Genomic DNA, 45818 nt, shown 5'->3' on the forward strand with positions numbered 1-45818 from the left:
CATCCAGGCGCGCAACGGCCTCGATCTCTCGCGCGCAGCACTCAACAACGCGATGGGCGTGCCGCAGGATCGCGAGTATGATCTGGCCACGTCGTTCGTCAAGCCGTTGGCGGAAGTCGATGACCTGGCGGCGCTGGTGGCGCAGGCCGAACAGGCGCGGCCCGAGACGCGCCAGGTGGAGGCGCAGATCGCGGCCGCGGGCGCGGCGGCCGACCTCGCGCGGAGCGCAAAGCACCCGACGCTCGGCGTGGGGTGGGTGTATAATCGTGTGCTCGATATGAGCGCGTTTCAGGTCAGCAACTGGACGCTCGCCCTGCAGGCGGCAATCACCATCTTCGATGGGAAGCAGACGAGCGCGGCGGTGGCGCGCGCCCGACGCGAGCAGGACAGCGCGCGCGCACTGCTGGAGCAACTGCGACAGGGCATCGCACTTGAGGTGCGCCAGGCATATCTCAGTCTCGGGTCCGCGCGCGAGCGCATCGCCGCCGCCGCGAAAGGGGTGGAGCAAGCCGAGGAGGCCTACCGCATTGCCACCGTGCGCTACGACGCCGGGGTCAGCATCAGCGTCGAGGTGATAGACGCGGAGGTCGCCCTCAGCAGCGCGCGCAATCAGTACGCGCACGCGGTATACGACTACAACGTCGGGCTCGCCCAACTCGAGTACGCTGTGGGTGCGACGCAGCCCGGCGAGCAGCAGTCCGCGGCCGCGCCGATTCTGCGCATGGAGCAACCTGCGTCATGAGCACCACGGATCGTCGCGACGCTCCGCCGTCCGCGGCAGAGGTCTTAGAGCAGTACCGCGATTACTACAACCCTGGGTGGGCGGCGCTCGTCAAGTTCATGGGGTTCGACACGGTGGAGGATTCCGCGCGCGGCGTCGTTGTTCGCGACCGCGACGGCAACGAGTACATAGACTGCCTCGGGGGCTTCGGCGCGCTGTCCCTCGGGCACTGCCACCCGAAGGTGGTGGCCGCGGTGCGCGAGCAACTCGAGCGCATGCCGCTGACATCGAAGATACTGCTGAGCGCGCCGCTCGCCGCCCTGTGCCGGCGGCTGGCCGACGTGACACCGGGCGATCTCCAGTATTCGTTCATCTGCAATAGCGGCGCGGAGGCGGTGGAAGGCGCGCTCAAGCTGGCGCGCCTGGCGACGGGGCGCACGGGGATCGTCGGCGCTCTCAACGGCTTCCACGGCAAGACCTTCGGCGCCCTCAGCGCGTCGGGCAGGGATATCTATCGCAAGCCCTTCGAGCCGCTGGTGCCCGGCTTCTCGCACGTGCCCTTCGGCGACGCAGATGCTATGAGGCGGGCGGTTACGCCGGACACGGCGGCGGTGATCCTCGAACCCATCCAGGGCGAGGCCGGGGTCATCATACCTCCGGACGACTACCTGCCCGCGGTGCGGGACATCTGCGACGACGCCGGGGCGCTGCTCATACTGGATGAAGTGCAGACCGGGTTTGGGCGCACGGGGGCCCTCTTTGCGTGCCAGCACTACGACGTCGTGCCCGACATCATGACGCTCGCCAAATCCCTTGGAGGTGGGGTCATGCCGGTGGGCGCGTTCACGGCGCGGCCGCATCTGTGGGAGGCGTTTCGCGAGAACCCGATCCTGCACAGCACCACGTTCGGCGGCAATCCCCTGGCGTGCGCGGCGGGGTGCGCCGCGATCGACGCGGTGCTCGAGGAGCGACTGCCCGAGCGCGCGCTGGAGTTAGGCGCCGGGGCCCTGGGCAGGCTGGCCGATCTCCGGCGGCGTTTTCCCGCGGCGATCGCGGAAGTCCGGGGCAGGGGCTTGCTGATCGGCATCGAATTCGCGCACGAGGATATCGCGGGACTCGTGATCGCCGGTCTGGCGCAGCGCAGAATCATCGCCGCCTATACCATCAACAATCCGCGCGTTATTCGCCTGGAACCCCCGCTGGTCATTGACGCCGAAACGCTGAACCGAGTCATTGATTCGATGAGCGAGGCAATAGAGCACGCGGTCGGTCTGCTGGAAGACGTGCCGTCCGGAGAGTGAGCGCGGCGGATCCCGGTTTCGAGCCCGTCCGTAGAGACAGAACATGACCTTCAGAGCCGTCTTCGTAGGCCTGATATGCGTCGCCATCTTGTGCGTCGTTACCCCGTACACCGACCTGGTCATGCAGGGATCGGGTATCGTCGCCAATCACCTGCCGATCGGCGTCACGTTCATCTTCCTCGTCCTCGTCTTCTTCATCAACACCGTGCTGCGCTGGCTCGGCCGGCGCTGGGCATTCACCCGGGCGGAGCTGATCCTGATCCTGATCATGATGCTGGTCGCCAGCTCCATCCCCGGCACGGGGTACGCCTTGCTCGCGCTGTCCGTGCCGGGGGGGCTGCACTACTATGCGACCGAGGAGAACAAGTGGGCATCGCGGTTCATTGACCCCTACGTGCCGTCCACGCTCGTCCCCCCGGACGGCCCGGCTGTGAAGTGGTTCTACGAAGGGCTGCCCCCCGGGGGATCGGTCCCATGGGCGGCATGGGCGCAGCCGATACTGTGGTGGAGCACATATGCGTTCCTGTTCTGGTTCGCCTACTTCTGCCTTAGCGTGATCCTCCGCCGCCAGTGGATCGAGCACGAGCGCTTGGTGTTTCCGCTTGCCCAGGTACCGCTCGAGATCGTCGGGGATGATCCGTTCCCGTCGGCGCTGAGCGCCTTCTTCCGCGACAAGCTGATGTGGGTCGGGTTTCTCGCCGTCTTCCTGCTCCATACGAGCAACAGCCTGTACTTGTACTACGGCCTCTTCCCATACGCTCGGCTGACCAGCATCCCTCTCGGCGCCGGTCTTACCGTACGGCCGTGGGATGCCCTGAAGGACGAGATGCTGTACATCTATCCGTCCATGGTCGGCATCGCGTTTCTCATCAGCACCGAGGTGGCGGCGAGCCTGTGGTTCTTCTTCCTCTTCAACCGCTTCCAAGCGGTCGTCATCCGCGCCTATGGACTGGGCGAGCCGGGCTCGGGCAGCGGGTTCAACTCGACCGTGTTCTTCCGCGGACAGGAGGCGGGCGCGTTCATCGCAGTCGCGGTCTTCCTCTTCTGGGGCGCGCGCAAACAGCTCGTGGCCACGCTGCGCCAGTCACTGCGGGGCCAAAGCGACCCGACCGAACCGATACCGGTGCACTTGGCGCTGATCGGATTCGTCGTCGCCACCATGGCCCTCGCCATGTGGGGCATCGGCTTCGGGCAGAACTGGTGGGCCGCGCTCGTCATCATCATGCTCTTCTACACCGTGGCGCTGGGCCTGACGCGGCTCGTCAGCGCCGGCGGCTGCATGTACGTGGAATGCTCGTACCTCCCCCAGGACGTGACCAACAACTTCCTCGGCACTCGAGGGCTGGGCTACCGCAATCTCACTATTCTGGCATTCCAGCAGCGCATGTTCATGTTCAACCAGGAGGTCACGTGGTGGCCATACCTCATGAACAGCCTCAAGATGGGCCATGCGGTTAACCTGCGGGGCAGCCACGTCGCCGTTGCCGTCGCCATGTCCATGGTGTTCGCGGTAGGCTTGTCCTACTACACGGCGATGCACATTATCTACCATTACGGCGGGGTAACGCTCGAGAAGGGAACCATGACGGATGCGCCGACGTGGGCGTTCAACAAGGTCAACTCCTTCTTCGACTCCCCCCTCAAGCCCAGTTCACTTGGGATCGGCTCCACCTTCGTCGGCGTCGGCCTGATGCTGGTCATGCTGTTCATGAACCGCAACTTCCTGTGGTGGCGCCTCAATCCCCTCGGCTACCTCATGGGCAGCACCGGTACCCTGCGCCACATCTGGTTCTCGGTGCTGATCGGATGGATCGCGAGCACCTTCGTGCTTAGATACGGCGGCCTGCGCATCTATCGCAAGCTCCGCCCGATGTTCGTCGGGTTGATTCTCGGCGAGTTCGCGGCTGCGGCTGTCTGGCTCATCATAGACTACTTCACTGGCATGCGGCTGCATAACATCTTCCCGAATCCGTAACGCCGGCGCGCACGCCCGCGGCGGCTCGCGACTTCCACGACTATGCTCACGATAGACGGAGCCGAGGGCGGCGGCCAGATCCTGCGCACGGCGGTGAGCTACTCCGCCGTCAGCGGGCGCCCGGTCAGAATCGTCAATATCCGTGGCGCTCGTCCCAAGCCCGGCCTTCGGCCACAGCACCTGCTCGCGGTCAATGCCGCCGCGGAACTCTGCGGCGCGCGCGTCACCGGCGCGGATAAGGGCTCGACGGAAATCGAGTTCACCCCCGGCCGGATCGCGCCGCCGGCGACGTGGCGGCTGGACGTCGGCACGGCCGGCAGCGTGATGCTCATCCTCCAGGCGCTGCTGCCGTGTTTGGCTCTCGCCGACAAGCCGGTTGAGTTGAGCATAGTCGGCGGCACCAATAATCCCTGGGCGCCTGCGTTTGAGTACTTGCGCTGGGTATTGCTGCCGACGCTTGAGCGCATGGGCTTCCGCGCCGGGGCGGAGTTGGACCGTCGCGGTTTCTATCCCAAGGGCGGGGGAGAGGTGCGAGTGACGACGCAGCCGGGCGCGCGTATCAGGCCAATCGTGCTGCGCGCGCGAGGGGCTCTTCGGCGGATGTGGGGGATCAGCTACAGCTCGAACCTCCCGGAGCACATCGCGCAGCGCATGGCGGGCGCCTGTCGCGACCGGCTCGAGCGCGACGGGTTCGTCTGCGACGAGTTCGACCTAGACACGGCAACGCCGGGACCCGGGCCCGGCTGCGGCGTCATTGCATTTGCCGAGTTTGAGCATTCCGTCATCGCCGGCGATGCGTTGGGTGAGCGGGGCAAGCCTGCGGAGAAAGTCGGGCGCGAAGCGGCGCAGGCGTTGCTTCGCGAATTGCAGTCGGGCGCCGCCGTGGACGCGCACCTGGGCGACCAACTCGTGCCGTGGGCGGCGCTCGCGGACGGAGAGAGCGTATACCACGCCGCCCGGAGAACCGACCATCTCACCTCAGCCGCCGCGGTGGCGGAGCAAGTCATCGGCGCACGGTTCGAGATCCTCGGCGACGAGCCGGCTGAGGTGCGGTGCGCCGGAGTCGCGTGCGCGGCGACGTAAGTGAGAGACACACATGCTGAAGCTCGAGCAGGTAACATTCCCGAGCCGTGCACACGAGGTGGGCTCACTCCGCGGCGTACTGCATCTGCCGGACGAGACTCCGATTGCCGGCGTGGTGATCTGCCACCCCTATCCACCGACCTCCAACATGGATCGACCTGTGGAGGTTGCGGTGGCGCAGACGCTGTGCGCCCGCGGCGTGGCGGCGCTGCGATTCAACTTCCACAGCGTGGGCCAAGCGGAGGTGGATCTCCAGCGCGGCCCGTCGGAGCTGCTCGACGTCGGCGGAGCGATTGACTACTTCGATGCCATGAACGTGATAGCGGGTGGGCCGCTCTACCTCTGCGGGCGCTCGTTCGGCGCCTCGATGGCGCTGCATTGGGGCGTGAACGACAAGCGCGTCGCAGGCATCGTGGCCATTTCCACGCCGCTGGACTGGGCCGACGAACAGGTCATTCCCCGCGAGGCGCTCATGCACTATGCTCGGCCGAAGCTCCTGATCGTGGGCGACCGCGATCATCTCTGCTCAGTCGCGTCCCTGCGTCGCCTGATGGAGGCTCTGCCGGAGCCCAAGGAATCATACGTCCTGCCCAATGCGGATCATTACCTCTCCGCGCGCCCGGAGGAAGTGGCCGAGGTGGCGGCCGATGCGCTTGTGCGCTGGGCGAAAAACCGTCCGCCGCGCGCCGCTGGGTGAAGGATTGCGTTGGCGCCCAGAGAAATGTCCGTTCGCGCGACTCGACGGCGATTACCCCATCTCAACGGAGGAGCGTGTCATGAAGCTGGCATGTCAAGAGAATCTGGTACCCGGCGAGAGCTTGAGCGAGAAGCTGGCCAAGCTGGAGGATTGGGGCTACGAGGGCGTGGAGTTCCAAGGCCGGAACCTACGCGAGCGTGTAGCCGAGGTCAAGCGCTCGCTCAAGGGGCGCAAGGTCAAGCCGGCCAGCATCTGCGCCGGCTATCGCGGGTGCCTGCTCGATTCCAACCCCGCCGAACGAGACCTCGCGATGAACGACATCAAGGAACTGCTTGTCGTCGGGGGCGACATCGGCGTCGTGGGCCTCATCGTCGTGCCCATCTTCGGGCCGCCGCGCCTGCCTGACGCCAGTCCGCTGTTCGACGCGCGCGAGTTCCAGCGCAAGATATTCATGGCGCAGCTTAAGGAACTCGCCGAGACGGCGGAGAAGGCCAAGTGCGCGGTGCTCGTGGAGCCCCTGAACCGCTACGAGACACACTGGATCAACCGCCTCGACCAGGCGGTTGCGATGGTGCGGCGCATCGGCAGCGACTACGTGAAGATCATGGCCGACTTCTTCCACATGAACATCGAGGAGGCCGATATCCCGGCGAGCATCAAGAAGGCGGGCAAGTACATCGCCCACATCCATCTCGCCGACAGCAACCGCGTCCTGCCCGGCCTCGGGCATACCGACTTCAAGGCAGGGTTCGCGGCGCTGAAAGGCGTGGGCTTCAAGCACTTCATGGCGCTGGAATGCGGCGTACCCGGCGACCCGGCGGTGCTCTTGCCCAAGGCGGCGGAATACCTCAGGGGATGCATGTGATGGAGCTGTGACCCGTCGCGCGAGGGCGACTCGGCCGCACGGCCCAGCAGAGGAGTAAAGGCATGGCAGTTCGCGTCGGTTTTGTCGGTGTGGGCGGGATCGCTCGCGCCCACATCAAGACTCTGGCGGCGATGGACGATGTGACGCTGGCCGCCTTCTGCGATGTGCAGAAGGATCGCGCCGACGGCGCGGCGGGCGAACACAAGGGCAGCGCATACACGGACTACCGCGACATGCTGGAGCGCGAGGATCTCCAGGCGCTGTACGTCTGCGTCCCGCCCGGCTTCCACGAGGACGCCGAGATCATCGCGGCGGGGAAAGGCATCCACCTCTTCATCGAGAAGCCGGTTGCCGCGACGCTCGAGACGGCGCGCGAGATCGAGGCCGCGATCAACAGGGCCGGCGTCATCAGCTCCGTTGGGTACCACTGGCGCTACCAGGATTCGACGGCGGCCGCACGAGAGAAGCTCGCGGGTCGCACCGTCGGCATGGTACTCGGCTACTGGATGGGAGGCCTGCCGGGCGTTCCCTGGTGGCGGGTGATGGCACAGTCCGCCGGGCAGATGGTCGAGCAGACGACCCACATCTTCGACCTCGCGCGCTACCTGGTCGGCAACGCGCGGCGCGTCTTCTCCCTGCAGGCGCTGCGCACGATGACGGATGTGCCGAATAACGATGTCCCGGATTTCGGAACGGCTGTGGTCGAGTTTGAGAACGGCGTGATCGGCACGTTCTCGAACACCTGCGCGCTCGATTTCGGCTATACCGTCGGTCTCCACATCGTCTGCCGCAACATGGTGATCGAGGTCGGCGCACGGATCATCGAGTCCGGCGATGCCCAGCCGATGGAGAACAGGACGAATCCGAACGTCGCGGAGAACCGCGCGTTCATTGACGCCGTGAAGTCGGGGAAGCGCGAGGGCGTCCTTTCCGACTACTCCGACGCGGTAAAGACTCTCGCCGTCACCCTGGCCGCGAACCGGTCTGCCGCGACCGGCGAGCCCGTGGAGGTGGAACTCTGACACTGATTGGCGCCGGGGCCGGCGCGAGCGTGAGCCCGGCGCCTCTGTCATCCGAAGCAGTGGGGGGAGAACCGCGGTCAGACTCCCCGCAGGCATGACCGCGAGGAATCGCGATGGATGGCGGCGACGATCAGGCGGCTCCCGAACCGCCTGATCACAGCCGAGGTCGGCTCCGCCACAGAGCACATCCCGGTGACGGCACACGCGCTGAGGTCTGTCACACCGCAGGTATTCTCTCGCTGCTCGCATTGCGCGGCCCCGAATCATCGGGCCTCCGTTCAACCGGCTGGGTGTGCATAAGGTCAGATTCCTCCCGGAAAGCATGGGCGAGGACGCTTTTCGCCGTTTCGGCGGCTGATAGGGTATCGGCCGCGTGCCTGTGGCTTCCCGACGCACGACTCCATCTCGGATACACTCGCGCCCACTCCATCGCTGGTCAGGTGCCGAAAAGACGCGTTTTCTGCGAAAAAGCCCAGTTGCGTGTCACCGCGCGTGTTGCCAAGAGGTTTTGCGGGCGAGCCTGACGAATAGGAGGGCAGCCGCCAACCTAGCGCTGCACTTGCCGGCATGAGGCCAGAAGCCGTGGGGTAACGAGGTCGCTGGGGCGGTGGATCAAGTTGAGTAAGGCGTGACGCGCAACAACGCGCGGAGAAGGAGTTGTGTCTCATGCGGCCCGTGTGGCAACTCGCGTTCGCACTAGGACTGGCCTTGCTGGCGGCCATGCCGGCCGCGTCTCAAGATCCCCTGGCGGTGGTCAACGGCGAGGGCATCACGCGGGACGCGCTGGTGCATCGTCTCATTGATCTGGGGACGGCAGGACAGGCCCAGCTCGAAGAGATGATTAACGAGGCGTTGCTGTTTCAGGCGGCTCAGGAGAAAGGCATAACGGCCTCCGACGAGGAGATTGACGCGCGCGCCGCCGGGATCGAAGAGAAGCTCGCCTCCGAGGAACGCTTCAAGGCGTACTTGGCGGATCAAGGCGTCACGCACGAGGGCTTTCGGCACAAGCTGCGTGTCAAGTTGCTGGTCGAGAAGCTGTTGAGTGAAAAGGCGACGGTCACCGACGAAGAGGTCAAGAACGCATACGACGAAAACAAGGCGTCGTTCGAAGCGCCGGAGACGGCGACGCTGCGAATGATACTGACGAAGACCAAGGAGCAGGCTGACGAGGCGATGAAACGGCTCGATGCGGGTGAGAACTTCGCCGACGTCGCCAAGGAATTGTCGATAAACGCCTTCACGGCCGAGCGAGGCGGCCTGATGCTGCGCCCGGTGTCGCGAGCGAATCTGCGGTCACCGGCACTGGTCGAGGCGGCATTCACGACCGAAGTGGGCAAGTACGCCCAGCCCGTAGAGACGCCCGACGGCTACTATATCTTCAAGGTCGAGGCGCGCACCGCCGCGACGAGCAAGAGCTTCGATGACGTCAAGGAAGCGATCCGGGCGGAACTTCAGGAGATGAAGCTTCAGAGCGCTTGGGTCGCGTGGCTCGAGGACGCCCGCAAGCAGGCGTCCATCGAGCGCAAGTGGCAGCCCTAGCCACGCCCACGGCTAGCAGCCTGAACAGGTTCGGCTCCGGGGGGAAGGAGTCGGGCCTTCCCATATTCGGGCCGCCATTGTTGCGGCCGCGTTGAAGGAGGGTGCGATGGCCAAGGCAAAGGGAGCGGTTAGGGCGGCCGTGGTCGGCGCCGGCCAGATGGGCGCGGGCTTTCATGCGGAATGCCTATCCCACACGCGGAAGTTCGAACTCACCGCCATTTGTGACACCAACGACGCGCTGCTCGCGAAAGCCAAGCGCAAGTTTAGGGTCGATGTGTACTCCTCGCTGGAGGAGCTCCTCGCGCGCGGCGAAGCCGACCTCGTAGTGGTCGCGACGCCGACGGTGCATCACACCGAACAGGCGATACAGGCGCTGCGGGCGGGTAAACACGTCGTTGTCGAAGCGCCGATGTGCCTGACCGTGCGGGACGCAGACGCGATGCTCGAGGCGTCGAGGCAGCGTCGTCGGATGCTCACCGTCTGCCACAGCCACCGCTGGGACTCCGACTTCATCACGCTGCGCAAGACGATAGAGGGCGGCAAGCTCGGGACCGTGTTCGCCGTCCAACGTCGAGCGTACGTCGAGGGCTCGGCGTGGGCGACCTCGGCCGTCGGCAGGTCCAAGCAGCCCGCGTGGCGACTGAAGCGGGCTTACGGCGGCGGCATCGGCTATGACTGGGGCTATCATCTCATTGACGAAGTGCTGCAACTGGTGCCGAGCGAGCCGGAGGTGATCTTCGGCGACGCGCAGGCGCGAGAGGTGGCGAAGGAGGTTGACGACCACTTCACGTGTGCGGTGCGCTTCCGCAATCGCGCGCTGGCGGTCGTCGAGGCCAGCGCCTGCATGCGTATGCCCGGCGGCGCGTGGCTCGTCGCGGGGACGAAAGGGACGATCCAGGGCGACGAGAAGAGGCTCAAAGGGAAGACGGGCACCGGCGCGCGGCGGAAGGACTTGACATTGCGCATGATGAAGGGTGACGCGTCCGATTTCTACGCGAATCTGCACAAGGCGCTGACCGCAGGCGAGGACCTCGAGGTAACCGGCGCGCAGGCGCGCCAGGTCGTGCTGATCGCCGAGGCGGCGTACCGCTCGAGCCGAATCGGATGCGCCGTGCGACTCACCGGTTTCGAATAGGATCGTTGGTGTGGAGGAAGTGGCATGAAGACGGTTAGGGCAGGCATCATCGGCACCGGCTTCGTCGGGCCGATGCACGTCGAGGCGGCACGGCGGCTCGGCTTCGTTGAGATGGTGGCGCTTGCGGAGGTGGACGCCGAAACCGCGCAGGCGAAGGCCGAGCAACTCTCCATCCCGACCGCGTACGGCGACTACCGGGAGTTGCTCGGTAATCCGGAGATCGAGATCGTGCACATCTGCACGCCGAACACGGGCCACTATCCGATGGCAAAGGAGGCGATCGCCGCCGGGAAGAACCTCATCGTTGAGAAGCCGCTCGCGATGAACTCGCGCGAGTCGCGCGAGTTGGTGAAGCTCGCGCGCGACGCCAAGTGCGTCGCGGCAGTGGATTTCAATTACCGCTTCTATCCCTTGAATCAGCACGCGCGCGCCATGGTGCAGAACGATGAGGTGGGCGCGGTCTATGTGGTTCACGGATCCTACCTCCAGGACTGGCTGTACCTGGAGACCGACTACAATTGGCGCATCGAGCCCGACCTCGGCGGGGAAAGCCGCGCCGTCGCCGATGTCGGCAGCCACTGGTGCGACCTGATCCAGTTCATCATCGGGCAGAAGATAACGTCGGTCTACGCCGACCTCGCGGTCATCCACCAGACGCGGATGAAACCGAAACGCGCAATCGAAACCTACGCCGGGAAGGAACTGAAACCCGAGGACTTCGAGCCTGTGCCCATCTCCACCGAGGACTACGGCACGGTGCTGGTGAAGTTCGGCGGCGGCGCGCGCGGCGTGTTTACCGTGTGCCAGGTGGCGGCAGGGCGGAAGAACCGGCTGTACTACGAGATAGACGGCAGCAAGTGCGCGCTGGCATACGACCAGGAGGACCCGGAGCGGCTATGGATCGGTCACCGCGAGCGCCCGAACGAAGTCCTCATGCGCGACCCGTCCCTGCTCGCGCCGGAGGCGCGGAAGTACATGCACACCCCGGGCGGACACCCCGAGGGCTACCCCGACGGGCTGAAGAACTTCCTGCGCAACGTCTATACGTACTACGCCGAAGGCAAGCGCCCGGCCCGCGACGCGCCCGACTTCCCGACCTTCGAGGACGGGCACAACGAGATCGTCATGGTCGAGGCGGTGATCGAGAGCAGCAAGCAGAACGCGTGGGTTGACGTCAAGTACTAGCGCGCATTCCAGCTGCGACGGGGCGGCTGCCCCCCGGCTGCCGGGAATTCCGATAGGAGGAGCGGCATGGCACGCAAGCAACTCAACGTAGGTCTGATCGGCTACAAGTTCATGGGCATCGCCCACTCCAATGCGTACCGTCAGGTCGGGCGCTTCTTCGATTTGCCGGTCGAAGTGGTGATGAAGGCAATCTGCGGGCGCAATGCGCGCGGCGTAAGAGCCGCCGCCCGCAAGCTCGGCTGGCAGGGCTACGAGACCGACTACAATAAGTTGCTCAAGCGCCCGGACATTGATCTCGTTGACATCACTGCGGCCAACAACATGCACGCCGAGATGGCCATCGCCGCGGCGAAGGCTGGCAAGCACGTGTTCTGCGAGAAACCGCTCGCGATGGACGTGGCGCAGGCGCGCCGCATGGTCAAGGCGGTTAGGGATGCGCGCGTTAGGCACGCGATCTGTTTCAACTATCGCGGCGCGCCGGCAGTCGCTCTCGCCAAGCAGATCATAGATGAAGGACGCATCGGGCAGATCTTCCACTGGCGCGGCCAGTACCTGCAGGATTGGATCATTGATCCCAAGTTCCCGCTCGTGTGGCGGCTGCAAAAGGAGGTTGCCGGCTCCGGCGCCCACGGCGACCTCATCGCGCACCTCATTGACATCGCCCATTTCCTCGTCGGCAATATCGCCGAGGTCGTCGGCGATATGAGGACGTTCGTCAAGCAGCGCCCCGTCATGAAGGAGACCGCCGGTGGCCTCGCCGCCCGCGCCGCGAAGGGCAAGGGCAGAGTCACGGTGGACGACGCCAGCGTCTTCCTGGCGCGCTTCACGAACGGCGCGATGGGGACGTTCGAGGCGACGCGATTCGCCGCCGGGCACAAGAACTACAACTTCTTCGAGATCAACGGCAGCAAGGGCAGCCTGCGCTTCTGCTTCGAGCGCATGAACGAGCTGGAATTCTACGATCGCGACGACCCGGATCATCTGCAGGGCTTCCGCGTCGTCCAGGCGACGGACTCGAAGCACCCGTATGTCGCCGCCTGGTGGCCGCCCGGGCACATCATCGGCTACGAGCACACGTTCATCCACACCGTCTATAACGTGATCACCGCCATCGCCGCCAACAAGATGCCGAGCCCGAACTTCAACGACGGGCTCAAATGCCAGGCGGTGCTCGAGGCCGCGGCCAAGTCGGTGAAGACCGGCACATGGCAGAAGGTGCGAGCGTAGGACACGCCAGACCGCTTTCGCGGAGGGCCGGCCTGAGCCGGCCCTTGCGCTTCTGGGATGGCGCGGCGCGAGCCCTGCCGTGGGCTCTGCCACCGCCGTGCGAGCGACAGGGAAGGATTATCGGCTCTGCGGCGAAATAGGTGACCGACGACGCCATCAAAGGACGGCACAGCTAACGAACGAGGAGGTACGGCTACCATGAAGATCGGCGTGTTCACCGCACTGTTCGCCCAGCAGCCGTTGGAGCAGGCGCTGGATTACATCGCGGCCTCGGGAGTCGAGGCGGTCGAGATCGGGACGGGCAACTACCCGGGGAATCCCCACTGCGACGCCAAGGCGCTGCTCAGCAGCGCGGCCAAGCGCAAGGAATTCCTCAATGCGATCGAGAGTCGCGGCCTCATGTTGAGCGCGCTGTCGTGCCACGGCAACCCGCTGCATCCCGGCAAGCGCTTCGCCAGGGAAAACCATGAGGTGCATCGGATGACAGTGCAGCTCGCAGAGAAGCTCGGCGTGGAGCGCGTCATCAACTTCTCCGGCTGTCCCGGGGACAGCGAGCGCGCCAAGTACCCGAACTGGGTCACCTGCCCGTGGCCGCCGGACTTCAGCGAGATCGTCGAGTGGCAGTGGAAACAGAAGGTGATCCCGTACTGGAAGGCGGAAGCGGCGTACGCCCAGAAGCGCGGCATCAAGCTGTGCTTCGAGATGCACCCCGGGTTCGTCGTCTATAACCCCGAGACGTTGCTGCGCCTGCGTGAGGCCTGCGGCAAGAACATCGGCGCCAACTTCGACCCCAGTCACCTGTTCTGGCAGGGCATTGATCCGACGGCGGCGATCCGCATGCTCAAGGACTGCATCTTCCACGTCCACGCCAAGGACACGCACATCTACGACTGGAACACCAAGGTCAACGGCGTGCTCGACACCAAGGCCTACTCCGACGAGATCAACCGCTCCTGGATCTTTCGCACCGTGGGCTACGGCAACGGCTTCGACGTGTGGAAGGACATGGTCAGTCACCTGCGCATGGTCGGCTACGATTACGTGCTCAGCATCGAGCACGAGGACAGCCTGATGAGCGTCAATGAGGGCTTCCAGAAGGCCGTGACATTCCTCAAGCAGGTGGTGGTTACCGAGTCCCCGGCGGAGATGTGGTGGGCGTAATCCGCTGCTGGCAATTCCGGAACGCGACCGTACGGGCCGTCCTTCGGGGCGGCCCGCGTGTTATTCCGCGCGTGCTCCGTTTTTCTGGGCGCGACTTCTGCAGATGCCGCAAGATGTAGGGCGAGCATGCCTGTGCCCGCCGGCAACCCCTCTCCCTTCCAGGGACTTGTGCGCCGGTGGCGCAGAGGCCGGGTGAGGGTAACACGCCTCGGTCGCTCACCTGCATCCCCCGCTCTTGGGTGCCGCCTCGCAGAGGCCGCGATGCACTGATGGAACCGCAGAGAACACGGAGCACGCAGAGAAGACCCCCGGCGCGCGGCTTCGGCCCTATGGAGTGCGGCGATTCATCGCCGCTTTTCGCCCCGGCTTCGCGCCGCCTCTGCCGTTGACATCCTCCCGCCGGAGTGGTACAAACTCGATGGCCCAGTCGTGATCGTACGCTGACTGCGGGGGAACACCAGACGTGAGACCCTGCTGCCGAGAGGCCGCACTCATACCGCCGCAGGCTCACCCTGCGGGCGAGCACATCGCCGTCACCCCACCAGCCCGCGCGCTCCTCGCGCCTGCGGGCCGTTTTCACTTCTCGTCTCTCCGCGCTCGCCGACATTCGCAGTTGCGCGGCATGCATCGCGTAGGGCGAAACGGGTGGCTGTGCCTGACTGCTCCGTCCGCGGCCCCAGAAAAGCCGCGGAAGACGAAAATGGGTGCCTGTCCCCATTCTTGCTAGGATGACCGCGTCAAGTGAAGAGGCGATGGGTCTTATACGGCGTGGCAGCGATGTGTAGCGCCTGTCTCGCGATCACATGGCTTGTCGGCTGCGTGGAGCAACCGGCGGCTCGGCCCGCCAGTGACATCGTGCGAGGGAGACAAGTGCCTTCGGACGGCCTAGTGCTTACGACCTGGGATCACCGTACACTGTCGATACCCATGTTGCTGTACCCGGCGGCACGGATTGACGATTTCGCTGAAGACTCGAAGGGGCTCAGCGTAGATGTGGATATTCTCCTTGCGACTGAGGACGAGCTCTCTCGCGTGGCGAACGCCTATCGCAAGTGGGCTGAGGAGCTGAGTGATGCGGCTGTTGAGGTTGACGAGCGCCCCTGGGGGACATATCTCAGAATCGACCGGGTCCATTCGATCATGATCTTCCGTGGCAACAACACGGATAGGGATATTCGAACCATACGTCTCGTGAACGAAGAAGCGAACGAGACGAAGATAGGCGTCAGCTTCAGACTGAGTCCGGCGGAATAGATATCGGCGGCTCGCGGGTCGCCGTGGGCTGCTCCTCCGATATGTAGCACCGGATGAGGCTTAGACCGGGACGATGATGACCCTCGTTGGGCAGAATCAACTACGGGGACGAGGCCGAAAGCGGACCAGCGCGGAGACGGCTCCGGCGAAAGGGCGACGCGGGACTCCGTCCGGGAAGGGCGGACATAGCTACGCGCCCCTCGCCTTCGCTAGACACCGGGTTCCGGCAAACCCCCTGAGGCTGCAGTGGTTTTGGCTGGCTCTCCTAGGTGTTCTCATGGCCGGGGCGACGGGCTGCCAGCCGGCGGATCGGTGGCCCATACCGCCAGCCCTCAAAGAAACCGCTCGAAAGGGGGGACTGCTGACAGAACTGGCTGGCTACGAGTTTGTGGTGCCCCTATATCTTCCTGCTGGCTCACAGGTTCAATTCATGGATGTGGAGAGCGGCATCCGCGAGAATCAGCTGCAGGTGACTCTGGTCCTTGGCACACCCATGGAACCCAGTGGAGTTGCCCGCGTTATGGCCGACCACCTTTCGGCGACAGCGCAGATGGTCTCGGACGATCCGACCACCACCGTTAAAGCGCCCCCGATCAAGATGATCTTCAAGAGGGGCGAGAACGAGCCGGTGGGACTGAGCGTCAGGATCGGGAAGGCTCCAAGGGAGTTCGAGCCAGAGCGCCTTCAGCTCAGTGCCAGCGGGGAGGAGACGAAGATCGTGTTAGCTGGTTGGCTGGCTGAACAGGGAGAATAGCCAGTATGCGAAGTGAGCAAAGGACGCCGGCCGCTGACCCGGAGCATCATGAGCGTCGTGCCTCGGAGAACTCTCACGAGCAGGCAAACGTGCTTGCCCCCGGAGCCATGATCCCCATCGGTGTCCCACCTCGGCGAACATGCGCACCTCAAGCACCATGAGTGAGACCCCGGCTGCCTCGGCGAGTTACTCGCGCGCTTGTGATCGGACAGGCCGTTTCGCACATCCGTTCACCGCAGCAAAGCCCGACCGTCGGCGACCACGTCACACGCGTGTGCGCATTTTGCTTGTCAGTGAGGGGCAATTATGGTATAGTTACGTAGCTGGCATTATACTTGCGGTCACTCGTACCAAGGAGTGTGGGCTTGGATCGGCTCGTCTACATCGACGGTCGGTTTGTTCCGGCCGCCGAAGCGTCTATTTCGGTCTTCGATCACGGTTTGCTGTACGGGGATGGCGTATTCGAGGGTATCCGGGCGTACAACGGGCGTGTCTTCCGGCTTGACGAGCACCTCAAGCGACTCTACAATGGGGCGAAGGCGATACTGCTCGAAATCCCCCTCTCACTCGACGAGATGCGCGAGGGGGTACTGGAGACCCTGCGGCGCAACCAGCTCTCGGACGCGTACATCCGCCTCGTCGTCACGCGGGGCGTGGGGGATCTCGGCCTCGACCCCAGGAAGTGCCACGGCGGGCCCACGGTCTTCATCATCGCCGATGCCATCGAGCTCTACCCGCCGGAGTTCTACGAACGCGGCCTCGAACTGATCACTGTCGTGACGCGCCGCAATCTGCCGGAGGCGATCAATCCGGCAGTTAAGTCTCTCAACTACCTCAATAACATACTGGCCAAGATCGAGGTGACGCGGGCGGGCCTGCTCGAAGGCCTGATGCTCAACCACGAGGGCTACGTGGCGGAGGCGACCGGCGACAACGTTTTCCTCTACACCGGCGGGCGGTTGGTCACGCCTCCGACTTCGGTGGGGATACTGGAGGGAATCACACGCGCGGCTGTTATTGAACTGGCACGGGAGTTGGGTATACCAATAGTCGAGGAACGTTTTGCCCGGCTGTCCGTCTATACCAGTGATGAGTGTTTCCTGACGGGCACCGCAGCGGAGATCATACCGGTCGTGATGGTGGACGGGCGCAAGATCGGCGAGGGTGTTCCGGGCCCGATCACCAAGCAGTTGATGGAGCGGTTCAGGGCGCTGACGATGAACGAGGGGGTGCCGATAGCGCTCGCGCGTGAGCCGCAGGGACGGCCGGTCTAGGGAATCCTGCTGCGGCAGGTCGTAGATACGGAGGGAAGACGCGGATGTCGGAAGGTGACATCTGGCAGCGGTTTACCGGTCCCGCGACGCGCGTCGTGCAGTACGCGCAGGAGGAGGCCCGGAAACTCGGGGGCAACACGGTGGGCACCGAGCACGTGTTGCTCGGTCTGCTCCGCGAGGGCGACGGCATCGCCGCCCGCGTGCTCGAGCGCTTGGGCGTGAGCCTCGGCCGTGCGCGCAGCGAGATCCACCGCCAGGTCGGGTTCATAGACAACCGCGTCAGCACCGAGGCGCCCAGCAGTTGGAGCCCCAAGGCGCGCCGCGTCCTCGAACTCGCGCTCGAGGAAGCCAGCGAACTGAACCCGCGGCTCGGCCTTCCGAACTACATTGACACTGAGCATATCCTCCTCGGCCTGATCCGGGAAGGGGAGGGGCAGGCGGCGCGCGTCCTGCGCGCGATGGACGTCGACCTCGACCGCGTGCGCCGCGAGGTGGTGAGCCAACTCGGCGGCACACCCGCCCTGGGGCAGCCGCAGCAGCGCGGGCGGTCGAGCACGCCGGTGCTCGACGCCTTCGGGCGCGATCTCACCAAGCTCGCGGTGGAGGACAAGCTGGATCCGGTTATCGGACGGCACCGGGAGATTCAGCGCGTCATCCAGATCCTCAGTCGCCGCACGAAGAATAACCCCTGCCTCATCGGCGAGCCGGGCGTGGGCAAGACCGCGATTGCCGAAGGTCTCGCCCAGCGCATCGTGCAGCGCGATGTCCCGGAGATCCTGTACGACAAGCGCGTGATCGCCCTCGACCTCGCGGGCCTGGTTGCAGGGACGAAGTACCGCGGCGAGTTCGAGGAGCGCATGAAGCGCGTCACCGAGGAAATCCGCAAGAGCGCGGGCGACATCATCCTGTTCATTGACGAGCTGCACACGCTGATCGGGGCCGGCGCGGCGGAGGGCGCGATAGACGCGTCGAACATCCTCAAGCCGGCGTTGTCCCGGGGCGAGCTTCAGTGCATTGGCGCGACGACGCTCAACGAGTACAAGAAATACATCGAGCGCGACCCTGCTCTCGAGCGGCGCTTCCAGCCCATCACCGTCCCTGAGCCGAGCATGGACGAAACGATCGACATCCTCAAGGGCCTGCGCGAGCGCTACGAGACGCACCACAAGGTGCGCATTGCGGACGAGGCGCTGCTGATGGCCGCGCGCTTGTCGCACCGCTACATCACGGACCGGTTCCTGCCGGACAAAGCGATAGACCTCGTGGACGAGGCGTCGTCGCGTGTGCGGCTGCAGTCGAGCCTGGTGCCACCGGAGCTAAAGCAGGTGCGCCAGGAGATGGACGCCGTCGAGCGCGAGCTGCAGCGGGTGGTCAACGTCAGCCCGTTCGAGCGCGACTATGAGCGCGGGTTCCAACTGCGCGACCGCCAGCGCAAGCTCAAAGAGAAGATTCGCATCATGGAGGAGGAGTGGCAGGAGACGCGCTCGGCGGTACCGCGCGTGGTTGACGCGGAGGAGATCGCTCAGGTCGTCGCGAGCTGGACCGGGGTGCCGGTGACCAGGCTCCACGAGGAGGAGACGACGCGCCTGCTCAACATGGAGGAAGGCATTCACCGGCGGATCGTGGGCCAGGACGAGGCGGTGACCGCGGTGGCGAGAGCGGTGCGGCGCGGCCGCGCGGGGCTCAAGGACGCGCAGCGGCCCACGGGGTCGTTCGTCTTCCTCGGGCCGACCGGAGTCGGCAAGACGGAGTTGGCGCGCGCGCTGGCCGAATTCCTGTTCGGCAGCGAGGGCGCGATGATTCGCTTCGATATGTCGGAATACATGGAGCGCTTCAGCGTCTCCCGCCTGGTTGGATCGCCGCCGGGGTATGTCGGCTACGAGGAAGGTGGCCAGCTCACGGAGCAGGTGCGACGGCGGCCGTACTCGGTGGTGCTGCTGGATGAGATCGAGAAGGCGCACCCCGAGGTCTTCAACATCCTGCTTCAGGTCCTGGAAGACGGACGCTTGACCGACTCCCACGGCAAGGTGGCGGACTTCCGCAACGCTGTGGTCATCATGACGTCGAACATCGGCACCAGCTCGGTGGACTTGGGCCAGGCGACGATCGGTTACACCGCGATCGTCGAGGGCGATGAGGAAGGCTCGTACGAGCGCATGAAGCAGGCGGTGCTCGAGAAGGTCAAGCACACGTTCCGGCCCGAGTTCCTCAACCGCGTGGACGAGGTGATAGTGTTCCACGCGCTGTCCACGGATCAGATCAAGAGCATCGTGGATCTGCTGTTGGAGCGGGTCGCCGAGGAGGTGCGCGGGCAGGGCATGAACCTGGTCGTCGAGGACGATGTGAAAGACTTGCTCGCGCGCGAGGGATTCGACCGCGCGTTGGGTGCGCGTCCGCTGCGCCGGGCGATCCAGCGTCGGATTGAGGACCCTCTGGCTGAGGCGATCCTGCAAGGGGATTTCGGGGAGGGCGACGTCGTCGTCGCTCGCCTCGACGAGGGCAAGGTCGTCTTCTCCAAGCAGGACCAGCTTGCTCCCGTCGCTCCTTCATGAGGCAAGCCGGTCACGGCGGGTGTCCGCCCTGCGCCCCCGGTGGTGTCCCGCCCGGGGGCGTTGTCATTTGAGCCGGCGGTTGCCGAGCGCGGGCGCACCGGGGAAGAGATGACGAAGGCCGCGACCATCTACGTTTGCCAGCAGTGCGGCGCCGAGCACCTGCGCTGGATGGGCCGGTGCCGCGACTGCGGCGAGTGGAACGGGTTGGTGGAGCAGAAGATGGAGGCGCCCCCCGCGCGCGGGGCGCCGACGCCGTCCGCGCCGGCGGTGTCAATCGCGGACGTGCCTGCTGCCGATGCGCCTCGGCGGCCGACGGGCATCGGCGAGCTGGACCGCGTTCTCGGCGGGGGGGTGGTGGACGGTTCGCTCGTGCTCATCGGCGGGGAGCCGGGGATCGGGAAGTCCACCCTGGTGCTCCAGGGCGCCCAGGCGTTCGCGGAGCGCCACGGTCGAGTACTCTACGTCTCGGGCGAGGAATCGCTGCTGCAGATGCGGATGCGGGCGCAGCGCATCGGGGCCATGAACTCGGGGCTCATGGTCGCCGCCGAGATCGAGATGGAGCACATCCTGGGCGACATCGAGTCCCTCTCGCCCGCGCTGGTGATCGTGGACTCGGTTCAGACACTGCACGACGGGGAGCTGACCAGCGCGCCGGGCAGTGTGAGCCAGGTCCGCCATTGCGCCGGGCTTCTGATGCGCTGCGGGAAGACGAGCGCGACGCCGATCTTCCTCGTCGGGCACGTGACCAAGGAGGGGGCGATCGCCGGCCCGCGCGTCTTGGAGCACATGGTTGACACGGTGCTCTACCTCGAGGGCGACAGGCACCTCGACTACCGTCTGCTGCGCGCGGTGAAAAATCGGTTCGGCTCGACCAACGAGCTTGGCGTGCTCCAGATGCGCGAGAGCGGGCTGGCCGAGGTCGCCAATCCGTCGGCGGTGTTCCTCAGCGAGCGCCGGGCGGAAGCGCCGGGGTCGGCGGTGATCGCGTGCATGGAGGGCACCCGGCCGCTGCTCGTCGAGCTGCAGGCGCTGGTATCGGCGGCGCCTCCGTTCGGGGCGCCGCGGCGGAGTTCGACCGGGCTCGACCACAATCGCCTGTCTCTGGTACTTGCGGTGCTCGAGAAACGTGCCCGATTAGGGATCTCAACGCAAGATGTGTTCGTCAATATACCAGGGGGAGTGCGGGTTGATGAGCCGGCCGCCGATCTGGGCATGGCAATTGCGATAGCCTCGAACCTGAAGGACCGGCCGGTGCGCGCCGACACGGTGTTCTTCGGCGAGGTCGGGCTATCGGGTGAGATCCGCACCGTCAACCGGTCTGAGGATCGGATGCGAGAGGCCGCGCGGTTGGGATTCCGCCGCTGCGTAGCGCCAGCAGGCGGCGGCCCGCGCGGCGTTGACGACATAGAGCTGGTGCCGGTCGGCGAACTCGGCGAGGCGTTTGAGGCCGGGCTCGCCGCGGCACGTGATTCTGGCGCGGAAGGGAGGTGAGACAGCGTGGCAACGCGTGCAATGGGGTTTCTTTTCAGCCTCGCCTTGAGTCTGGTCTGTGCCGTAGTGTTCCTCGAGATATCGGAGATCTACCTCAACCTGCCGATTGTCAAGGAAACGCAAGTTGGAGCGTATTTTGTGCCCTGGTACAAGACGGCGTTCGCCGTCCTCGGTTTGCTCATTGGCTTCACCCTAGCGGGGGTGATCTTCCGCCAGTTGGTGGAATTGGCATCCAATCTCGAGCGCATCCCGGCGCCTGATAAGGTCGCCGGCGTGGTAGGCCTGATTATCGGCCTGACGCTCGTCGCCTTGCTCGGCAGATTCGTGCTCCCCATTCCCAGGCTGGGACCTTTTCTCGTGCTGCTCCTCGGGGTCGCGTGCATCTACCTCGGCGGTAGTATCGCGATGAGCATGAAAGAGGAGCTGTCGTTCTTCATGCCCAACCTGGTAGGCACTCGCGTCGGGGGCGGTGCGGGCGAACCCGCGGGGTCGCGGATCAAGTTACTCGATACCAACGTGATCATTGACGGCCGCATCGCGGACATCTGCCGCACCGGATTCGTCGAGGGACCCATCTACATCCCGGGCTTCGTTCTCGAGGAGCTTCACCTGATCGCGGACAGCGCCGACAGCCTGAAGCGCAATCGCGGACGGCGCGGGCTGGATATCCTGAACCACATGCAGGACGAGCTGAAGATGCTGGTTCAGGTGTACGACCGCTACGAGATACCGTTGAGCGCCAACGAAGGCGTTGACATGAAGCTGGTCAAGCTTGCCAAGGATCTGGACGCGGCCATCGTCACCAACGATTTCAACCTCAACAAGGTGGCCCAGCTCCAAGGCATCGCCGTGCTCAACGTGAATGAACTCGCGAACGCGGTGAAGCCGGTGGTGCTGCCGGGCGAGGAAATGTCAGTCACGGTGGTCAAAGAGGGCAAGGAAGTCAACCAGGGCGTGGCGTACCTCGATGACGGCACGATGGTGGTCGTGGAGGACGGCAAGCGTCACATCGGCGAGACGCTGCCGGTGGTTGTGACGAGCGTCCTTCAGACCGTCGCAGGGAAGATGATCTTCGGCAACCTGAGGGCCGACGCCACGGCCGAGGAGGGACGATCTGGGAGGAACAGCCGGGCTGATAGTGGCGGCAGGTTCCGGAGAAAGACTCGGTCTGCGCAGGACTAAGGCTCTCATTCCGCTCCGCGGCAGGCCGCTGCTGACGTACTGCCTCGATGCGTTCCGGGCGTCGGACGTCGAGGAGATAATCCTGGTGGCGCCGGCCGACGACGTCGAGGCGTTCCGCAGGCTCATCGCCGGCGGGCCGGGCGACAAGACGGAGAAGGTCGTCGGCGGCGGCGACACGCGCCAGGAGTCGGTCTGGGCCGGGCTGCGCGAGCTATCGGCGAGCATGGACTATGTGCTGATACATGACGCAGCCCGGCCTCTCGTGCCCCCGCGACTCATCGAGTCGTGCGCCGCGGCGGCGCGCGCCCACGGCGCGGCGATCGCCGCTATGCCCGTGAGCGACACGCTCAAGCGTGCCACCGGGGAGCTTATCGCCGATACCGTGGATCGAAGCGGCCTGTGGGCGGCGCAGACGCCCCAGGCCTTTCGCGTGGCGGTCATCACCGAGGCGTACGAGCGCGCGCGGAGCGAGGGCACGGTGGCGACCGATGACGCGTCGCTGGTCGAGGCGATGGGGCGGTCGGTGAAGCTGGTCATGGGCTCGCCGCGCAACATCAAGATCACCTACCCGCGCGACCTGGCGCTCGCGGAGGCCCTCATGCGCAGCGAGAACGGCTCGGCGGACATCCGGTGCGGCGTCGGCTACGACGTTCATCGCCTGGTGGACGGCAGGCGGCTGGTCCTCGGCGGCGTGGAGTTCCCCGGGCCGCGCGGACTGGACGGGCACTCCGACGCCGACGTGCTGACCCACGCGATCTGCGACGCCCTGCTCGGGGCGGCAGGCCTCGGCGATATCGGGCGGCACTTCCCCGACACGGACGCGCGCTACGCAGATGCTGACAGCGTCGAACTGCTGCGCCAGGCGGCGGATATGGCGAGGCGCGCGGGCTTCCGTGTCGTCAATGTGGACGCGGTGGTCGTGGCCGAAGAGCCGCGCATCGCGGGCGATGTCGAGCGCATGAGACAACGGCTCGCCGATGCGCTGGCCGTCGCGCAGGAACGAGTGAGCATAAAGGGCAAGACCGCGGAGGGCTTGGGGAGCATCGGCGCGCGCGAGGGGATCGCGAGCCACGCGGTGTGCACCGTCACGCGAGACATCACAGCAGGAGACAACCCAGCGAACGAGGTAGGTAAGTCATGCGAATAACGTTCACCGGCAAGCAAATCGAAGTAACCGACGCACTGAAGCGCTACGCGGAGCGCAAGCTGGGCAAGTTCGAGAAGCAGTCGCGCCGAGCGACGTCGGCCCACGTCGTCCAGAGCACGGAGCGCAACTGGCACAACGTTGAGATCACGCTCAACGCCGACGGCGGCGCGTTCCGTGGCCAGGGCCGTTCTGACAACATGTACGGCTCGATAGACATCGCCGTCGCCAAGCTGGAAACGCAGATCAAGCATCGCAAGGGGAAGATCATAGACCGCGCCCACGGCCGGACGCCCGACGCTCGCGCGCCCGAGGTCGAGCCCGAGCCGGCGGCGGAGCCGGAGGCCGATGACGAGCCGCGCGCACACGAGATTCGCAGGAAGCGCGTGGCGTTGACCCCCATGTCGGTGGATGAGGCGATAGATGAGATGGAACTGCTGGCGCACCAGTTCCTCATGTTCGCGAACGCGGACACCGGGCAGGTGAACGTCGTGTATCGGCGAGATGAAGGGGACTACGGGCTGATCGAGCCGGACTTCTGAGGCGAAAGGCGAACGCGCGGGTATCTGCCAGTGAAGCTTGAGGAGTTTTGCGAGGAAGTAAAACGCCAGTTCGGCGACGAGCTGCAGCGGGCGACGCCGGCGAACGTGCAGGACTTCCTGTCGCGCATGCAGTCGCAGCTGTTCGCCGAAGCGGGCAAAGGCGAGCATGGATTCGAGCTCAACGAGACGGCCTCCGACTACAACGAGATCGTCACCCAGTTCTTTGCGCGGGTGCTCCGGGCCCAGCCCGACCAACTTGAGGAAGCGCTGATGATGTTGTGGCTGGTCGGATTCGAGTTGCACTTCGCGCGGCTCGAAGAGGAGTACGCCGATCGGTTCGCGGCCATGTTCCGGGAGCGTGAGGACGAAGGCGAGCCGTGACAGCCCACATGATACGGAGGGAGCGAGACGATGCCCACCACGATCCGCATACGAGCCGGCGACGTCGAGGCGCTCGGGGCGCTCGACGACTCGGCGACGGCGCAAGCAATCGCGCAGGCCCTGCCGATTGAGGCGAGCGCCAACACGTGGGGCGACGAGATCTACTTCAGCATCCCCGTGCGCTGCGCGGAGGAGGACCCGAAGGAAGTGGTCGAGATGGGGGACCTGGGTTACTGGAAGCCGGGGAGCGCGTTCTGCATCTTCTTCGGGCCGACACCCGCCAGCCGCGGCAACGAGATACGCCCGGCGAGCGCGGTCAACGTGGTCGGGCGCGTCACCGGGGACCCGACCGTCTTCAAGTCCGTGTCCGACGGCGCGCGTGTGGTCATCGAGGCCGTGCAGTAGCATGGAACCCGCGGGGCACCTGTGGACGTGACTAGCGCGCGCTCCTGCAAGACGCGGACCGCGGCGGCGCGGAGCGGGTTATCGTGAACATCATCATCGCGCCTGACTCCTTCAAGGGAAGCCTGACGGCGGTGAGCGTCGCCGACGCCATCGAGCAAGGCATCCGCGCCGTGGCTCCGGCTGCGGAACTGGTGCGCGTGCCGCTGGCGGACGGCGGCGAGGGCACGGCTCAGGCGCTGGTGGACGCGACCGGGGGCAGGATCGTTCAGCAGCGCGCTCTCGGGCCGTTGCGCGAGCCGGTGGACGCGTTCTTCGGCATCCTCGGCGATGATACGACGGGCGTTGTCGAGATGGCCATGGCTTCGGGCCTGGCGCTGGTGCCGCCCGATCGCCGTGACCCTCGCGTCACCACGACCTACGGCACGGGGCAGCTCATCGCGGCGGCAATGGACGCCGGCTGCAAGAAGATCATCGTCGCCGTCGGCGGCAGCGCGACCAATGACGGCGGTGCCGGAATGGCGCAGGCGCTCGGCGTGAGTCTGACGGACGACAACGGCGCGCAGCTCGGCCCGGGCGGCGCAGAGCTGGCGCGGCTCGCCAGGATAGACGTTTCTCATATTGACGCGCGAATCGCGACCACCGAGTTCTACATCGCGACGGACGTGAGCAATCCATTGTGCGGGCCGGAGGGGGCGTCGGCCGTTTACGGCCCGCAAAAGGGCGCAACACCGGACATGGTGCGCGAGCTGGATACGGCGCTGGCGCACTACGCCCGGATAGTCGCCCGCGACGTGAGGAAAGACGTTGCGGAACGTCCGGCGGCGGGCGCCGCGGGCGGTCTAGGCGCCGGCCTCATGGCGTTCCTCGAGGCACAGCCGCGGATGGGCATCGCAGTCGTGCTCGAGGCGGTCGATTTTGAGAGTTACTTGGAGGCGGCGGATCTGGTCATCACGGGGGAGGGCAAGATAGACGCGCAGACGGCCTACGGCAAGACGCTGACCGGTGTGGGTCGGCTCGCGCGGCGCCACGGCGTGCCGGTGGTTGCGTTGGCCGGGGCGGTGGAGGAGGAGGCGGACGCCCTGGCTGAGATCGGGATTGACGCGGCGATCAGCATCGTGCCCGCTCCAATGAGTGAAGCCGACGCCATGCAGCGCGCCGGGCTCCTCGTGCAAGACGCCGCTGAGAGAATCATGAGGCTTATCCTCACCGGGCGGGAGGTGGGAGAAGGCCGGTGGAAGCTGCCAACGACTGGACGCCAGGGGGAGGAATAGGGCGGCGCCGTGATGGCCGGTCGTGACTGTCTCCTCGGACGCGCCTATCCTTTGGCGGCTGTGTGCAACAAGGTACGGCGTGTTGCGCGGCAGCCCGACAGGGAGGCGGGGCGCCAGCGGCCAAACAACCCTGTGACAGGCGAGGCGAAGCACGATGCCGTGGGTGACGCATCTTCAAGTGGTCGTTGCGCGGCCGGTGAGGGCGAGTGAAGGACGTGAGTCGAGGAGGTCAGCGACAGCGCGGGGCGCAGCGTGGCGAGGCGACCGGCGCCGGTGGGGCAGATCCCGGGTTTGATGTTGCCGATTGCATTCCCGCCGCGGTGGCCGTTATCTCCGCCGATGACCTCACGGTGTTGCACGTCAACCCGGCGTGCGCCGAGTTCCTCGATGCCGATCCGAAGCAGGTGCGAGGCCGGCCGGTGCACGAAGTGCTCCCAACGGACGGCGACAGCCTGCTCGACCTGTTCCGCGCCGCGCGCGATGCGCGCACCGTCCTCTGCATCAATAACCTCCGCTTCCTCAATGATGCCGACCCGGACCGAGTGTGGACGCTGCACCTCGCGCCGCGACCGCGCTCGGCCAAGGCAAAGGTGGCGCAGTTGGTTCTCTATCTGGTTGACGCCACCGAGCGCGGGCGACTGGTGCGCGCAGCCGACCGCGCGGCGGAGGAAGAGCGGCAACGCGCCGAGCAGCTCGACGCGGTGTTCGCCAGCATCGCCGACGCGGTGATCCTCGTGGACGACGTGGGCAAAATGAGGAAGTGCAACGCCGCCGCCGTCAGTCTGCTCGGTCTGGGCGAATCGTCGTCCCTGAGCATTGACTCGGCCGAGCTCAGCCTGCAGCGGGCCGACGGCAGCGCGATGCGGGCTCACGAGTCCCCTCTCGCACACGCGCTGCGCGGAGAGACGGTCAGGGGAGAGGAGGTGGCAGTGCTGCGCCCGGGGCAACCGCGGCGGATCGTGTCCGTGTCCGCGGCGCCGGTGATGGCGGACGGCAACGTGTCCGGCGCGGTGGCGGTGCTGCACGACGTCACGGACATCGGCAATGCGGAGGAGCGCTTGCAGCGAGCCCTGGAGGCCGAGAGGCGGCGGGCGCGTGAGGCGCGCACGCTGTATCTGGCTGCGCGCGCGGTATCGTCGGATCTGAACTTGCGGGCGTGTCTCAATCTCGTGGCCGAGACGATGGCCGAGGCGGTGGGCGTCAGCAGGTGCTCCATCATGCTGGTGGACGGGCGAGCCCTCAAGGTGGCGGCGACGTTCGGGCTTAGTCCGCAAGATGCGCGGCGCGTGTCCGCCGAAGCGCTGCCCTTGAGTGGTATCAGCGCCGCTACGCGTGATGCCATTGACCAGGGACACCCATACGTCGTGGATGACGCCAAAGGCCTGCCGCCGGCGTCTCAGCGCCTGGCGCGGCTGATGAACATGAGGACCGCACTGGTGGTGCCTTTTGTATACGGCGATCGAGTGACCGGCATTGCGTACCTCGATGAGCCGGGGACCGAACGCAGTTTCCCCGACACCGACCGCATGATCGCCATGGGCATCGCGGCGCAGGGGGCGGTCGCGATTGAGAACGCGCGGCTCTACGCGGCCGAGCAGGAACGGGCGCGCATGCTCGAGTTCATGATGGCGGAGTTGAACCACCGGGTCAAGAACAATCTCGCCATCGTATGCGGCCTACTGGCGCTCCAGCTCAACGAGTCCGACCCGAATGCGACGCGGGAGAGCGTCCTGCGCGACTGCATGACGCGCATCCGGAGCATTTCGCTGATCCACGAGATGCTGCATGCCGACGAGCCCGATGCGGTGGATATGAGGGAAGCGGCGCGCCGCATCGGGGCCATCGTGTGCGAAGCCTTCGCGTCCCCGCAGCAAAAGATCGCCTACCGGGTACGAGGCGACCGGCTCCTGATGCCCTCCAAGCTCGCGACCTCTCTAGGCTTGGTCATCAACGAACTCGTATGCAATGCCGTCAAACACGGCCTTGCGGACCGTGATGCGGGTCGCATTTCCGTCAACATCAGCGCCGGCGAGCGCATCCGCATCAGCGTCAGCGATGACGGGCGTGGCATCCCCGCCGACTTCGATCCCCAGCGGGACGGCCACGTCGGGACCCTGGTCACCCGCGACCTGCTGGAGAAGGAACTCGGCGGGTCAGTTGCCGTGCGCCGCAATCCGCGCGGCGGCACCACGGTTGTCCTCGTCTTCCCCGCGCCCGGCGCGTCTCCGCTGGCCTAGGGCGGCTGGCAGGAATCGGCGCCCTTGCAGCGGAAATCCTTGTCAGCACCGCGTGGGACAACGACCCGCATGGAATCGCGACAACCTTTGACAGACGTTGCGGCCGCGCGCGACGAGCGCGGCGTGACCATACAACGCGTGGGCGTCAAGGACGTCCACCTGCCGGCGCAGATCCGGCGCAAGGAAGGCGGCTGCGACAGCGTCCTCGCGCGGGTCGAATTGACCGCGGAACTGCCTCACCAATTCCGCGGCACGCACATGAGCCGCTTCCTCACGGCGCTCTTCAAGTGGAGTCAGCGGCCAATCGCCAGCTCCGACATTCGCGCCATGCTCTCCGAGGTGCGCTCCGCGCTGACGGCGCCCAGCGTGCACATCTCCATCCGCTTCAAGTACTTCATCCTCAAGCGTGCGCCGGTGAGCGGAGCGGAGAGCTTCCTCGACTACGACTGCGAATTCAACGGCGCTCTGGCCAACGATGACTACGTCTTCACCCTGGGCGTTGAAGCGCCCATCACGTGCTTGTGCCCGTGCAGCCGGGAGATCTCGGCGCATGGCGCCCACAACCAGCGCGGCATGCTCCGCGTCCGCGTCCGCTACGCGCCGGACGATATGATATGGATCGAAGACTTGGTGCAGGAGTTGGAGCGCCACGGCAGCGCTCAGATCTTCCCGCTGCTTAAGCGCGAGGACGAGAAACACGTCACCGAGCAGGCATACGCGCACCCGAAGTTCGTCGAGGACGTCGTGCGCGACACCGTGGTCGCGCTCCGCGCCGACCAGCGCGTGACGTGGTTCGAGGTCGAGTGCGAGAGTTACGAGTCGATTCACAACCACAGCGTCTACGCCTACCAGCAGGAGGAACGCCGTTAACCCGCTCCGTGGTCGGCCTGGGTTGTTGACACACGGCGTGGTCGGTGTGCCGGGTTGTTCATGGCACTCGCGGAGTGCACTATGAGCACCATGTGAGTGGGTTTGAATGGCCCAGGCCAGCGTTCTCTATCACGACGAAAGGTCAACCAGATGAGAGTCGCATTGTGCGCGGCAATCGGCGCAGTCTGTCTCTGCGCGAGTGTGGCATCGCCCGAGACCGGGCGATCGCTTACGCTGAGCGCAGCCGTGGAGACAGCCTTGGCGAGTCACGCGAGCGTCGCGATCTCCGACACCCAGGTGCGTCAGGCCGAGTCGGCGCTGACCGTGGCGCGCTCCGACTTCCGGCCGCAGCTGCTGGGGAACTGGGAGTACACCTTCAGCGATGCGCGCGGGGGCCGCCGCTTTACCACCCTGGGCGGCATACCGGTCGGTGTGGGCGGCTCCCAGGAAAGGCACCAGTCCACGCTCGCCGGCTCGTACACAGTGTTCGACAGCGGATTGCGCAAGGCGCGGCTGCGTGAGGCGAGAGCAACCCTCGACCGCGCCGACAGTTCACGCGATCTGGCGCTCGTGGATCTGACCTACCAAGTGGCCGCGGATTACTCCACCTTGCTGTTGGAGCAGCGGGCCGCCGAGTTAGCGCGGGAGCGCGTCAGCCAGGCGCAAGCGCATCTGGCACTGGTGGAGGCGACGATTCAGGCCGGGCTTGCGGCCGAGGTCGATCGGTTTCCTCTTCAGGCGGAGTTGGCTCAGGCGCAGCTGAGCCTGGTGACTGCGGCGAATCGAGCGCGCCAGGCAAGCATTGTGTTGCGCAATACCATCGGCCTGTCGGCTGGGGAGGCACTCGCGGGAGAGGAGCCGCCGGCGATCCCCGACATCGCTGGCCTGCCGTCGGTTGAGGATGCACTGGCCGCGGCGCATGATTGGCGCCCTGACTTGAGGGAGGCGGAGGCCGGTGTGAGCGCAGCGGTCGCGAGCCTGGAGCAGAGCCGCGTCACGGCCAGGCCATTGCTCAGCGTCGGGGCCACATACCTATGGAAGGTGGAACCTGCGCCGTCGGGGAGAGACTTCGTGCTCGACGCGCAGTTGTCGTTTCCGATCTTCGACGCCGGGGCGCGGCGAGCACAGACGGTAGGAGCGAAGCAGGGCCTTGACTCGGCGCAACTCCGGTTGTCGCAGTTGCAGAAGGATGCTGCGGCGCAGGTGGCCCAGGCACGGCTGGCGGTGACGACCGCGTGGGAGCGCATCAACGCGGCCGAGGTCAGCGTCAACGCCGCGCGCCGGAGCCTCGAGTCAGCGGAAGGGCGGTATGCAGCCGGGCAGGCGATCACGATTGAGATCACCGATGCACAGGTGACCTACTACAACGCGCAGTTGGACGCGGCGTCGGCGCGCTACGACTACCTCACGGCGCTCGCCGCCTTGCGCCGGTCGGTCGGGCTCCCGACGCGCGGTTTCGAGAATCTGACCGAAGCGAGGCTGCTTGAGCAATGATCGAGGTCGAGAATCTGCAGAAGGAATACCGGCTGGGAGCGGTGCGCGTACAAGCCCTGCGCGACGTGTCGCTGTCCGTGGACGCTGGCGAGTTGGTTGCCATCATGGGTCCGTCGGGCTCGGGCAAATCAACGCTGATGAACATGCTGGGCTGTCTCGACCGGCCCACCGCGGGCACGTACCGGCTCGACGCGACCGACGTCAGTCGGCTTACCGACAACGGGCTCGCCGACGTACGCAACACGAAGATAGGGTTCGTCTTTCAGACCTTCAACTTGCTCCCGCGGTCGGATGCGATACACAACGTCGAGCTGCCGCTCGTCTACGCCGGCGCGCGGCAGCGCAGGGAGCGGGCGCGGCAGGCACTCGAGAGAGTGGGGCTGGCCGGACGCATGCGCCATCGGCCCACGGAATTGTCGGGCGGCGAGCAGCAGCGCGTGGCGATCGCTCGCGCCATCGTCAATGACCCGGTGCTGCTGCTGGCCGACGAGCCGACGGGCAACTTGGATACCCGCACCGGCGAGGAGATCATGGCCATATTCCAGGAACTCAACCGCGCCGGCACGACGGTTATCCTCGTGACTCACGAACAGGAAATCGCGCTGCACGCCAAGCGGGTCATCGGTCTTCGCGACGGGCTGCTGATTGACGACCGGCCGGTGCCCTCCCCCAAGGATGCGCGCGAGGAGCATGCCGCGCGTCTCGCCGCAGCCGCCGTCGAGCAGGCCGAGCAAGGGGAGACCGCGTCGTGATCCTGGGCGTCCGGCGGCATCATGTGGGGCCGGTCGCCGGCGCGATCGTCGTGATTGCGCTCGGCGCCGTGGGCGCACGCGCGGAACCGCCGCGGCCCGCGCTGCGCGCGGCATCGGGTGAGCCGGTCGTCGCCGCGTACTTCTTCAGCCGGTGGTGGGAGCCGTGGCGCAGCGGAGACGACACGGTGCTCGCCGATCTCGCGCGGCTGCGCGGCATGGGCGTCAACACCATCTGCCTCGATCACGAGCCGATACAAGCCTTCGATGGCGAGTGGAAGTTCCCCGAGCGCGACCACCGCCTTGCCAGGCAAGCCGGCGTCGGCATCATCCCGTGGCTCGAACTCAAATGTGGCGCCGATATGTCGGTGCACCACCAGGAGATCGAACAGCGCTACGGCATCATCATCCCCCGCGGCGAGGACCGAGAAGGCAATCCCGCGAACGTGCGCCTGCATCGGCCGGAGTATCGCGACGCGCTTGCCACGTATGTGCTGGACTACCTCGGCCGCTTCTTGAAGGACGGCGCAATCCTGCGCGTGATGGACGGCGAACGCGCGCGGCCCGTGATTTCCCTCACCGTCGAGACCGGATGGGACGGCGCCTCTTTCGATGAGGAAACCAACGCGCTCTTCCGCAAGTGGCTGCGCGAACGCTATACTGACGTCGTCGGCGTCAACCGCGCGTGGGGCACGAGCTATCGCTCCGTGGACGAGATAGATCCGCGCGAGGAGCGACGGTTTCCTTACCCCCGGGCGGTGGAACTGGTTCAAAGCGGAGAGGTCCCGGCGGCCCTCGCGGATCATGTGCTCTTCCGCGCGGAACTGATCAACGACGCGCTGGCGGCAGTGCGCGATATGGTTCGACGGGAGCATCCGTCCCTGCTGTTCCTGGCCGAGGTGCCGTACACATTCTCGTCCCAACATCCGCATGCGATCGGACACAGATACGGTGCGGCGATGCTGCCGGAGGCTGTAGCGTACGCGGACATCGTCATGTTCCGCACGGTTGACCCGCAGTTGAGCGAGGCGGAACTGCGTGATCTGGCAATGCTCGCCGCACGGGGGCAGCGAACGATCCTCTGTCACCGCACGTACTCGGCGACGACGTTCGAGACCGCGGCCGTCCGCGCCGTTGTAGCGCGGCAAGCGGCGCAGGACGCCGACGGGCTGGGTTACTACAGTTGGAACGAGATGGTGGATGTGCACATTGCACGGCGGGAGGATACAGACCAGTCCGTCGAGTACATAACGTCTATCAACAGCAAGTACAGGGAGTTGGCGGGACCGGAATCGCATTGAGGCGATTCGATGTCCGCTCGACTGCCAGAAGCGCGGGACGAGATCAGCGACATGCCACACACGATAGCGGAGAAGATACTGGGCGCCCACGCCGGCCATGACGTGAGTGCGGGGGACATCGTCGTTGCCGCGGTGGATTTCACGATGGGGCAGGACGGCACGTCAATGATGGTCATTGACGAGTTGGAGCATCTGGGCGCGGCGCGCGTCTTCGATCCCGAGCGATTCGCGATGGTGCTCGACCACTCGGCGCCGAGCCCGGTCGCGGGGACGTCGCGGATTCACGCGAAGATGCGGAGCGCGGCGGACAAGTACGGCTCGCTGCTCTACGACATCGGGGAGGGCATCTGTCACCAGCTCTTGCCGGAGCGCGGACACGTTGTCCCCGGTGACCTCATCGTCGGCGCCGACAGCCACACCTGCACGTACGGCGCGCTCAACGCGGCCGCTACGGGCGTCGGATCCACCGACCTGGCGGCGGCAGCGTACACCGGCAAGCTGTGGTTCAAGGTTCCCGAGAGCATGCGCGTGAGCTGCCGCGGCAAGCTCGGAGAGGGCGTGTACTCCAAGGACCTGGTGCTGCACCTCGTGGGCGATATCGGCGCGGACGGGGCGACCTACTGTTCCGTGGAGTTCGTCGGCGAGGCGATCTCGGCATTGTCGGTGGACGCACGCTTCACGGTGTGCAACATGGCGGTCGAGATGGGCGCCAAGTTCGGGATCATGGAGGCCGACCAGAAGGTATTGGAATGGATCGCGGGACGTTCCGCGAAGTCGCCGCGTCCCACGGCTGGCGACGAAGGCGCGCACTACGCGGAGGTTCGCGAATACGACGTCTCCGATCTCGGGCCGCAAGTGGCCAAGCCGCACGCCGTGGACAACGTCGCGCCCGTCGAAGAAGTGGAAGGCACGCCGATCCAACAGGGCGTCATCGGCACGTGCACCAACGGCCGGGTCGAGGACTTCGAGGCCGCGGCGCAGGTGCTGGCGGGCCGACGGGTGGATCCACATGCGCGGCTGATCTGCGTCCCATCGTCCAAGGCAGTGCTGATCGAGATCATCGAGCGCGGGATTCATCGAGCGCTGCTCGACGCGGGCGCGGTGTTTGTCACGCCGGGATGCGGGCCGTGTGTCGGAACCCACGCGGGCGTGCCGAGCGATTGCGAGAACGTGATTTCGACGGCGAACCGCAATTTCGTGGGCCGCATGGGCAACCCGGAAGGAGTCAACATCTATCTGGGATCGCCCGCGACCGTCGCCGCCTCGGTCATCGAGGGGCGCATCGTCGATCCCCGGAAGCACCTCTGAGGAGACACTCATGATTCTGCGCGGCAAGGCGCGGCGGGTCGAGCCGCGCGACGACGTGAACACGGATTACATCATTGCCGGACGCTACAAGTTCAAATCCGAGGACATGAAGGAACTCGCCCAGTACCTGATGCAGGACCTCGATCCGAAGTTCACCGAGCGCATCGAAGCGGGTGATTTCATCGTTGCCGGGGCGAACTTCGGCTGCGGGTCCTCACGCGAGCAGGCGCCGCGAGTGATCTTGGCGGCCGGGTTGGGCGCGGTGATTGCGGAATCATTCGCGCGCATTTTCTACCGCAGTTCGTTCAATCTCGGCCTGCCGCTCATCGAGGCCGAGACCGGGTTCATCCGTGACGGCGACGAATTGGAATTGGATCTCGACGCAGGGGTGCTGCGCGACGTGACGCAGCAGCGCGAGGTCCCGATCAAGCCGCTGCCGCCGGTGATGCAGAAGCTGCTCGCCGACGGCGGCCTGGTCGAGCATCTCAAGCGACACGGCGGGTTCGCTCTGGACTAGCCTGAGTGACTCGCACCGATGACGGGTCAGCGACGCCCGGCGTGCCTCAGGCGCCGTCGTGGCGCGCATTGTGCAGTAGCTGTCGCCGCGTCCCGAGCAATCGGACGAGCGAGTCGCGGGCGAGGGATACGGTCGCGCTGGCGGTTTCGGCGGCCCTGGGAAGGAGCTTCATTTGAACGTCACCATCGTCGGGGGCGCGGGCAAGGTCGGCGCCGCAGCCGCGTTTGCGCTGCAGGTTGACGGCGTCGTGCGCCGCCTCGCGGTCATAGACGTGATGAAGGACGCAGCAGCAGGGGAGGCGCTTGATCTGCGTCACGGCTCGCCGCTGTGCGGCCCGCTCGACGTGTGCGCAGGTGGATACGAAGTCGCCGAGGGCTCGGACGTCGTCGTGATTACCGCGGGCCTGCGCCGCAAGCCCGACGAGTCGCGTCTCCAGCTCATCAACCGCAACGTGTCGCTGTTCCGTGACATCCTGACCCAGCTCGCCGACGTCAGCATGGGCGACGGCGTCATCCTGTTGGTTGTCGCCAACCCGGTGGACGTGCTGACGCGCATCGCGCTCGACGCGGGCTGGCCGGCCGAGCGGACGATCGGAACAGGGACATTCCTCGACACCGTGCGCTTTCGCTCGCTGCTGGCCCAGCGTCTGGACTGCGATCCGCGCGCGGTGGACGCGCTCATCCTCGGCGAGCACGGCGACACCATGGTGCCGATGTGGTCGCTCGCCAGTATCGGCGGTATGTCGTTGACCGCGTATGCGGGCTGCGACGAGGCGATGCGACGGGACGTGTTCCAAGCCGTCAAGGGGGCGGGGGCGGAGATGATCCGCCTCAAGAGCGGGGCGGCCTACGCGATCGGGCTGTGCGTGCGAGACGTCGTACGCGCAATCGCCCGCGACGAGCGACGGCCCCTGCCGCTGTCAACGCTCCAGCGCGGCGCGTGCGGCATTGACGGCGTGTGCTTGAGCCTGCCGACAGTCATCGGTCGCAACGGGGTGTGCTCCGTGCTCGAGCCTGCCGCAGCCCAGGACGAACTCGACGGATTGCGCGCTTCAGCCGCGGTGCTGCGGGAGACGATGGCGGCCATCGAACGGTCCGATGAGGGAGAATGACATGAAGATCCGCTTTCTCGGTCACGCATGTTTCCTCGTCGTCACGTCGAACGGCACGAGAATCGTGTTCGACCCCTACGAGCCTGGCGGCTTCAACGGGGCAATTGGGTATGGGGCGATAGACGAGCCAGCCGACATCGTGGTCGTCAGTCATGACCACGCTGACCACAACTTTGCGGCCGGCGTCCTGGGCGAGCCGCAGGTGATCAAAGGCCCCGGCGTTCACTCGACTGCGCTGATTCTGTTCCGAGGCATCGCGGCGAAGCACGATACGTCGGGCGGCGGGGAGCGCGGCGACAACACGGTGTTCTGCGCGGAAATAGAAGGTGTGCGTCTCTGCCACCTCGGCGACCTGGGACACGAACTGACGCCTGCGCAGGTCGAGGAGATCGGACCGGTTGACATCTTGCTGTGCCCGGTTGGCGGAACCTTCACCGTTGACGCACAGGCGGCGACCCGTGTGGTTGACGCGCTCAAACCGAAGATCACCATCCCGATGCACTTCAAAACGCCCAAGGTTGCCTTGCCGATTGCCGCGCTCGATGACTTCTTGCTGGGGAAGAAGAACGTGCGTCCAGAGCATGCGTCGGAGATTACGGTGACGCGGGAGAAGCTGCCTGCGGCACCGGAAGTCATCGTGCTCGATCCGGCGCTCTGAGCGAAGTCTCGGACATTGCCCGCGCGCAAGCGCTACGGAGTGCCCCCGAGGCGCACCATGCCTGGAGCACTTCGGCGATACAGGAACCCCATGGGATTGACCTGCTTCTTACCGCGACCGACGACAACGGAAGAGCCGGCCGCATCGGGCCGCGGCTGCTTCAGGGAGGCAACATGGCCAGCGAGTCCGCACCGACAACCGCCGCTGTGCGCCGCGGCACGGCACTGCGCGTCGCCGTGCTCGGACTGTGCCTCGCGGCGGCGATTCGCCCCGCGTCAGCTAATATCGCGGTGCTCCTGAATTACTCGGCGCGGGAAATGCCCGCGCCGATCACAGTGGACGGCAAACTCGACGAGTGGCAAGGGGTCGAGCCCGTGCTGCTTGCCGGCGAGGCGCACTGGGAGGCCGCTCGACCGGGCGAGGCCTACGGCGGCCCGGGCGATGCAGCCGCGAAGTTCTATCTGGCGTGGGACGACAAGAGCTTGTATGTCGCCGTCGAGGCGTATGACGACGAGCTGTCGCCGCCGAGCGACGCGTCGCGCATGCTTGAGGGCGACTGCGTCGCCGTTGCGATAGACGCACGCAACGATGCCGGCCAGGGCTACGGAGAGGATGACAGTGAGATCGGGTTCTGCTACTCCTCCACCGGAGCATTGACCTGGCGGTGGTTTCCGACCGAGCGCGCGGGGCCGGTCTACTCGGCCAAGGTGGCGGTGGTTCGCGAGGTCAAGCCGGGCGCGCTTGATGCCGGCATGCCGCCGCTGAAGCTCACCTATGAGGCATCCGTGCCCTGGTTTGAGTTGCCGCGCGTTCAGCACGAAACGGGGCGCGTCTTCGGCCTCAACCTGGCGTTCCATGACGTTGACGACGGACGTCGCCACGGCTGGCTCCAGTGGAGCCCGGGGATGATGGGGATCAAGGACCCATCCCAGTTCGGCAACGCTCATTTCGCCGGGCCGCTGCCCGCGAGGCCACCGGAGCCCCGCGAGGAACCGACGTCGTCGCGGGCCGCCGAGCCGGTTGCTCCGCTCGTGCCCGGCATCTCATTCGACCGGCGCAGCTTCACCATCAACGGCCGCGAGATCCTGCTCTACAGCGGCGCCTTTCACTACTTCCGCTGCCCAAAGCCCGAGTGGGGCGACCGGCTTAACAAGATGCAGGCCGCAGGTCTGAACTGCGTGTCCACGTTTGTGCCCTGGAACTGGCATGAGCCACGTGAGGGCAAAACCGACCTCGCCGATCTGGACGAATTCCTGTCCCTGGCCGAAAGCCTGAAGCTTCACGTCATCGTTCAGCCCGGACCGTACGTCGGCGCCGATTGGAGCGGCGGGGGGTTGCCGTCATGGCTTTCGCCGAAAGGCCTTCGCTATCGGAGCGCAACGCCTGAATTTCTCGCCTGGTGCGAGCACTGGTTCGACGAGGTCATGCCGGTCATCGCGCGTCATCAGATCAGCGAGGGCGGCGGCGTCATCATGGTGCAGCTCGAACACGAGTTGCGCACTGACGCCCAGGAGAGTTGGGGACTGCTGAGCGCGCTGCATGCCATGGCTCGCAACTCCGGCATTACCGTGCCGCTCGTCACCACGGCGACCCCGGCCGCGCGGGACAACAGCGACCCGGCAATGGCCGATATCACAGATGCGGTCAGGCTTGAGCGTGCGTGGGGCATCGCGCTGAACCAAGGAACGATAGTCGAAGCGAGTGTGCGCGAGGATAGCGCGCCGGCTCTCGTTTCCGAACTCCCCACGGGCCGGGCGCTCGCCATTGACCCAGCCACACAGGCTGCGGAGAGCCGGGACGAATCAGGGTTGACGCGCATGCTCGCAGTCGCTGCCTTGGAAGTCGGGGCAGATCTGGTCAACTACTACATGGGCTGCGCCGGCACGAATCCCGGCTACTGGGGCGACCCCGGGATTGCCACCGCGTATGACTGCGGTGCGCCCATAGCGGAACACGGCGGGCTCAGAGACGAGTACTACGCGGTCAAGGGCATCGGCGATTTCCTTGCGGACTTCGGGCCCATGCTGGCGTCCTCGTGGCGGCTGCCGGAGGGAGCCGCGTTCGCCGACCAGGACGGCGTGTCGGTCGTCGAACGCATTAGCGGCGAGTCCGCGTTCATCTTCCTTCGCGATGAGTCCGATCTGGTGTCGCCCGCTGGCACTGCCCGGCACCTGCGCGTGACCTACACCGACCCGTTGGACGGCCGGCAGGTGACGATTCCGACAGCAGGGCGCGTTATGCTCCCGCATCGGGGAGCGAAGATCCTGGTCGCCGGCCTCGCGCTGCCTCACGGGCGCCTCGAATACTGCACGTCGGAGATCGCGGGTCTCGACGCGGTCGCTGATCGGCGGGTGCTCGTCGTGCACGGCGAACCGGGCGAGCCGGGCGAGCTGCGCGTGCGGCTCGATGCGCCGCCTGCGCTGGGAGGCGATCCCGTCAACAGCGTCTGGGACTCCGCCCGGCGCGCGCTCACCATCAGCTATCGGTTCGGTGACCGGGAGCAGCATGTCGTAATGGATCCTCTGGAATTGGTGATCGCGCCGACGGCACGGGCTCTCAGGTCGTGGAAAGTCGCCGCGGCCGCGGACACGATTCGCGTGATCTCAGATGCCTATCTTCTGGGTGACGCGGCGGCGGACGAGAACGGGCTGGAGATGACTTTCGAGTTAAGGCCTGGTGACGCCAACTTCACCGCGGTCATGCCCCGCGCTCCGTCAGAGGTCCGTATAGACGGCACCCCGGCCCCGTTCGCCTACGACCCGGTGACGCGCGTTGTCGGCTTCGGCATCAGCACCCCGGCGCTGGACTATCGTCCCCCCAGGCGCGGCGGGGTGCTCGGGAAAATCAGAGACATCCTGACCGCCGGCAGCCCGTCGCTGCGGCAATCGTTCAGTCGCGCGAGGGCGACGATCGAGCCGCTGACGGAGGAGTCGGGTTGGCGGCAGGTGGAGTTGAAGCCGCTGCAGGAACTGGATGTCTTTGACGCGGGCTACGTCACGTATCACGCGACATTTGATACCGCGGGGCGGAGCGTATTGTCGGTTGACGCCTATGCTCCGGACGCGAAGCTCGTCTATGTAAACGGGCGCTTCGTCGGTGATTTGAGCCAGCCCATGACCCAATGCACTTCGGACGTATCCGAACTGCTGCGCGCGGGCGACAACACGATAGACATCATCTATCACAACCTGGGCTGGCCGGCGGAAGGCCCGCGCATGGGCGAAACGAAGGGCCTGCGCGCCGTGCACCTGCGACAAGCCGGGCCGAGCGAACGACCGAGCGCGCTTCCGGGGGCGGGCTCCGAGGCCGGGCCTGGCGAGGCCAGTCAAACTGACCAGCCGGTCGAAGTGCCCGTCGAAGGGTGGCGCATCCGCGCTCGACTCCAGGGCGAGATCGCGGGCTTCCATTTGCCGCAGTACAGCGACGCGTCTTGGAACATCCTCCCCCTGGGCGAATGGCGGCACGAAAGCCGGGCGATGAGGGATTTTGAGGGAATCACGTGGTACCGCGTCGCCTTTGCCGCCCCCCAGCGAGAGGGGTGGCAGATTCCGTGGAAGCTGCGCGTGGACGCGGCCGAGCAGACCATGATATACCTCAATGGACACCTGCTCGGCAAGCACTTCGCGGGGGGCGCGCAGTCAGAGTTCCATCTGCCTCAGGCGCAACTGCGTCCCCGGGGCAAGAACGTTCTGGCATTCGCGGTCCGCAGCGGCGATTCGGGAGGTGGGCTGAGAGCGGCCACGGTTGAGCCGTATGACGACTTCGTGGCTCGCCGCACCCATGTCGAGATACGATACTGAGGGGATTCATGCATTCCCGAACGGCCAGCGGACCGTGGACCTGAGGAGGCCGCGCCACGCGTGGGCGTAGGTGCGGGCGACAGGTGACGCCCCTGAGCCTTGCTTGGCGACTCCTCGCCTTGACACGCCTTCGGGCGGTTGCCTATACTACCTATAGAGTCTCGGCTATTACCGGAGCATGGGTAATGCCCGCAGACTCTTCCGGACGAGGTTCGTGCGGGAGGAATGGTGCCATCCCTTGCGTCCTCCCGTAATGCACGAACCTCGGTAAAAGGGTACCGCAATCGGGCCCCGGTCTGCGTAACTCGGCACGAGCGGCCCGGCCGAGGTCGTTTCACGCATGTTCTCCGAGATCAGTAAGGACGTCAGCGCGGCGCTGAAGCGCGATCCGGCGGCGCGCAGCAAGATTGAGATTCTGCTCACCTACGCGGGGGTGCGCGCTATCCTCATGCATCGCGTGGCCCATTGGCTGTGGGGCCATGGGCTGCATCTCATAGCCCGGTTACTCTCCGAGGTCGCGCGGTTCGTGAACGGCATTGAGATCCACCCCGCGGCCAAGATCGGCGAGGGAGTCTTCATAGACCACGGCACCGGGGTCGTCATCGGGGAGACGGCGGAGGTCGGCAACCACGTGCTCATGTACCAGGGGGTCACCCTTGGGGGTACGGGGAAGACGCGGGGGAAGCGGCACCCGACTGTGGGCAGCAGCGTGACCATCGGCGCAGGCGCCAAGATTCTCGGCGCCATCACGATCGGCGATAACGTCGTCATCGGCGCCGGATCGGTAGTGCTCAAGCCCGTTCCGGCGAATGCGACCGCCGTCGGCGTGCCGGCGCGCGTGGTGGTGCAGAATGGCAAGCGCGTAGATGAGCCTTCCCTGGAGCACGGCAAGGTGCCGGATCCGTGCGACAAGTGCATGGAACTCATCAACTCGCATATGGATGCACTGAGCGACCGCATCCGCGCCCTCGAGCAAGAGATCGAGAGGCTGAAAGAAGCGCGCCGCCCGATGCCGGCGTCTCGAACCGAGCCGTAGGGGACACCGGCGGCGCGCGCCGGCGTATCGAACTCAGCGCGGGCGTCACGCGCTCCAATCCTGCCGGGAGACCCAATTGTCACTCGTCATTTACAGCACCCTCACGAGACATAAGGAGCCTTTCGTCCCACGCGAGCCGGGCCGAGTGCGCATGTACGTGTGCGGGCCTACAGTGTACGGCTATGTCCACGTCGGTAACGGTCGCATGGAGGTGAGCTTCGACGCCATCAGGAGATACCTCGAGTACGCGGGCTACGAGGTGACGATGGTGCGCAACATCACCGACGTCGACGACAAGATCATTAACGCGGCAAACGACGAGGGCGTCACGTCTGATGATATAGCTCGCCGCTACACCCAGGCCTATTTCGAGGACATGGCGGCCCTCGGGGTCCGCCGCGCCGACCACGAGCCCCGCGCCACCGAGTACATCGAACAGATGATCCGCCTGACGTCCACACTAACCGAGCGCGGCTACGCGTACCCGCTCGACGGCGATGTCTACTTCGAGGTACGCAAGTTCCAGGGCTACGGCGAGCTGTCGGGGCGCGACGTGGACGAGATGATGGCCGGAGCCCGCGTCGAGGTTGACGAGCGCAAACGCGATCCCCTTGACTTCGCTCTCTGGAAGTCATCAAAGCCTGGCGAACCGGCGTGGGACAGCCCCTGGGGGCCGGGCCGCCCGGGATGGCATATCGAGTGCTCGGCTATGTCAGGCACGCTGCTGGGCGAGGAGTTGGACATTCACGGCGGCGGGGCCGATCTGATCTTCCCACATCACGAGAACGAGCGGGCGCAGTCGGAGGCCGCCACCGGCCATGCGCCGTTCGTCCGCTACTGGATGCACGTCGGGTGGCTGACCGTAGAGCACAGGAAGATGTCGAAGTCGCTGGGCAACTTCTCGACCGTGCGCGACGTCTTGGCCCATTACCCCGCACAGGCGCTGCGGTTCCTGTTCCTCTCGACGCACTATCGGCAGCAGCTTGAGTTCACGGACGGGGCGCTGGACCAGGCTCGCAGCGCGCTGGAGCGCCTCCTCGTCGGCCGCGAGCACCTGGAGCGGATGATCTCACGCGCGGCGGCAGGCGAGGAGGGCGACGGCCCGCTTGAGGCACTCGACACAGCAACCGATGCCGCGCGCGAAAGCTTCAGCGCAGCCATGGACGACGACTTCAATACCCCCCGCGCTCTGGCCGCACTGTTCCAGTTGGTCGCCGAGGCGCATCGCCTGGCTGACGAGCGGTTCGTGCCGACCCGGGCGCAGCGCCCGTCCTTCGAGAAAGCCCTGTCAACCCTTCGCGAGCTTTCAGGCGTATTAGGATTGGCTCTGGAAGCCGGCCGCGCGCAAGATCAAGACCTGACGTCGAAGCTGACGCAGATCCTGGTCAACGTCCGTCAGCGCGCTCGCGAGACAGGTGACTATGCCCTGGCCGATTCGATCCGTGCTGAACTTGCGAAGCTGGGCATCACTCTGGAGGACCGCCCCGACGGCACCTCGTGGCGCCAGTCGTGATACGGGCGACGTGGCGTCAGAGAATCGCCGCACACCGAGGCGGCACCGGGTGCTCATTCGACGCGCCCTGGCGCCGCTCTCTCTCCTAGGAACAGCACTGCGCCGCCGGCTGCGAGTGGTCGGAGTGGTGATCGCGGCCGCGGCGCTTCTCGTCGCGGGACTCGCAGTGGCGACGCGGGACCGCGGACGTGTCTACCCTCACGTGTCGGTCGCGGGGCACGACCTTGGGGGACTCGAGCGATCTGCGGCCCGAGACGCGCTCGCGAAAGCGCCGCTGCCGCGGGGCGATACGCCGCTGTCCGTGCGCATAGGCGCTTCCACGCACCGGTGTCGGCTTCGAGACACGGGCGCGGCATTCAGTACCGACCTGGCGGTGGAGCAAGCGTACGCCGTCGGCAGGACCGGTTCGGCATTGCAGCGGCTTCGCGAGCGAGCCCGATCGTACTGGCAGCGAACGGATGTCCCAGTGCCCGTTGTGGTTGACGACGAGGCCGCGCGGGCGTTCGTCAAGCGCTGCGCGCGGCGATTCAACCGCTCGCCGACCGACGCCAGCGTGGAAACCAACAGCGGGCAGGTTCGGGTCACACCAGGAGAACCCGGCCTGACAGTTGAGGCCGATGGCGGTCTTCAAGCAGTTGAGGAATGGGCGCGCGGGGGGTGCAAGCGCGACCTGCGACTGCCGGTGTGGTTCATGGGCCCCGCGATTACGGCAGACCGCCTGAAGGCGATCGATACCGTGCTCGCCTCGGTCAGGACGTCTGTCGCGGGCAGTTCGCGCGACCGCCGGCACAACGTGGCGCTCTCAGCAGCTGCGGTGGACGGGTGCATCCTCATGCCGGGGGCGAGTTTCTCGTACAACGAGGTCGTCGGGCCGCGCACGGAACAGACGGGCTACCGCACCGCCCCGGTGATCCGACGAGGCAAGCTCGTTCCGGGCACCGGGGGCGGGGCGTGCCAGCTCAGCTCGACGCTCTACCAGGCCGCGCTGCTGGCGGGGCTGGAGATCGTGGCCCGCAGCCACCATTCCCGCCCGGTTCCCTACACGCGCGCTGGGCTGGACGCCACGGTGGTCTACGGCGCCATAGACCTGAAGTTTCGGAATTGCCTGGAGCATCCGGTTGTGCTGCGAGCTGGTATCGAGGATCGCAGACTCAAGTGCGAGGTGCTGGGGCACGGGCCGCCGCCGGAGATGGAGTTCGTGCGACGGGTGCGCTGGCTGGAGCCGCCGCCGCCGCAGGTCATCGAGGATCCGATGCTGGCGGTGGGCGAGCGCGTGGTCGAAGTCGAGCCGAGGCGAGGGATAACCGTTCAGGTACTGCGACGCGCCGGAGGCGCCGAAGCTGCTGCCGCGGAGCCGATATCGACGGACTACTACGCCGCTGAGCGGGCCGTCATCCGCCAGGGCACCGGGACAGGCCCTTCGCCGCCCATGCCGGGGGCGACTGATGCCGAACGCCCCGAAAGCGGCCCGGAGGCCGGAGAGCCCGCTGGCGAGGGGCCGGGCGTGCACCTCGGCGAAAGCCCGGCGGAAGCCTCCGATTCCGACGCTGACCGGCCGGCCGTCCGAAAAAGAGAAAGCGACACACACGAGGTTGACTTCCTCAGGAAATTGCCCTATAATCAGTCCAACCCAGGCGGGGCCCGAAAGCCACGTGACATTCGCAGGGTCAATCCTTTATCGCGCGTCTTATCGCACCTTGAGAACTGATAGCGGGGCGACGCCGTTGGCGTCCGAACGTGGGGTAGTGAGAGCTGGCACGCGGGTTATGGGCAAACCCGGATCCGTGGAGGCTAATGAATGGGTGAAATCGTCACTCGCGACGGCGGCTGTCTGAGCTTCCAGAGCATGCTCGACGAGGAGGTTGTGCGGTACGCGAAAAACGGTAGCGAGAGAGCAACTGAACACCTGCTGTCCAAGTATCGGAACATCGTGGAAGGCAAAGCCAGGTCCTACTTTCTGGTAGGCGCTGACCACGACGACATCATCCAGGAAGGGATGATCGGCCTGTTCAAGGCCATACGGGACTTCCGCAACGACAAGCTTCTCCCGTTCCGGGCGTTTGCGGAGTTGTGCATAAGCCGCCAGATCTTCACCGCGATTAAGGCGGCGACGCGGCAGAAGCACATACCGCTCAACTCGTACGTCTCCCTACACGCCAACCTCTTCGAGTCCGATTCCGACCGCACACTCCTGGATACCTTGGCCGAGAGCGACACGAGCGATCCTGAGGATGTCGTCGTCACGCAGCAGTTCTCGGACGACCTGCGCCAGCGCATCAAGCGCGACCTGAGCGACTTGGAATCGGCGGTTCTCCGTAGCCACCTCGAGGGCAAGTCCTATCAGGAGATCGCGGCGGAACTGCAGCGGCGGGTCAAGTCGGTTGACAACGCTCTACAGCGGGCGAAGAGGAAGATAGGACGCGGCCTCAAGAAGATGATGGTGGCGACCTAGGCGTCACGCTGGAGGTTGTTGCGGCAGCTTCCAGCATGACGCCCGGTGTGCGCGGCTGGCCGGGACCCGCCTCCCGGTCAGTCGCGCTTTTTTCCGCCGGATCGGTGACCCGTGGGACGGGACCACGCCCCGATCGTGACCGGGCAACCGGCTCAGGACATGCGCCGAATCGCCTTGACAGCATCGGTTTCGATGTGATAGTCTAGCGCTGTCCGGGGACGCGAAAAGCCCCCGGACATCAGACTAAATAAGGGGGAGGGATTCCCGAGTGGCCAAAGGGGGCAGACTGTAAATCTGCTGGCGAATGCCTTCGGAGGTTCGAATCCTCCTCCCTCCACCACTCGCCGCAACCTAGGTTGCAGCCCGGGATCTCGCCCACGTAGCTCAGTCGGCAGAGCGTATCCTTGGTAAGGATAAGGTCCCCGGTTCGATCCCGGGCGTGGGCTCCAGTTCACGATTGCTTGTGGCGCATCACGGTCACAGGGGAGCGTAATCATGGGCAAGCGCAAATTCGAGAGGACGAAGCCGCACGTTAATATTGGGACGATCGGGCACGTCGATCACGGCAAGACGACGCTGACGAGCGCGATCACGTTATGTTTGAGCAAGCA

General features: G+C 65.7%; 38 protein-coding genes and 2 tRNA genes. All 40 read left to right on the forward strand.

The genetic code is table 11. The features are described from left to right. On the forward strand, positions 1 to 742 hold a 742-nt coding region (locus tag JSV65_10685; protein UCH33058.1), incomplete at its 5' end, for a TolC family protein. Continuing rightward, positions 739 to 2022 carry an aminotransferase class III-fold pyridoxal phosphate-dependent enzyme gene (locus tag JSV65_10690; protein UCH33059.1) on the forward strand — a complete coding sequence of 428 codons (1284 nt, stop codon included), beginning with the start codon at positions 739 to 741 and terminating at the stop codon, positions 2020 to 2022. The genes JSV65_10685 and JSV65_10690, both read left to right, overlap by 4 nt. Positions 2023 to 2065: 43 nt before the next feature. Continuing rightward, positions 2066 to 3997, forward strand: coding sequence for a hypothetical protein (locus JSV65_10695; GenBank protein UCH33060.1), 1932 nt, complete (start codon positions 2066 to 2068; stop codon positions 3995 to 3997). Positions 3998 to 4039: 42 nt separating this feature from the next. Beyond that, positions 4040 to 5080: an RNA 3'-phosphate cyclase gene (gene rtcA / locus JSV65_10700; protein UCH33061.1), complete on the forward strand. Its 1041-nt coding sequence runs from the start codon at positions 4040 to 4042 to the stop codon at positions 5078 to 5080. A gap of 13 nt (positions 5081 to 5093) precedes the next feature. After that, a complete protein-coding gene (locus tag JSV65_10705) occupies positions 5094 to 5777 on the forward strand; it encodes a hypothetical protein (GenBank protein UCH33062.1) in 684 nt (227 codons plus the stop codon). Between the two features lie 79 nt (positions 5778 to 5856). Beyond that, the gene (locus JSV65_10710) at positions 5857 to 6642 is read left to right on the forward strand and encodes a sugar phosphate isomerase/epimerase (GenBank protein UCH33063.1); all 786 of its coding nucleotides are present in this window, start codon (positions 5857 to 5859) and stop codon (positions 6640 to 6642) included. Positions 6643 to 6704: 62 nt separating this feature from the next. Next, positions 6705 to 7664 carry a Gfo/Idh/MocA family oxidoreductase gene (locus JSV65_10715; protein ID UCH33064.1) on the forward strand — a complete coding sequence of 320 codons (960 nt, stop codon included), beginning with the start codon at positions 6705 to 6707 and terminating at the stop codon, positions 7662 to 7664. A 666-nt stretch (positions 7665 to 8330) separates the two neighbouring features. Continuing rightward, complete coding sequence (locus JSV65_10720) at positions 8331 to 9203, forward strand: peptidyl-prolyl cis-trans isomerase (GenBank protein UCH33065.1); 873 nt, start codon at positions 8331 to 8333, stop codon at positions 9201 to 9203. 106 nt (positions 9204 to 9309) lie between these two features. Further along, the gene (locus JSV65_10725; GenBank protein UCH33066.1) at positions 9310 to 10338 is read left to right on the forward strand and encodes a Gfo/Idh/MocA family oxidoreductase; all 1029 of its coding nucleotides are present in this window, start codon (positions 9310 to 9312) and stop codon (positions 10336 to 10338) included. A 24-nt stretch (positions 10339 to 10362) separates the two neighbouring features. After that, the gene (locus JSV65_10730) at positions 10363 to 11523 is read left to right on the forward strand and encodes a Gfo/Idh/MocA family oxidoreductase (GenBank protein UCH33067.1); all 1161 of its coding nucleotides are present in this window, start codon (positions 10363 to 10365) and stop codon (positions 11521 to 11523) included. A 66-nt stretch (positions 11524 to 11589) separates the two neighbouring features. Further along, positions 11590 to 12750 (forward strand): Gfo/Idh/MocA family oxidoreductase, encoded by a 1161-nt coding sequence (locus tag JSV65_10735; GenBank protein UCH33068.1) that lies wholly within the window; start codon positions 11590 to 11592, stop codon positions 12748 to 12750. Positions 12751 to 12948: 198 nt separating this feature from the next. Beyond that, positions 12949 to 13911 (forward strand): sugar phosphate isomerase/epimerase, encoded by a 963-nt coding sequence (locus JSV65_10740; GenBank protein ID UCH33069.1) that lies wholly within the window; start codon positions 12949 to 12951, stop codon positions 13909 to 13911. A gap of 888 nt (positions 13912 to 14799) precedes the next feature. Beyond that, positions 14800 to 15165: a hypothetical protein gene (locus JSV65_10745; GenBank protein UCH33070.1), complete on the forward strand. Its 366-nt coding sequence runs from the start codon at positions 14800 to 14802 to the stop codon at positions 15163 to 15165. Between the two features lie 277 nt (positions 15166 to 15442). Next, positions 15443 to 15919 (forward strand): hypothetical protein, encoded by a 477-nt coding sequence (locus tag JSV65_10750; protein UCH33071.1) that lies wholly within the window; start codon positions 15443 to 15445, stop codon positions 15917 to 15919. Positions 15920 to 16284: 365 nt separating this feature from the next. Beyond that, positions 16285 to 17193, forward strand: a complete 909-nt coding sequence (gene ilvE / locus JSV65_10755) for a branched-chain-amino-acid transaminase (GenBank protein ID UCH33072.1) — start codon at positions 16285 to 16287, stop codon at positions 17191 to 17193. Positions 17194 to 17237: 44 nt separating this feature from the next. Next, complete coding sequence (locus JSV65_10760) at positions 17238 to 19745, forward strand: ATP-dependent Clp protease ATP-binding subunit (GenBank protein UCH33073.1); 2508 nt, start codon at positions 17238 to 17240, stop codon at positions 19743 to 19745. A 108-nt stretch (positions 19746 to 19853) separates the two neighbouring features. Next, on the forward strand, positions 19854 to 21236 hold the full coding sequence (gene radA, locus JSV65_10765; protein ID UCH33074.1) for a DNA repair protein RadA: 1383 nt from the start codon (positions 19854 to 19856) through the stop codon (positions 21234 to 21236). A gap of 21 nt (positions 21237 to 21257) precedes the next feature. After that, positions 21258 to 22418 carry a TRAM domain-containing protein gene (locus JSV65_10770; protein UCH36749.1) on the forward strand — a complete coding sequence of 387 codons (1161 nt, stop codon included), beginning with the start codon at positions 21258 to 21260 and terminating at the stop codon, positions 22416 to 22418. Beyond that, the gene (locus tag JSV65_10775) at positions 22351 to 23565 is read left to right on the forward strand and encodes a 2-C-methyl-D-erythritol 4-phosphate cytidylyltransferase (GenBank protein ID UCH36750.1); all 1215 of its coding nucleotides are present in this window, start codon (positions 22351 to 22353) and stop codon (positions 23563 to 23565) included. The genes JSV65_10770 and JSV65_10775 overlap by 68 nt, the downstream gene beginning before the upstream one ends. Continuing rightward, positions 23556 to 24104 carry a ribosome-associated translation inhibitor RaiA gene (raiA, locus tag JSV65_10780; protein UCH33075.1) on the forward strand — a complete coding sequence of 183 codons (549 nt, stop codon included), beginning with the start codon at positions 23556 to 23558 and terminating at the stop codon, positions 24102 to 24104. Before JSV65_10775 ends, raiA begins: the two co-directional genes overlap by 10 nt. 30 nt (positions 24105 to 24134) lie before the next feature. Next, a complete protein-coding gene (locus JSV65_10785; GenBank protein UCH33076.1) occupies positions 24135 to 24485 on the forward strand; it encodes a hypothetical protein in 351 nt (116 codons plus the stop codon). A gap of 30 nt (positions 24486 to 24515) precedes the next feature. Continuing rightward, positions 24516 to 24890, forward strand: a complete 375-nt coding sequence (locus JSV65_10790; GenBank protein ID UCH33077.1) for a hypothetical protein — start codon at positions 24516 to 24518, stop codon at positions 24888 to 24890. An 83-nt stretch (positions 24891 to 24973) separates the two neighbouring features. Next, positions 24974 to 26161 carry a glycerate kinase gene (locus tag JSV65_10795; GenBank protein ID UCH33078.1) on the forward strand — a complete coding sequence of 396 codons (1188 nt, stop codon included), beginning with the start codon at positions 24974 to 24976 and terminating at the stop codon, positions 26159 to 26161. 215 nt (positions 26162 to 26376) lie between these two features. Beyond that, positions 26377 to 28398, forward strand: a complete 2022-nt coding sequence (locus tag JSV65_10800) for a PAS domain-containing protein (protein UCH33079.1) — start codon at positions 26377 to 26379, stop codon at positions 28396 to 28398. A 69-nt stretch (positions 28399 to 28467) separates the two neighbouring features. Continuing rightward, positions 28468 to 29268 carry a GTP cyclohydrolase I FolE2 gene (locus tag JSV65_10805; protein UCH33080.1) on the forward strand — a complete coding sequence of 267 codons (801 nt, stop codon included), beginning with the start codon at positions 28468 to 28470 and terminating at the stop codon, positions 29266 to 29268. Positions 29269 to 29526: 258 nt separating this feature from the next. Then, positions 29527 to 30762 carry a TolC family protein gene (locus tag JSV65_10810; protein UCH33081.1) on the forward strand — a complete coding sequence of 412 codons (1236 nt, stop codon included), beginning with the start codon at positions 29527 to 29529 and terminating at the stop codon, positions 30760 to 30762. Then, positions 30759 to 31514, forward strand: a complete 756-nt coding sequence (locus JSV65_10815) for an ABC transporter ATP-binding protein (protein UCH33082.1) — start codon at positions 30759 to 30761, stop codon at positions 31512 to 31514. Before JSV65_10810 ends, JSV65_10815 begins: the two co-directional genes overlap by 4 nt. After that, on the forward strand, positions 31511 to 32812 hold the full coding sequence (locus JSV65_10820; protein UCH33083.1) for a beta-galactosidase: 1302 nt from the start codon (positions 31511 to 31513) through the stop codon (positions 32810 to 32812). Before JSV65_10815 ends, JSV65_10820 begins: the two co-directional genes overlap by 4 nt. A 51-nt stretch (positions 32813 to 32863) precedes the next feature. Then, complete coding sequence (locus JSV65_10825; protein ID UCH33084.1) at positions 32864 to 34120, forward strand: 3-isopropylmalate dehydratase large subunit; 1257 nt, start codon at positions 32864 to 32866, stop codon at positions 34118 to 34120. Positions 34121 to 34130: 10 nt separating this feature from the next. Next, positions 34131 to 34637 (forward strand): 3-isopropylmalate dehydratase, encoded by a 507-nt coding sequence (locus JSV65_10830; GenBank protein UCH33085.1) that lies wholly within the window; start codon positions 34131 to 34133, stop codon positions 34635 to 34637. A 172-nt stretch (positions 34638 to 34809) separates the two neighbouring features. Further along, a complete protein-coding gene (locus JSV65_10835; GenBank protein UCH33086.1) occupies positions 34810 to 35748 on the forward strand; it encodes a lactate dehydrogenase in 939 nt (312 codons plus the stop codon). 1 nt (position 35749) lies between these two features. After that, a complete protein-coding gene (locus JSV65_10840; GenBank protein UCH33087.1) occupies positions 35750 to 36406 on the forward strand; it encodes an MBL fold metallo-hydrolase in 657 nt (218 codons plus the stop codon). A gap of 173 nt (positions 36407 to 36579) precedes the next feature. Then, positions 36580 to 40206, forward strand: a complete 3627-nt coding sequence (locus JSV65_10845) for a beta-galactosidase (GenBank protein UCH33088.1) — start codon at positions 36580 to 36582, stop codon at positions 40204 to 40206. Between the two features lie 340 nt (positions 40207 to 40546). Continuing rightward, the gene (cysE, locus tag JSV65_10850) at positions 40547 to 41242 is read left to right on the forward strand and encodes a serine O-acetyltransferase (protein ID UCH33089.1); all 696 of its coding nucleotides are present in this window, start codon (positions 40547 to 40549) and stop codon (positions 41240 to 41242) included. 76 nt (positions 41243 to 41318) lie between these two features. After that, positions 41319 to 42755, forward strand: coding sequence for a cysteine--tRNA ligase (locus JSV65_10855; GenBank protein UCH33090.1), 1437 nt, complete (start codon positions 41319 to 41321; stop codon positions 42753 to 42755). Between the two features lie 49 nt (positions 42756 to 42804). Continuing rightward, positions 42805 to 44463: a VanW family protein gene (locus JSV65_10860; protein ID UCH33091.1), complete on the forward strand. Its 1659-nt coding sequence runs from the start codon at positions 42805 to 42807 to the stop codon at positions 44461 to 44463. Between the two features lie 90 nt (positions 44464 to 44553). After that, positions 44554 to 45207 (forward strand): RNA polymerase sporulation sigma factor SigH, encoded by a 654-nt coding sequence (gene sigH / locus JSV65_10865; protein ID UCH33092.1) that lies wholly within the window; start codon positions 44554 to 44556, stop codon positions 45205 to 45207. A 254-nt stretch (positions 45208 to 45461) separates the two neighbouring features. Continuing rightward, positions 45462 to 45547: transfer RNA gene (locus JSV65_10870), tRNA-Tyr, on the forward strand. Positions 45548 to 45580: 33 nt separating this feature from the next. Further along, positions 45581 to 45656: transfer RNA gene (locus JSV65_10875), tRNA-Thr, on the forward strand. 46 nt (positions 45657 to 45702) lie between these two features. Beyond that, the coding region (locus JSV65_10880) for a hypothetical protein (protein ID UCH36751.1) at positions 45703 to 45818 on the forward strand (116 nt) is incomplete at its 3' end.

Source organism: Armatimonadota bacterium (genome assembly GCA_020354555.1).
Taxonomy (GTDB): Bacteria; Armatimonadota; Hebobacteria.

Coding starts and splice junctions, on each gene's coding strand:
- JSV65_10690 (UCH33059.1), top strand. CDS start 739: ATGAGCACCACGGATCGTCGCGACGCTCCGCCGTCCGCGGCAGAGGTC.
- JSV65_10695 (UCH33060.1), top strand. CDS start 2,066: ATGACCTTCAGAGCCGTCTTCGTAGGCCTGATATGCGTCGCCATCTTG.
- rtcA (UCH33061.1), top strand. CDS start 4,040: ATGCTCACGATAGACGGAGCCGAGGGCGGCGGCCAGATCCTGCGCACG.
- JSV65_10705 (UCH33062.1), top strand. CDS start 5,094: ATGCTGAAGCTCGAGCAGGTAACATTCCCGAGCCGTGCACACGAGGTG.
- JSV65_10710 (UCH33063.1), top strand. CDS start 5,857: ATGAAGCTGGCATGTCAAGAGAATCTGGTACCCGGCGAGAGCTTGAGC.
- JSV65_10715 (UCH33064.1), top strand. CDS start 6,705: ATGGCAGTTCGCGTCGGTTTTGTCGGTGTGGGCGGGATCGCTCGCGCC.
- JSV65_10720 (UCH33065.1), top strand. CDS start 8,331: ATGCGGCCCGTGTGGCAACTCGCGTTCGCACTAGGACTGGCCTTGCTG.
- JSV65_10725 (UCH33066.1), top strand. CDS start 9,310: ATGGCCAAGGCAAAGGGAGCGGTTAGGGCGGCCGTGGTCGGCGCCGGC.
- JSV65_10730 (UCH33067.1), top strand. CDS start 10,363: ATGAAGACGGTTAGGGCAGGCATCATCGGCACCGGCTTCGTCGGGCCG.
- JSV65_10735 (UCH33068.1), top strand. CDS start 11,590: ATGGCACGCAAGCAACTCAACGTAGGTCTGATCGGCTACAAGTTCATG.
- JSV65_10740 (UCH33069.1), top strand. CDS start 12,949: ATGAAGATCGGCGTGTTCACCGCACTGTTCGCCCAGCAGCCGTTGGAG.
- JSV65_10750 (UCH33071.1), top strand. CDS start 15,443: ATGGCCGGGGCGACGGGCTGCCAGCCGGCGGATCGGTGGCCCATACCG.
- JSV65_10760 (UCH33073.1), top strand. CDS start 17,238: ATGTCGGAAGGTGACATCTGGCAGCGGTTTACCGGTCCCGCGACGCGC.
- radA (UCH33074.1), top strand. CDS start 19,854: ATGACGAAGGCCGCGACCATCTACGTTTGCCAGCAGTGCGGCGCCGAG.
- JSV65_10770 (UCH36749.1), top strand. CDS start 21,258: ATGGGGTTTCTTTTCAGCCTCGCCTTGAGTCTGGTCTGTGCCGTAGTG.
- raiA (UCH33075.1), top strand. CDS start 23,556: ATGCGAATAACGTTCACCGGCAAGCAAATCGAAGTAACCGACGCACTG.
- JSV65_10790 (UCH33077.1), top strand. CDS start 24,516: ATGCCCACCACGATCCGCATACGAGCCGGCGACGTCGAGGCGCTCGGG.
- JSV65_10805 (UCH33080.1), top strand. CDS start 28,468: ATGGAATCGCGACAACCTTTGACAGACGTTGCGGCCGCGCGCGACGAG.
- JSV65_10815 (UCH33082.1), top strand. CDS start 30,759: ATGATCGAGGTCGAGAATCTGCAGAAGGAATACCGGCTGGGAGCGGTG.
- JSV65_10825 (UCH33084.1), top strand. CDS start 32,864: ATGCCACACACGATAGCGGAGAAGATACTGGGCGCCCACGCCGGCCAT.
- JSV65_10830 (UCH33085.1), top strand. CDS start 34,131: ATGATTCTGCGCGGCAAGGCGCGGCGGGTCGAGCCGCGCGACGACGTG.
- JSV65_10840 (UCH33087.1), top strand. CDS start 35,750: ATGAAGATCCGCTTTCTCGGTCACGCATGTTTCCTCGTCGTCACGTCG.
- JSV65_10845 (UCH33088.1), top strand. CDS start 36,580: ATGGCCAGCGAGTCCGCACCGACAACCGCCGCTGTGCGCCGCGGCACG.
- cysE (UCH33089.1), top strand. CDS start 40,547: ATGTTCTCCGAGATCAGTAAGGACGTCAGCGCGGCGCTGAAGCGCGAT.
- sigH (UCH33092.1), top strand. CDS start 44,554: ATGGGTGAAATCGTCACTCGCGACGGCGGCTGTCTGAGCTTCCAGAGC.